This is a genomic window from Rhodobacter capsulatus SB 1003, from assembly GCF_000021865.1.
In the GTDB taxonomy this organism is placed as follows: domain Bacteria; phylum Pseudomonadota; class Alphaproteobacteria; order Rhodobacterales; family Rhodobacteraceae; genus Rhodobacter; species Rhodobacter capsulatus_B.
Map to the genome: position 1 here is coordinate 1851829 of NC_014034.1, position 57322 is coordinate 1909150.

General features: G+C 66.5%; 49 protein-coding genes (2 of these 49 running past the window's edge). 28 read left to right on the plus strand and 21 right to left on the minus strand.

Going from position 1 to position 57322, the window contains the following annotated elements; translation table 11 throughout:
• A protein-coding gene (locus RCAP_RS08520) for an ABC-F family ATP-binding cassette domain-containing protein (protein ID WP_013067443.1) crosses the window boundary here: on the minus strand, positions 1 to 1754 show its 5' portion. 103 nt of this gene lie to the left of the window's left edge; the window shows 1754 of its 1857 coding nt (coding positions 1-1754); the start codon lies at positions 1752 to 1754; its stop codon lies off the left edge, out of view.
• A 208-nt stretch (positions 1755 to 1962) separates the two neighbouring features.
• Here RCAP_RS08520 and ndk point away from each other — a divergent pair, with 208 nt between their 5' ends.
• Positions 1963 to 2385, plus strand: coding sequence for a nucleoside-diphosphate kinase (gene ndk, locus RCAP_RS08525; protein ID WP_013067444.1), 423 nt, complete (start codon positions 1963 to 1965; stop codon positions 2383 to 2385).
• 23 nt (positions 2386 to 2408) lie between these two features.
• Here ndk and RCAP_RS08530 read toward each other — a convergent pair whose 3' ends face one another.
• The 4 genes from RCAP_RS08530 to RCAP_RS08545 form a co-directional block, all read right to left on the minus strand.
• Positions 2409 to 2756: a TfoX/Sxy family DNA transformation protein gene (locus RCAP_RS08530; RefSeq protein WP_013067445.1), complete on the minus strand. Its 348-nt coding sequence runs from the start codon at positions 2754 to 2756 to the stop codon at positions 2409 to 2411.
• Positions 2757 to 2864: 108 nt separating this feature from the next.
• Complete coding sequence (locus tag RCAP_RS19585; protein ID WP_157834363.1) at positions 2865 to 3020, minus strand: hypothetical protein; 156 nt, start codon at positions 3018 to 3020, stop codon at positions 2865 to 2867.
• A gap of 218 nt (positions 3021 to 3238) precedes the next feature.
• The gene (locus RCAP_RS08540) at positions 3239 to 3745 is read right to left on the minus strand and encodes an RrF2 family transcriptional regulator (protein WP_013067446.1); all 507 of its coding nucleotides are present in this window, start codon (positions 3743 to 3745) and stop codon (positions 3239 to 3241) included.
• A 226-nt stretch (positions 3746 to 3971) separates the two neighbouring features.
• Positions 3972 to 5021 (minus strand): cytochrome-c peroxidase, encoded by a 1050-nt coding sequence (locus tag RCAP_RS08545; protein ID WP_013067447.1) that lies wholly within the window; start codon positions 5019 to 5021, stop codon positions 3972 to 3974.
• A gap of 168 nt (positions 5022 to 5189) precedes the next feature.
• Here RCAP_RS08545 and speB point away from each other — a divergent pair, with 168 nt between their 5' ends.
• The gene (speB, locus tag RCAP_RS08550) at positions 5190 to 6167 is read left to right on the plus strand and encodes an agmatinase (RefSeq protein ID WP_013067448.1); all 978 of its coding nucleotides are present in this window, start codon (positions 5190 to 5192) and stop codon (positions 6165 to 6167) included.
• Positions 6168 to 6254: 87 nt separating this feature from the next.
• Positions 6255 to 7289, plus strand: coding sequence for a DUF475 domain-containing protein (locus RCAP_RS08555; RefSeq protein WP_013067449.1), 1035 nt, complete (start codon positions 6255 to 6257; stop codon positions 7287 to 7289).
• 59 nt (positions 7290 to 7348) lie between these two features.
• Here the strand turns inward: RCAP_RS08555 and RCAP_RS08560 are convergent, their stop codons facing one another.
• From RCAP_RS08560 to ubiT, 7 genes are all read right to left on the minus strand, one after another.
• Positions 7349 to 9409 (minus strand): methyl-accepting chemotaxis protein, encoded by a 2061-nt coding sequence (locus RCAP_RS08560; protein ID WP_013067450.1) that lies wholly within the window; start codon positions 9407 to 9409, stop codon positions 7349 to 7351.
• Positions 9410 to 9486: 77 nt separating this feature from the next.
• Entirely contained in the window at positions 9487 to 10494 is a 1008-nt protein-coding gene (locus tag RCAP_RS08565) for a dihydroorotate dehydrogenase-like protein (RefSeq protein ID WP_013067451.1), read from the minus strand.
• Positions 10495 to 10504: 10 nt separating this feature from the next.
• Positions 10505 to 14134, minus strand: a complete 3630-nt coding sequence (gene nifJ, locus RCAP_RS08570) for a pyruvate:ferredoxin (flavodoxin) oxidoreductase (protein WP_013067452.1) — start codon at positions 14132 to 14134, stop codon at positions 10505 to 10507.
• Positions 14127 to 15770, minus strand: a complete 1644-nt coding sequence (locus RCAP_RS08575) for an NAD(P)-binding protein (protein WP_013067453.1) — start codon at positions 15768 to 15770, stop codon at positions 14127 to 14129. Before RCAP_RS08575 ends, nifJ begins: the two co-directional genes overlap by 8 nt.
• 314 nt (positions 15771 to 16084) lie before the next feature.
• On the minus strand, positions 16085 to 17017 hold the full coding sequence (ubiV, locus tag RCAP_RS08580) for a ubiquinone anaerobic biosynthesis protein UbiV (protein ID WP_050759975.1): 933 nt from the start codon (positions 17015 to 17017) through the stop codon (positions 16085 to 16087).
• A gap of 16 nt (positions 17018 to 17033) precedes the next feature.
• Positions 17034 to 18011 carry a ubiquinone anaerobic biosynthesis protein UbiU gene (gene ubiU, locus RCAP_RS08585; RefSeq protein ID WP_031321196.1) on the minus strand — a complete coding sequence of 326 codons (978 nt, stop codon included), beginning with the start codon at positions 18009 to 18011 and terminating at the stop codon, positions 17034 to 17036.
• Positions 18011 to 18559, minus strand: coding sequence for a ubiquinone anaerobic biosynthesis accessory factor UbiT (gene ubiT / locus RCAP_RS08590; protein WP_013067456.1), 549 nt, complete (start codon positions 18557 to 18559; stop codon positions 18011 to 18013). The genes ubiU and ubiT overlap by 1 nt, the downstream gene beginning before the upstream one ends.
• 138 nt (positions 18560 to 18697) lie before the next feature.
• On the opposite strand from ubiT, the gene RCAP_RS08595 reads away from it, so the two are divergent.
• Together RCAP_RS08595 and RCAP_RS08600 are read left to right on the plus strand one after the other, a co-directional pair.
• Positions 18698 to 20209, plus strand: a complete 1512-nt coding sequence (locus RCAP_RS08595) for a UbiD family decarboxylase (RefSeq protein ID WP_013067457.1) — start codon at positions 18698 to 18700, stop codon at positions 20207 to 20209.
• Positions 20206 to 20775, plus strand: coding sequence for a UbiX family flavin prenyltransferase (locus RCAP_RS08600; RefSeq protein ID WP_013067458.1), 570 nt, complete (start codon positions 20206 to 20208; stop codon positions 20773 to 20775). The genes RCAP_RS08595 and RCAP_RS08600 overlap by 4 nt, the downstream gene beginning before the upstream one ends.
• Here RCAP_RS08600 and RCAP_RS08605 read toward each other — a convergent pair.
• A complete protein-coding gene (locus RCAP_RS08605) occupies positions 20751 to 21950 on the minus strand; it encodes an NnrS family protein (protein ID WP_013067459.1) in 1200 nt (399 codons plus the stop codon). The two genes, RCAP_RS08600 and RCAP_RS08605, sit on opposite strands and share 25 nt — an antisense overlap.
• A 156-nt stretch (positions 21951 to 22106) precedes the next feature.
• Between RCAP_RS08605 and RCAP_RS08610 the strand changes: the two genes are divergently transcribed.
• On the plus strand, positions 22107 to 23060 hold the full coding sequence (locus RCAP_RS08610; RefSeq protein ID WP_013067460.1) for an acyltransferase family protein: 954 nt from the start codon (positions 22107 to 22109) through the stop codon (positions 23058 to 23060).
• Positions 23061 to 23299: 239 nt separating this feature from the next.
• Here the strand turns inward: RCAP_RS08610 and RCAP_RS08615 are convergent, their stop codons facing one another.
• Entirely contained in the window at positions 23300 to 24214 is a 915-nt protein-coding gene (locus tag RCAP_RS08615; RefSeq protein ID WP_013067461.1) for a hydrogen peroxide-inducible genes activator, read from the minus strand.
• Between the two features lie 98 nt (positions 24215 to 24312).
• Between RCAP_RS08615 and katG the strand changes: the two genes are divergently transcribed.
• The 5 genes from katG (at position 24313) to RCAP_RS08640 (ending at position 30427) form a co-directional block, all read left to right on the plus strand.
• Positions 24313 to 26481, plus strand: a complete 2169-nt coding sequence (katG, locus tag RCAP_RS08620) for a catalase/peroxidase HPI (protein WP_013067462.1) — start codon at positions 24313 to 24315, stop codon at positions 26479 to 26481.
• A 196-nt stretch (positions 26482 to 26677) separates the two neighbouring features.
• Positions 26678 to 26863, plus strand: coding sequence for a hypothetical protein (locus RCAP_RS08625; protein ID WP_031321197.1), 186 nt, complete (start codon positions 26678 to 26680; stop codon positions 26861 to 26863).
• 225 nt (positions 26864 to 27088) lie between these two features.
• On the plus strand, positions 27089 to 28906 hold the full coding sequence (locus RCAP_RS08630; protein WP_013067464.1) for an ABC-F family ATP-binding cassette domain-containing protein: 1818 nt from the start codon (positions 27089 to 27091) through the stop codon (positions 28904 to 28906).
• A gap of 83 nt (positions 28907 to 28989) precedes the next feature.
• The gene (locus tag RCAP_RS08635; protein ID WP_013067465.1) at positions 28990 to 29244 is read left to right on the plus strand and encodes a DUF333 domain-containing protein; all 255 of its coding nucleotides are present in this window, start codon (positions 28990 to 28992) and stop codon (positions 29242 to 29244) included.
• 79 nt (positions 29245 to 29323) lie between these two features.
• Positions 29324 to 30427: a CaiB/BaiF CoA transferase family protein gene (locus RCAP_RS08640; protein WP_013067466.1), complete on the plus strand. Its 1104-nt coding sequence runs from the start codon at positions 29324 to 29326 to the stop codon at positions 30425 to 30427.
• A 43-nt stretch (positions 30428 to 30470) separates the two neighbouring features.
• Here the strand turns inward: RCAP_RS08640 and RCAP_RS08645 are convergent, their stop codons facing one another.
• The gene (locus RCAP_RS08645; protein ID WP_013067467.1) at positions 30471 to 31217 is read right to left on the minus strand and encodes a DsbA family protein; all 747 of its coding nucleotides are present in this window, start codon (positions 31215 to 31217) and stop codon (positions 30471 to 30473) included.
• 149 nt (positions 31218 to 31366) lie between these two features.
• Here RCAP_RS08645 and RCAP_RS08650 point away from each other — a divergent pair, with 149 nt between their 5' ends.
• From RCAP_RS08650 to RCAP_RS08675, 7 genes are all read left to right on the plus strand, one after another.
• A complete protein-coding gene (locus RCAP_RS08650; protein ID WP_013067468.1) occupies positions 31367 to 32506 on the plus strand; it encodes a pyridoxal phosphate-dependent aminotransferase in 1140 nt (379 codons plus the stop codon).
• Positions 32507 to 32560: 54 nt separating this feature from the next.
• Positions 32561 to 33778, plus strand: a complete 1218-nt coding sequence (locus RCAP_RS08655) for an N-acetylmuramoyl-L-alanine amidase (RefSeq protein WP_013067469.1) — start codon at positions 32561 to 32563, stop codon at positions 33776 to 33778.
• 28 nt (positions 33779 to 33806) lie between these two features.
• Entirely contained in the window at positions 33807 to 34031 is a 225-nt protein-coding gene (locus RCAP_RS19280; RefSeq protein WP_131618302.1) for a hypothetical protein, read from the plus strand.
• A 39-nt stretch (positions 34032 to 34070) separates the two neighbouring features.
• Positions 34071 to 34364: a DUF485 domain-containing protein gene (locus tag RCAP_RS08660; protein ID WP_013067470.1), complete on the plus strand. Its 294-nt coding sequence runs from the start codon at positions 34071 to 34073 to the stop codon at positions 34362 to 34364.
• 8 nt (positions 34365 to 34372) lie between these two features.
• Positions 34373 to 36028, plus strand: a complete 1656-nt coding sequence (locus RCAP_RS08665) for a cation acetate symporter (RefSeq protein WP_013067471.1) — start codon at positions 34373 to 34375, stop codon at positions 36026 to 36028.
• A gap of 191 nt (positions 36029 to 36219) precedes the next feature.
• Complete coding sequence (locus tag RCAP_RS08670) at positions 36220 to 37389, plus strand: RsmB/NOP family class I SAM-dependent RNA methyltransferase (protein ID WP_013067472.1); 1170 nt, start codon at positions 36220 to 36222, stop codon at positions 37387 to 37389.
• Between the two features lie 161 nt (positions 37390 to 37550).
• A complete protein-coding gene (locus RCAP_RS08675; protein WP_238530187.1) occupies positions 37551 to 39827 on the plus strand; it encodes an ATP-binding response regulator in 2277 nt (758 codons plus the stop codon).
• A 6-nt stretch (positions 39828 to 39833) separates the two neighbouring features.
• Here the strand turns inward: RCAP_RS08675 and RCAP_RS08680 are convergent, their stop codons facing one another.
• The gene (locus tag RCAP_RS08680; protein WP_013067474.1) at positions 39834 to 40427 is read right to left on the minus strand and encodes a hypothetical protein; all 594 of its coding nucleotides are present in this window, start codon (positions 40425 to 40427) and stop codon (positions 39834 to 39836) included.
• Between the two features lie 243 nt (positions 40428 to 40670).
• Here RCAP_RS08680 and recA point away from each other — a divergent pair, with 243 nt between their 5' ends.
• The 10 genes from recA to RCAP_RS08730 all read left to right on the plus strand — a co-directional run bounded on the left by recA (position 40671) and on the right by RCAP_RS08730 (position 54333).
• Complete coding sequence (recA, locus tag RCAP_RS08685; protein ID WP_013067475.1) at positions 40671 to 41738, plus strand: recombinase RecA; 1068 nt, start codon at positions 40671 to 40673, stop codon at positions 41736 to 41738.
• Positions 41739 to 41877: 139 nt separating this feature from the next.
• Positions 41878 to 44532, plus strand: coding sequence for an alanine--tRNA ligase (gene alaS / locus RCAP_RS08690; RefSeq protein WP_013067476.1), 2655 nt, complete (start codon positions 41878 to 41880; stop codon positions 44530 to 44532).
• Entirely contained in the window at positions 44532 to 44822 is a 291-nt protein-coding gene (locus RCAP_RS08695; protein WP_013067477.1) for a DUF1330 domain-containing protein, read from the plus strand. The genes alaS and RCAP_RS08695 overlap by 1 nt, the downstream gene beginning before the upstream one ends.
• Positions 44823 to 44909: 87 nt before the next feature.
• The gene (locus RCAP_RS08700) at positions 44910 to 45704 is read left to right on the plus strand and encodes a class II glutamine amidotransferase (protein ID WP_013067478.1); all 795 of its coding nucleotides are present in this window, start codon (positions 44910 to 44912) and stop codon (positions 45702 to 45704) included.
• 67 nt (positions 45705 to 45771) lie between these two features.
• Positions 45772 to 47154: a cysteine--tRNA ligase gene (gene cysS, locus RCAP_RS08705; protein ID WP_013067479.1), complete on the plus strand. Its 1383-nt coding sequence runs from the start codon at positions 45772 to 45774 to the stop codon at positions 47152 to 47154.
• Positions 47154 to 48776 (plus strand): citramalate synthase, encoded by a 1623-nt coding sequence (gene cimA, locus RCAP_RS08710; protein WP_013067480.1) that lies wholly within the window; start codon positions 47154 to 47156, stop codon positions 48774 to 48776. Before cysS ends, cimA begins: the two co-directional genes overlap by 1 nt.
• Entirely contained in the window at positions 48773 to 49534 is a 762-nt protein-coding gene (locus RCAP_RS08715) for a squalene/phytoene synthase family protein (RefSeq protein ID WP_013067481.1), read from the plus strand. The genes cimA and RCAP_RS08715 overlap by 4 nt, the downstream gene beginning before the upstream one ends.
• A 131-nt stretch (positions 49535 to 49665) precedes the next feature.
• Complete coding sequence (locus RCAP_RS18465) at positions 49666 to 52722, plus strand: methyl-accepting chemotaxis protein (RefSeq protein ID WP_013067482.1); 3057 nt, start codon at positions 49666 to 49668, stop codon at positions 52720 to 52722.
• Positions 52723 to 52768: 46 nt separating this feature from the next.
• Complete coding sequence (locus RCAP_RS08725) at positions 52769 to 53815, plus strand: protein-glutamate methylesterase/protein-glutamine glutaminase (protein ID WP_013067483.1); 1047 nt, start codon at positions 52769 to 52771, stop codon at positions 53813 to 53815.
• Positions 53816 to 53817: 2 nt separating this feature from the next.
• Positions 53818 to 54333 (plus strand): chemotaxis protein CheD, encoded by a 516-nt coding sequence (locus RCAP_RS08730; RefSeq protein ID WP_013067484.1) that lies wholly within the window; start codon positions 53818 to 53820, stop codon positions 54331 to 54333.
• A gap of 199 nt (positions 54334 to 54532) precedes the next feature.
• Here RCAP_RS08730 and RCAP_RS08735 read toward each other — a convergent pair whose 3' ends face one another.
• The 5 genes in view from RCAP_RS08735 to RCAP_RS08755 are tightly spaced (at most 5 nt apart) and all read right to left on the minus strand, a layout consistent with a single transcriptional unit that may run on beyond the window.
• On the minus strand, positions 54533 to 54922 hold the full coding sequence (locus tag RCAP_RS08735) for a hypothetical protein (protein ID WP_013067485.1): 390 nt from the start codon (positions 54920 to 54922) through the stop codon (positions 54533 to 54535).
• Entirely contained in the window at positions 54919 to 55305 is a 387-nt protein-coding gene (locus RCAP_RS08740; protein WP_013067486.1) for a response regulator, read from the minus strand. Before RCAP_RS08740 ends, RCAP_RS08735 begins: the two co-directional genes overlap by 4 nt.
• Positions 55296 to 56174: a CheR family methyltransferase gene (locus RCAP_RS08745; RefSeq protein ID WP_013067487.1), complete on the minus strand. Its 879-nt coding sequence runs from the start codon at positions 56172 to 56174 to the stop codon at positions 55296 to 55298. Before RCAP_RS08745 ends, RCAP_RS08740 begins: the two co-directional genes overlap by 10 nt.
• Positions 56171 to 56638 (minus strand): chemotaxis protein CheW, encoded by a 468-nt coding sequence (locus RCAP_RS08750; RefSeq protein WP_013067488.1) that lies wholly within the window; start codon positions 56636 to 56638, stop codon positions 56171 to 56173. Before RCAP_RS08750 ends, RCAP_RS08745 begins: the two co-directional genes overlap by 4 nt.
• Positions 56639 to 56643: 5 nt before the next feature.
• Positions 56644 to 57322, minus strand: the 3' portion of a protein-coding gene (locus tag RCAP_RS08755) for a chemotaxis protein CheA (RefSeq protein ID WP_013067489.1). 1526 nt of this gene lie beyond the right edge of the window; the window shows 679 of its 2205 coding nt (coding positions 1527-2205); its start codon lies beyond the right edge, outside the window; its stop codon occupies positions 56644 to 56646.

Sequence of the window (57322 nt, forward strand, 5' to 3'; positions counted from 1 at the left end):
TCGCGCTCGGCGGCACGGGCAGCCTCGTAAAGGGTAGGATCGGCGAGTTTCTCGTCAAGCTTCGCCAGCATCTCGGCCAGCTTTTCGACCCGCTCCTCGCATTTGCGCGCCTCGGCGCGCAGCGCCAGAATCCGCTCGCGCGAGGGGGGGGCGGCCTTCTTTTCCACCGCTTTCGGCGCGGGGCGGTCCTCGGGATCGCCCGCCAGCAATTCGGCCCGGTAGGCCTCCAGATCGGCGGCATAGGGCGCCACCGCACCGCCCTTGACCAGCCAGAGCCGGTCGGCGACGAGCGACAAAAGATGCATGTCGTGGCTGACCAGGATCACCGCGCCCGAATAGGCGGTCAGCGCCTCGACCAAAGCCTCGCGGCTTTCGATGTCCAGGTGGTTCGTCGGCTCGTCAAGGATCAGCAGATGCGGCGCGTCCAAAGTGGCCAGAAGCAGCGAGAGCCGCGCCTTCTGCCCGCCCGAGAGCTTGCCCACCGCGGTTTCCGCCTGATCGGCCAGAAGCCCGAAGCCCGCCAGCCGCGCGCGCAGCTTCGATTGATGCTCCTCGGGGCGCAGGCGCTGCAAGTGCAAAAGCGGCGTCGCGGTCAGGTCCAGCTCGTCGACCTGATGCTGGGCGAAATAGCCGATCCGCAGTTTCGAGGACCGGGCAATCCGCCCCTCGCAGGTCTCGAGCTTGCCCGCCAGAAGCTTCGACAGCGTCGATTTCCCCTCGCCGTTGCGGCCCAGAAGCGCGATCCGGTCATCCTGATCGATGCGCAAATTCAGTCGCCGCAGGATCGGCTTGTCGCCATAGCCCACCGCCGCCCCATCCAGCGTGATGATCGGCGGAGAAAGCTGTTCGGGCACCGGGAAGCTGAAGACCTGTTTCGCCGCCTCCTCGGGGGCGGTGATCGGCTCCATCTTTTCCAGCATCTTGACGCGGGCCTGCGCCTGCGCGGCCTTTGTCGCCTTGGCCTTGAAGCGATCGACGAAGCTTTGCAGATGCGCCCGCCGCGCCTCCTGCTTTTTCGCCGCTGCCGCCAGATTGGCCCGCGCCGCCGCGCGTTGACGGGCGAACTGGTCATAGGGCCCGTTCCACAGCGTCAGCTTGCGGTTTTCCAGATGCAGGATCGCGCCCACGGCCGGGTTCAGCAAATCGCGGTCATGGCTGATGATGAGGACCGTATGCGGGTAGCGGGCCAGATATTGTTCCAGCCACAAAGCCCCTTCCAGGTCGAGATAGTTCGTCGGCTCGTCCAGAAGCAAGAGATCGGGTTGGGCAAACAGCACCCCCGCCAGCGCCACGCGCATCCGCCAGCCGCCCGAGAAATCCGAACAGGGGCGGCGCTGCGCCTCGGCGTCAAAGCCAAGCCCGCGCAGGATCGCCGAGGCCCGGCCCTCGGCCGACCAGGCGTCGATATCGGCCAGCCGGGTCTGGATCTCGGCAATCCGCCCCGGATCGGTCGCGGTCTGCGCCTCGGCCAGCAAATCGGCGCGTTCGGTATCGGCGGCCAGAACGGTGTCGATCAGGCTCGTGGCAGAGGAGGGCACCTCCTGCGCGACGCCGCCGATGCGGGCGTGCTGGGGCAGGCCGATCTCGCCCGATTCGAGCGCAAGCTCGCCCCGGATCAGCCGGAACAGCGTGGTTTTCCCCGCGCCATTGGCGCCGACAAGGCCGACCTTGTGTCCGGTGGGGATGCGGGCCGAGGCTGCGTCGAACAGCGGGCGGCCCTCGATGGCATAGGTGATGGCGTCAAGCGTGAGCATGGTCCGGCTCTGCCCCAGCCGAGGGGCCGCGTCAATGGCGCGGGCGCGGGGCAGGGGCAATCCTTTCGGGACAGCGTTGCGCATTTGTCGCATTTCCTGCCCAAAACGGCAGTTGCCCGGGGGTTTTCAACATCCCTGCCGCATGATAGCAGGCGCCAGACGCTTTTCTGACCGGCTTGCCGGTCCCCAACCAAAGAGGCTTCCCCTCATGGCCATCGAACGCACGCTTTCGATCATCAAACCCGACGCGACGCGCCGCAACCTCACCGGCAAGATCAATGCCAAATTCGAGGAAGCGGGCCTGCGCATCGTCGCGCAAAAACGCATCAAGCTGAGCCTGGAACAGGCCGGCAAATTCTACGAAGTGCACAAGGAACGCCCCTTCTATGGCGAGCTGTGCGAATTCATGGCGTCCGAGCCGGTCGTCGTGCAAGTGCTCGAAGGCGAAGGCGCGATCGCCAAGAACCGCGAAGTGATGGGCGCCACCAACCCGGCCAACGCCGTCGATGGCACCATCCGCAAGGAATTCGCCCTCTCGGTCGGCGAAAACTCGGTCCACGGCTCGGATGCGCCGGAAACCGCCGCGGTCGAAATCGCCTTCTTCTTCTCGGGCCTCGAACTGGTCGGCTGATCGGCCGCAGTCCCGGCCTGCGGCTAGCGCCGAAGGCCGACGCCAATTTCGTCAAGGGCCGCCTCGATCCCGGGGTGGCCCTTTTCCTTGCCCTGCGTCCGCGCCTTCATCGCATCGAAGCGGAGGCGCAGCGCGTCCTTTTCGGCGCCGCGGCAATCGTTCCAGGGGCGGCCCTGCAGCGCCATCACCAAAGCATAATAGCCGATGAAATGCGGCGGGTTGCCCGCGCGCAGCCAGGCTTCATAGGCCGCATCGGCGCCCATGGCGCGCAGCGCCTCGGCGCTGGCGATGCCCGCGCGGGTGAAACCCTCGGCGGTGGCGGGGCCGATGCCCGCAATGTCGGTGAGGGGAGAGGGAAGGGGGGACTGCATGGGACGCTCCGGATCAGAAGAAGTCTCTCCGATCAAGAGCCGTCCCGCAAGTCTGCGCGGCCTTTGGCCTGCGCGGCGGAGCCGGTCAGCGGCCCCGGTCCGAGGGCCTCAGATCGAGGCCCAGTCGGTGATCGTCTTGCCGGCCTGCACGGGTTTTTCCGCGTGGCCCTGCTGCTGCACCGAAGCTTTCGCCTCGACCTGTTGACGGTGCACGCCTTCCTGCTGGTCGGAAGACACCATTCCCATTTGTTGCGTCTGTTGCATCTCGGGCCTCGCTTTGTCGCCTTGCCCCGTCATGGGGCGCCTCAATTGCGGCGACACTATGACGCAGCTAAACAGGCCCGCGCGAAAGTTCAACTCACGATGAAAGGAGCGTTAGCGTTACCCGAAACGGCCGGGCGGAAAATGGCCGACCCCGCAGGCGCAAACCCTGCGGGGCCGTGAGAAATCCGTTGATTTCGAAACATTTCCGTGAGGAGCGGTCAGACGTCCAGATCCGCCGTCAGCGTCGCGCGGGCCCGCGGCCCCGCCCCGCAGATGCCGATCCGCGGCGCCCCGGGCAGGCGCAGAAGATGCTCCAATGCGTCGTTGTCGCGCACCAGATCGCCCACGGAATGGCGGTCCATCGCGGTGTAAAAGGCCTCGAGCGCCGCCTCGATCGCATCGCGGAAACGGCAGGCATCGCACAGCGGACAGGTGTTGTTGTCGCCGTCCAGACATTCGACGAAGGGCAGCACGGCTTCGAAGGTGCGCAACACCTCGCCGACGCCGATCTGATCCATCGGACGCGCCAGCCGCAACCCGCCCGAGCGCCCGCGCTGCGTTTCGATGAAGCCGCGCTGCGCCAGCGTGTTCACCACCTGCGCCAGGTGGTTTTCCGAGGCGTTGCAGGCCTCGGCGATTTCGTGCTTGCGCACGATCCTGTCGCCGTTCACGGCGCAGAACATCAGGGTGCGCATTGCCAGGTTGGTCCGAGTCGTCAGTCGCATGCTGGCTCCAGGGGTTGCCGAAAACGGAATAAGGCATGTCACAGATATTGTTTTGACATATGTCAGGATTTCGCGGCGATTGACAGTGCAACGGTGTCCTTGCGGCAATATGTCTGCAAGGTATTCCTTTTGCGGCAAGTCCTTGCGGGGGACGATCGGGGCGGCGCCAAAAGAACAGGCGCGAGGAAGAACCCCGCGCCCTTTGTGCCGCAAATTTGCGCAGAGCTCAGTTCATGTGCTCGGGCCGGGGCGTCTGGGCGCTGCGCACCGGCAGGATCGGATGCACCACCTCGGGCTGCTCGCCGGTCAGCGTGCCAAGGAAGGCGGTGATCTGATCGACCTGCGTGTCGTCAAGCGTCGCGCCCAGCTGCGAATTCGCCATCACCGACACCGCCTCGCGCAGATCCCAGACCTTGCCGGAGTGGAAATAGGGCGCGGTCAGCGCGATGTTGCGCAAGGGCCCGGCGCGGAAGACATATTCGTCATCCGCCGTCGCGGTGACCGCAAAGCGGCCCTTGTCGCCCGCGGGCAGCACCTCGGCGCCGGGTTTTTCCACCACGCCGAAGGGGTAATAGCCGTTGCCGCCGATGTTGATACCGTTGTGGCAAGCCGCGCAGCCGGTGTCGATGAACAGCTTCAGCCCGGCCTTTTCATCCGCGCTCATCGCGCCATCGGCGCCCATCAGCCATTGGTCGAATTTCGAATTCGGCGTGATCAGCGTGGCCTCGAAGGCCTCGACCGCCAGCGCGAAATTGTCGAAGCTGATCGGGTCCTTCTGCCCCGGGAAGGCCTTGGCGAAGGCCTCGACATAGCCCGGCATCGATTGCACCGTCGCCACCAGATTTTCGGGGGTGTTGTTCATCTCGACGCCCGCCTGCACCGGACCCTTGGCCTGCGCCGCCAGATCCGGGGCGCGGCCGTCCCAGAATTGTGCCACGTTGAAGACGGCGTTCAGCGCGGTGGGCGCATTGCGCGGCCCCTTCTGCCAGCCGTGCCCGATCGAGGTTTCCAGCCCGTCCACCCCGCCAAGCCCGACGTTGTGGCAGGACTGACACGAGAACACGCCCGATTTCGACATCCGCGGATCAAAGAACAGCATCGCCCCCAGATCGATCTTGTCGCGGGTGACGGTGTTGTTGTCGGCCAGCTGCGGCGCCTGCATCGGGATCACTTCAAAGAGGCCCTTGGCCTCTTCGCGCAGCGCGGCATCCTCGGCAAGGGCGGGGGCGGCAAGCAGCGTGGCCACGGCCAACAGGCTGATCTGAGTGCGTTTCATCGGGTCCCTCCGGGTCTTTTTGAATATGGAATACTTCTAAACAGGCGGGCGGGCAGCGGTCTTGATCTGCGTCAAGTTAGAATAAGTCCAGATGTGGCGGGGTGACGCAGGTTTTGGTTGACACCTCAAGTCTATCAAGGCGCAATGCGATGAAAAGGGGGCATGTTCATGGCACTGGAAGACGCGAAAAATCAGATAGATATGGCCTTCACGCGGGAAGATCCGCGCGGTCTGGCCTTCGAGAACGCCTTTGCGGGCGCGACCTCGTTTCTGCGGCGGCGCTACACCAAGGACCTGACCGGCATCGATCTTGCAGTGACCGGGGTGCCCTTCGACCAGGCCGTCACCCATCGGCCGGGCACCCGCTTCGGGCCGCGGGCCATCCGCGAAGCCTCGACGCTGCAGGCCTTCGACGCGCCCTATGGCTGGGGCTTCGATCCGTTCAGCGAGCTGGCGATAGCCGATTACGGCGATCTGGCCTTCGACTATGCCCATACGGCCAGCTTTCCCGACCGGGTGACCGATCACATCGCAGGCATTCTGGCGCAGGGCGCGGGGGTGATCACGCTGGGGGGCGATCACTTCATCACCCTGCCGATCCTGCGCGCCTTTGCCGCCCATCACGGCCCCGTCGCGCTGGTCCATTTCGACGCCCATTCCGACAGCTGGGCTGATGACGACATGAGCCGGATCGACCACGGCACCTTCCTGTACAAGGCGCTGAAACTGGGCTTCGTCGCCCCCGAGACCACGGTTTCCGTCGGCATCCGCACCGACAACCCCGACACCTGCGGCGTGACCATTCTGGATGCGCCCTTCGTGCATCAGGCGGGCGTCGCCGAAACCGTGGCGCGGATCCGCGCGGTGGCGGGCGACCGGCCGACCTACATCAGCTTCGACATCGACGGCCTCGATCCGGCCTTTGCCCCGGGCACGGGCACGCCGGTCTGGGGCGGTCTGGCCAGCTGGCAGGCGGCGGCGATCCTGCGCGGGCTGGCCGGGATCAATCTGGTCGGCGGCGATGTCGTCGAGGTCTCGCCGCCCTATGACCCCACCGGCGCCACCGCGATTGCGGGCGCCCATGTCGCCACGGAGTTGATCGCGCTTTACGGTTTCACACGCCGCAAGGGCGCCAACGCATCGTGACGCAGCCCGAGGGGCTTGCACAGTCTCGCCGCTCTGCCTACATCGCGCTCACCACCTCGCGCCCGACGGCGGCAACACGGAGACATCATGCGCAGCACCTTGCAATATTTCAGCTGGGCATTCGGGTTCACCGCGGTTGGCCTTGCCCTGGCGATGTGGCTTGGCTTCACCTATGAGCACACGACCCACGGGGCGCTGTCGTTCTTCTTCGTCGCCTGCGTGCTGGCGGTGCTGGAAATCTCGCTCTCCTTCGACAATGCGATCATCAACGCCAACAAGCTCGGGCAGATGACGCCGGAATGGCAGCGCCGCTTCCTGACCTGGGGGATCCTGATCGCGGTTTTCGGCATGCGGATCCTGTTTCCGCTGCTGATCGTCGTCATCGCCGCGGGCATCGGCCCGATCGAGGCGCTTCGCATCGCCGCGACGCAACCGGCGGAATATTCGCGCATCATCGGCGAGGCGCATCTGTCGATCGCGGCCTTTGGCGGCGCCTTTCTGATGATGGTGGCGCTGAGCTATTTCGTCGATGAAAGCAAGGAAGTGCACTGGTTCGTCGCGCTGGAGAAACGGCTCAGCTCCTGGGCCTCGATCCGCGGCATCGAGGTCGGTTTCCTGCTGGCGATCGTGCTCGCCTTTGCCTGGTGGCTGCCGGTGAAGACCGAGGGCACCTTTCTGGTCGCCGCCTGCACCGGGCTTCTGACCTTCCTTGCCGTCGAGGGGTTGGGGCAGGTGCTCGACAAGGCCTCGCTTTCGGGTGATGTCGCCAAGGGCGGGCTGGGCGCCTTTCTTTACCTTGAGGTGCTCGATGCCTCGTTCAGCTTCGACGGCGTGATCGGCGCCTTCGCGCTGACGCAAAACCTGTTCCTGATCGCCATCGGCCTGGGCATCGGGGCGTTCTACGTGCGCTCGATGACGGTGATGCTGGTCGAACGCCAGGCGCTGAGCGAGTTCCGCTATCTGGAACACGGGGCGTTCTGGTCGATCCTGGTGCTGTCGGTGGCGATGTTCGCCCAGACCCTGATGCATGTGCCGGAATGGGCGACCGGGCTTCTGGGCGTCGTCTTCATCGGGCTGAGCCTGATGTCCTCGCTGCGCTGGCGCCGGTCGAACCCGGCCTGAGGCCGGGGCCCGCGACCAGATCCGACAAAAGGGCCGGTGCAGACCGGCCCTTTGCATTTTTACGAGGCGCGGCGGAAGCTCTGCGCCCCCGCGCCCTCGCCCCCGGTCCGGAACACCGCCCCCTGCGCCGACAGATGCCCGGCCTGATCGCGCAGCACCGCCACCGCGGCCGAGCTTTCTTCGAACATCGCGGCGTTTTGCTGCGTCACCTGATCGAGCTGGTTCACCGCCGAGGAAATCTCGCCCAGGCCCATCGACTGTTCGGCGGCCGAATTGGCGATCGCCTGCACCAGCGTATCGACCTCGGCGACAAGATGATCGATCTCGCCCAGCGCCTGACCCGAGGAATTCACCAGATCGACGCCCTGCCGCACCTGTCGGCCCGAGGTTTCGATCAGCTCCGCAATCTCGCGCGCCGCTTCCGAAGAGCGCTGCGCCAGCGCCCGCACTTCGGAGGCGACAACGGCAAAGCCGCGCCCGGTCTCGCCCGCCCGCGCGGCTTCGACGCCCGCGTTCAGCGCCAGAAGGTTGGTCTGGAAGGCGATGTCGTCGATGACGCTGGTGATGCGCGAGATCTGTTCCGAGCTGCGGGCAATGTCGTTCATCGCCGAAATCGTCTGTTCCACGACGCGCCGCCCCTCGGTCGAGCGCTGCCGCGCCTTGCCGACCGCGCCCGCCGCATTGCGCGCGCCCGAGGACGAGCTTTCCACCGAGGAGGCGAGCTGGTTGATCGCCGCCGCGGTCTCTTCCAGCGAGGCCGCCTGGGTTTCGGTGCGCCGCCCCAGCTCCGCCGAGGCCCCGGACAGGCTTTCGGTCTCGCTCTGGATCGATTGCGCGCTGTCAAGGATCGAGCCGACCAGTTCCGCCATCCGGCCGATCGCCTCGTTGTAATTCTGGCGCAGGGTCTCGAATTCCGCCGCCATCGGCCGGTCAAGCCGGTGGTCAAGTTCGCCCGCGCTCATCGCGGCGATCGCCTGCTGGAATTCGAAGATCGCCGCCTTGCGCGCGGTGATGTCGGTGGCGAATTTCACCACCTTGTAGGGCTTGCCCTCGGCGTCGAGGATCGGGTTGTAGCTGGCCTGGATCCAGACCTCCTGCCCGGATTTGCCGATGCGGCGGAACTCGCCCACCTGCGGCTGTCCGGCGCGCAGATCGGCCCAGAAGCTGCGATAGGCGGCGCTGTCGCGGTCTTCGGGGCTGAGGAAGGTGGAATGGTGCTTGCCGATCACTTCCGGCAGGCCGTAGCCCAGAGCCCGCAAAAAGATGTCGTTCGCGGTCAGGGTGTTGCCGTTCATGTCGAATTCGATCGTCGCCTGCGAGCGGTTCAGCGCGGTGATCTGCCCGGCCTGATCGAGGGCGATGGTCTTGTCCGCCGTCACGTCATAGGCGAATTTCACGATGCCGGTCAGCTTTCCGTCCAGCCCGAAGAGCGGGTTGTAGGTGGCGCGCAGCCAGATTTCGCGGCCGTTCTTGCCGATGCGCAGGAATTCGCCCTCGACCAGCTGGCCCGCGCGCAGGGTGTTCCAGAACTGAGCATAATCGGGCAGATCGGCCTTGCCCGCGGGCATGAACATGCGGTGTGACTTGCCGATCACCTCCGCCTCGGCGTAGCCGGTGACCTTCAGGAAATTCTCGTTCACCTCGGTCACCGTGCCGTCCAGACTGAATTCGATCACCGCGGCCGAGCGGCAGATGGCCTGCATCATCGCCTCCATCCGCTTGGCTTTTTGGGTTTTTTCGGTGACATCGGCGGCAAAGTTCACCACCTGCGTGACCTTGCCCGCGCTGTCGCGGACCGGCACATAGGTCGCCTCGATCCAGACGGTGTCGCCGTTCTTGCGCAGCCGCGCCGCGGTGACGCGCTGCACCTGGCCCGCGCGCAGACCGTCCCAGAACGGGCCCTTGCCGATGCGCGCGGCATCTTCGGGCGGCATCACCACGGCGATGGATTTCCCGGACAATTCCGCGGGCGCATAGCCCATCAGCGCGCTGTAGACCGGATTTGCCTGCTCGATCTTGCCGGTCATGTCGAAGATGACCACCGCCAGCGCGGTTTCGACGGCGGTTTTCTCTGCTTTTTCAAGGACAGTCTCGACAGTGGACTTCGAGCGGAACAGCATGATGACTCCAGTGCGGCAAAACGGCGAGGCCACTTTAGGCGCCGGGTCTTGCCGTCACGTTAATCCGCGCGTCAATTTCACGCTTTCTTGCCGTCCCTGGCCCAGCTTTGCATCACTTTGATGTAATTCGCCCGCTCGTAGCCCTCGGGATCCTCGATCGCGCCATGCGCCAGCATCCCCCGCACCGCGCCCAGATGGTTCACCCCCCGCGCCGTCAGCCAGTCTTCAAGCCCGCGCACCAGCACCTCCATATGCCCCGGCCCGTGCCGCAAAAGCGCCGAGGTGCTCATCACCACATCCGCCCCGGCCAGAAGATAGCGCACCACATCCTCGGCGCTTTCGACCCCGGTCGAGGCCGCAAGCGAACCGCCCAGCCGCCCCGACAACACGCCCACCCACAACAGCGGCAGCCGCATCTCGTAGCGCGTCGACAGCTGCAGCGCCGGGGTGACGCTCAGCCCGACCGGGTCGATCTCGGGCTGATAGAAGCGGTTGAACAGCACGACCCCCTTTGCCCCCGCTGCAACGATGCGCTTGGCCATATGCGCGGGCGACGAAAAATAGGGCCCGATCTTCACCGCCACCGGGATCTTCACCGTCTCGCAGACCGCGCGCACCACATCGAGCGTGCGCCGCTCCACATCCGAGCCCGAGACATTCGGGTCGGTGGGCAGGAAATAGACGTTCAGCTCGATCGCGGCGGCGCCCGCCTCCTCCATGTCATGCGCGGTGTCGGTCCAGCCGGTGTCGGTGGTGCCGTTGATCGAGGCGATGACCGGCACGCTCAGCGCGGTTGCCGCCCGTTCCACCAGCCCGAGCGTGTTCGAGCTTTCAAAGGCAAAGGCCGCCTGAGCCGGAAAATAGCTCAAGGCCTCGCCGTAGCTTTCGGTGCCATGCTCGACAAGCTGGTCAAGGATGCGCTGCTCGTGCCAGATCTGCTCCTCGAAAACCGAGGGCAGCACCACCGCGCCCGCGCCACAATCGGCCAGCTGCCGGAGCACATCCAGCCGCGCATTCATCGGGCTGGCCGAGGCGACGACGGGGCTTTGCAGATCAAGGCCCAGATAGCGGGTTTTCAAGTCCATTCCGGGATCCTCACATCTTGCCGGCCGCGCCGAGGGCCCGGGCCGGGTCCGGTCCTGCATCCATACGTGCAAAGTCCTCGTAACTGCGATATTTTTCAAGCACCGCCTGTTGCGCGTCGTTAAGCAAGGCCGCCGCCTCCTCGGGTCGGGTGGCGGCCAGCGCGGAATAGCGCAGCTCGTTATAGGCATAGTCCTTGAAGGGCAGGGTCGGGCGCGGACTGTCGAGCCGGAACGGCGCCTCTCCTGTGCCGCGCAGCTGCGGGTCGTAGCGCAGAAGCGGCCAGTAGCCCGAGGCGACGGCGCGGTCTTGCTGGTCAAGCCCGCGGCGGATGTCGAAGCCATGCGCGATGCAATGGCTGTAGGCCAGGATGAGGGACGGGCCGTCATAGGCCTCGGCCTCGCGGAAGGCCTGCAGGGTCTGTTGCGGATTGGCCCCCATCGCCACCTGCGCGACATAGACATTGCCGTAGGCGACGGCCTGCAGCGCCAGATCCTTGCGCGCGGTACGCTTGCCCGCGGCGGCGAATTTCGCAATCGCGCCAAGGGGGGTGGCCTTCGAAGCCTGGCCGCCGGTGTTCGAATAGACCTCGGTATCCATCACAAGGATATTCACGTTGCGCCCGGAGGCCAGAACGTGATCAAGCCCGCCATAGCCGATGTCATAGGCCCAGCCATCGCCGCCGACGATCCAGATCGAACGCCGCACCAGATGGTCGATCACGCTCATCAGATGTTGCGCCCGCGGCGCGTCGCGATGTGCTAGCAACCGGGTCTTCAGCGTCGCCACCCGCTCGCGCTGCGCCCGGATCTCGCTTTCGCGGATCTGCGGCGCCGACAGGATCGCCGCCACCAGATCCTCGCCGACCTCGGGGGCCATGTCCGCGGCCAGATTGCGCGCCAGGTCCAGATGCTTGTCGGCCGCGAGCCGGAAGCCCAGACCGAATTCGGCGTTATCTTCGAAGAGCGAATTCGCCCAGGCCGGGCCGCGGCCTTCGCAGTTCTTCGTCCAGGGCGTCACCGGCAGGTTGCCCGAATAGATCGAGGAACAGCCGGTCGCATTCGCGATCATCAGCCGGTCGCCGAAAAGCTGGCTCAGCAGCTTGACGTAAGGGGTTTCCCCGCAACCCGCGCAGGCGCCCGAAAACTCGAACAGCGGTTCCAGGAATTGCACGCCGCGGACATTGGCGAAATCGACGCGGGCGCGGTCGTTCACCGGCAGATGCGCGAAAAAGCCCATCGCCTGCCGCGCCTCTTCCAGCAGCCCCGCCTTGTCGGTCAGGTTCAGCGCCTTGACGCCCGGCTCGACCGGGCTTTGCGCCGGGCAGGCCTCGATACACAATCCGCAGCCGGTGCAATCCTCGACATGGAATTGCAGGCTGAACCGCGCGCCCGGATAGCCGCGGGCATTGACCGGGGCGGATTTGAACACCTCGGGCGCGCCTTCCAGCAGGTCCTCGTCGAAATATTTCGCCCGGATGACCGAATGCGGGCACACGAAGCTGCATTGGCCGCACTGGATGCACAGGTCGCTGCGCCAAGCCGGAACCTCGTCGGCGACATTCCGTTTTTCCCAGGCCGCGGTGCCGGTCGGGAAGGTGCCGTCCGCGGGCAAAAGGCTGACCGGGATCTCGTCGCCGCGGTCCTCCATCATCAGCGCGGTGACGCGGCGCACGAATTCGGGCGCGGTGGGCGGCACGGCGGGCGGGCGCTCGAAGCCTGAGGTGACGGCGCCTGGGACTTTCACCTCATGCAGCCGTTCCAGCGCGCCATCGACGGCGGCCCAGTTCTGTTCGATCACCCTTTTGCCCTTGCGGCCATAGGTTTTCTTGATCGCGGCCTTGATCTGCGCGATCGCCTCCTCGCGCGGCAGCACGCCCGAAAGCGCAAAGAAACAGGTCTGCAGGATGGTGTTCGTCCGCCGCCCCAGCCCCACCTCGCGCGCGGCCTTGTTGGCGTCGATGACGTAAAGCTTCAGCCCCTTCGTCAAGATCGTCTGCTGCGCCGACCTTGGCAGGCGGTCCCAGATCCTGTCGGGTCCGAAGGGCGCGTTCAAAAGCACCGTCGCGCCCGGCGCCGCGACGCGCAGGATGTCGATTTTCGACAGGAAGGGGAACTGGTGGCAGGCAACGAAATTCGCCTGATGGATCAGATAGGGCGCCTTGATCGGCCGCGGGCCGAAGCGCAGATGCGACACCGTCTGCGCCCCCGACTTGTGGCTGTCATAGACGAAATAGCCCTGCGCCGAAAGCCCGGCCTCCTCGGCCAGGATCTTGACCGAATTCTTGTTGGCGCCCACCGTCCCATCGGCGCCAAGGCCGAAAAAGACCGCGCGGACAACATCTTCGGGCTCGGTGTGAAAGTCCGGATCGACGCTCAGGCTGGTGAAGCTGACATCATCGGTGATGCCCACGGTGAAGCCCTGTTTCGGCGCGTCTTTCGCCAGCTCGTCGTAAACCGCCTTCACCTGCGCCGGGTCGAAATCCTTGGACGACAGCCCGTAACGCCCGCCGGTGATGCGCGGCAGGGTGGCGCGCGTGCCGGTCGCCACCGCCTCGCACAGCGTCGCCACGACATCAAGGAACAAGGGCTCCCCCGGCGCACCGGGTTCCTTGCAGCGGTCGAGCACGGCCAGCTTCGTGCAGGTCGCGGGCAGGGCGGCCAGAAACGCCGCGGCCGGGAAGGGGCGGTACAGCCGCACGATCAGCGCGCCCAGTTTCGCGCCCCGCGCATTCAGGGCCGTCAAAGCCTCTTCGACCACCTCGGCGCTCGAGCCCATGATCACGATCACCCGTTCGGCCTCGGGGTCGCCCAGATAATCGACCAGGCCATAGCGCCGCCCGGTCAGGGCGCCCAGCCGCGCCATTTCCGCGGCGACGATCGCGGGCACGGCGGCGTGGAACGGGTTGCCCGCCTCGCGGCCCTGAAAGAACACGTCGGGGTTTTGCGCCGTGCCGCGCACCACCGGATTGTCGGGCGACAGCGCCCGGGCCCGATGGGCGCGCACCAGATCATCGTCGATCATCGCGCGGATCGTGTCATCGGGGATCAGCCGCAGCGTGTTGACCTCGTGGCTGGTGCGGAAACCGTCGAAGAAATGCACAAAGGGCACGCGGGCGCGCAAAGTCGCCGCCTGCGCGATCAGCGCCATGTCATGCGCCTCCTGCACCGAGGCCGAGGCCAGCATCGCAAAGCCCGTCGATCGCACCGCCATCACGTCGGAATGATCGCCAAAGATCGAGAGCGCATGCGTGGCCAGCGCCCGGGCCGCGACATGAAAGACCGTGGGCGTCAGTTCGCCCGCGATCTTGAACATGTTCGGGATCATCAGCATCAAGCCTTGCGAGGCGGTGAAGGTCGTCGTCATCGCGCCCGCCTGCAGCGCGCCATGCACCGCGCCCGCGGCGCCCGCCTCGGATTGCATTTCCTGAATCACGGGGACATTGCCCCAGATGTTCGTCACCCCGCGCGCCGCCCATTCGTCGGCCAGCTCCGCCATCGTGGAGGAGGGCGTGATCGGATAGATGCCGCAGACCTCGTTCACCCGATAGGCGACATGGGCCCCGGCGGTGTTGCCATCCATCACCGCGCGCAGGCCGGTTTCGGTCGCGGCCTTGGGCGTTTCGGCCAGACTGTCACGCATGAGAGGTCTCCTCGGGCATCAGCTCCATCGCGCCGCAGGGGCATTGCGCAACGCAGCTGGCGCAGCCGGTGCATTTCGTCAGCTCGATGCGATAGCCGCGGCCGGGGCCGTGCTTGACGATCGCCTGTTCCGGGCAGGCGGCAAAGCAGTTGTCGCATTCATAGCACTGGCCGCAGGAATAGCAGCGTTGCGCCTCGTAGCGGGCTTCTCTCGTGGTCAGCCCCTTGATGATTTCCTGAAAGCCGCCCAGTCGTGCGGCCTCGGCCAGCCGCCGCTCGGCGCTTTGCAGCGCATCGGCATAGACCGGCAGGTTGAGCCGGGAAAATCCGGCCAGAGGGGCAGGGGGTTCGGGCCGATGCGCGCCGCCCGAAAGCCAGGCGTCGATGTGGCGCGCGGCCAGCTTGCCATGCCCGGTCGAGATCGTCACCGATTGTTGCGCAGGCACCATGTCGCCGCCCGCGAAAATCCCCGCAGCGCCGGTCTGCATGTCGGGGCCGATCACCACCGCGCCATCGGGGGTGAAGGCAAGCCCCGGCACCGCCTGCAGAAATCCGCTGTCCGATTGCTGCCCCACGGCCAGCACCAGCGCATCCGCCGAAAGCGTCTCGATCTCGCCCGTCGGCTGCGGGCGGCCCTCGCTGTCCAGTTCCATCCGCTCGATCTGCAGATCGGAGCCCGAGATTTCCTTGATCGTCGAAAGCCAGCGGATCTTCACGCCCTCTTCCAGCGCCTCATCGGCTTCAAACCCATGCGCGGGCATGTGGTCGCGGTCGCGCCGGTAGACGATGATGGTTTCGGTGGCCCCCAGACGCTTGGCCGTGCGCGCGGCATCCATCGCGGTGTTGCCGCCGCCATAGATGACGACGCGCCGCCCCAGCATCGGCGGCGCGGCCGAGGAAGTGTCGCGCAGAAGCTTCACCGCATCCAGCACCCGGGCGGCATCGCGCGCGGGGATCTCGACGCGCTTGCCCATCCCGGCACCGATCGCCAGAAAGACCGCGTCAAAGCCGCCCGCGGTCTTTTCCGCCATCAGGTCCGTGACCTTGTGGTTGAGCGTGATCCTGACGCCGAGCGCTTCGATCCGCGCCACATCGGCGGCCAGCTCCGCCCGCGGCATCCGATAGGCGGGAATGCCGAAATGCATCATCCCGCCCGCGACCGGCCCGGCCTCGCGGATCTCGACCTCATGGCCGATGCGGGCGAGGTGATAAGCGGCCGAAAGCCCCGCAGGCCCCGCGCCGACGATCAGCACGCGCTTGCCCGTGGCGTCGCGCAGCCGGTGAAAGGCCCAGCCCTCGCGCGTGGCCATGTCGCCCAGGAACCGCTCGACCGCGTGGATCGACAGCGCGCTGTCCACCTCGGCCCGGTTGCAGCCGGTCTCGCAGGGGTGATAGCAGACGCGGCCATGCACGGCGGGCATCGGATTGTCTTCGGTGAGTTTCTCCCAGGCCTGGCGGTAGCGGCCGTCCTGTGCCAGCGACAGCCAGGCGCGGATGTTTTCCCCCGCCGGACAGGCGGCCTGACAGGGCGGGGTCAGGGTGACATAGGCGGGATGCTGGCTGCGCACCGGCCCCGTGCTGCCCCGCGAACCGCTTGGAACGATCAAGGGCGTCAAATCCCGCAGCCGCGTGCTCATGGTCTTCTCCGGTGGTGGTGTCCCGACCGGGAAAGCCTAGCGCGCCTGTGCAAAGCTGTGCATGACTTGGATCATTTCGAAGAAGATGTGCACGGCTGAGGAGGGGGAGAAAATGGTCGGTTCGGGCGGATCAGGAAAAGCACTGCTTTTCCCCGCCCGTGTCGCGACAGCGTTGCAAAGACCGCATCCCCAAGCGCGCGAGAGGCCAGCGCCCAGCCCCGGCGGCGCGAAAGCGCCGCCATGGGCGGGGCGGGCGCTGGCCGAGGGCCTTTGGGGCCCCCGGCGGTCAGGGGGATCTGTTGCGCATGGCCGCGTCAGCGCCGCGGCCAAGACAGGCTTGGGCGGTCAGGCCGAAATCGGTGCTGCCAGTCCGAGCCCGAAGGCCCGTCGAAGAAGCCATCGGCAAAGCGGCCGCCGGGCGCCTCGGGCAGAAGTTTCGCCACCAGATCGGCGGGCGAGACCTTGCCTGCCAGACGATCCGCATAGCCCTGGCAGAGCCCGTTGAAATCGCCCGTCTGCGGCGAAAGCCGCAGCGCCGACACCCCCGCCTCGGCCAAAGCCTCGGTGTAATAGGCGGCGCAGCCCGTCGCGGCCGAGAGCGTCTGCACCCCGTTCACCGAGAGGAACGCCTGACCGTCAAGCGTGTCGACCTCGCGCCCGTCGAGATCGGCGCCGCAGATGAACTGGCAATTGTCCTTGGCCCGGTCATGCAGCCGCGCATGATAGCAGCGTGCCGACATCGCCAAGGGCAGCCGCCCATGGCCCCAGACCTCGACCGCCACGCCCGCCTCCTTGCCCGCCTTGCACAGGGCCGCGATCGACTTCAAGGGCAGCTCCGGCGGCAGACAGATCCGCGTCGCCCCGCGCCGCGCCAGATAGGCAAGCGTGCCCTCGTTATAGACGTTCACCAAGGGGCCAACCCAGAAGGGCGTGCCCTCGGGGAGGTTCTTCAACGCGGTGATGTCATTGATTTCGACCGGCAAACCCATGTCGAACAGGTCTTTCGTCTTCGCGCGTTCGCGGTTGAGCGTGATCAGGCCCAGCGTGGACAGCGCCACTTCCTTGCCCGCATCCTTCAGCGTCGAGACGATCAGCGGGATGTCATGTTCCCAAAACGGCAGCCGTTTCGAGCAGACCACCTCGCCCACCACGACGCGCGCCACCGGCGCCGCGCGCAGACGTTCGTAAAAGCCCCGCGTCGCATCGGTGGTCCAGAAAAACAGGTTGGCACCAACCGTGAGGTCCATCGTCATCTTCAAATCCTCAACGCCAGGTCTTCGCATAGGCCCCGGCCGTGGCCTGCTGGCCCTCGGTCAGGCGGGCCAGTTCGGCCAGGGGCAGATCGCGGCCCTCGGCCAGAGCATCGGTCGCGGCGCGGAAGGCGCGCACGACCTCGGCCACATAGGCGCGGGACCGCTGCCGCCCCTCGATCTTCAGCGCCGTCACCCCCGCCTTGGCCAGCGCCGGGATCAGGTGGCGGGCGTCAAGGCTCACCGGATCTTCGAAGACATGGCCGGTCTGTTCGCCCGAGGTGAAGCAGCCCTTGCAAAGCGTCGGATAGGGCGCGGGCTGGTCCTTGGGGGTGCGGTGGATGGTGAACCCGCCCAGCTTCGCCGCCAGATCCGGGCCTTCCTCGGCATAGACGACATGGCTTGCCGGGGAACAGACGCCGTTCATGTTCGGCGACAGGCCCGTGGCATAGGAGGAGAGCGCGCAGCGCCCCTCGGCCATCACGCAAAGACCGCCGAAAACAAAGGCTTCCGTCTCGACGTTGATTTCCTTGTTGATCGCGGCGATCTCCTGCACCGTCAGCACGCGCGGCAGGACAACCCGTTTCACGTCAAAGGTTTCGGCGTAGAAGTTGATCGCATCGGGGTTCGAGGCCGCCGCCTGCACCGACAGATGCCGACGCAGCTTCGGGTGGTGCGTCGCGGCATAGTCCAAAAGCCCGATATCGGCGAGGATCACCGCATCGACGCCCGCGGCTTCGGCATCGGCCAGCCGCTGATGCCACAGCTTTTCCGCGCCCGCGCGCGGGAAGGTGTTGAGCGCCACCAGCACCTTGGCGCCGCGCTTGTGGGCCCCGGCCACGGCGGCGGTCAGTTCCTCGGTCGAGAAGTTCAGCCCCGGGAAATTGCGCGCGTTCGTCTCGTCCGAGAACCCGCAATAGACGGCATGCGCCCCCGCCTCGACCGCGGCGCGCAGGGCGGCCGGGGTGCCCGCGGGGCAAACAAGTTCCATCATGTCCAGTCTCCTGCCAGCGTATCGACGCGGTGCAGCACCACGCCCGAGCCCTTTTCGGCGAGGCTCACCGCCTGTTGAACGAAGGGTTTCAGCGGGCCTGCCATCTCGGCCAGTTCGGCGGCAAGGTCAAGCTCCGCATCGTCGATCGCATTGCGCAGCGCGACCACGGCCGAGGTGTCGCCCTCGACCACCAGATCGCGCGAAAAGAACAGCGCATCGCCATCATAGGCGCCATGCATCATGCCCAGAAACGCCGCGATCGGCCCGGCAATCCGCGCCTCGGCCATCGGCGGGCGGCGATGCGCGCTGACTTTCACGCCCCCCGCGCGCAGATCCAGAAGCAGCAGAAAGGGCAGATCGGTCGGGTCCAGCAGGAAGCGGCATTCGCGATAGTGCCCCAGCCGGGCGAAGAGCCCGGGGTGGCGTGTGGCAATCCGTCGCGCCAGCATCGACAGCGTCACCGAGAGCGGTGCCAGCGGCAGGGGCCGCATCGCCCGTCCCATCAAGCTGGGCAGGCGGGGAATCGTCTGGTCATGGTCGGACATGGCGCTCCTTTCGTCGGGCGGATGGCCCCTCCGCTAGATGGGCTGCTTTAACGCGGCTCACAATGCGGCAACTTGATCAATATCAAACCTCTCTTTAACCGGGGATGCTAGCGGACCCAAGACCTTCCGGAGGACCCCATGCGCAGCCTGCCCGTTTTCACCGATCTGCGGTCCTTTCTTGACTGGACGAAATCGAAGGGCGATCTGCGCGCGATCCCCGAGCCCGTCGCGACCGATCTGCAGATGTCCGCCGTGCACCGCGCGGTCCTGGAACAAGGCGGGCCGGTGCTTCGGTTTGATGCGCCGGTGCTGCCCTCGGGGGCGCGGTCGGCGATTCCGGTGGTGACCAATCTTTTCGGCACCACCGACCGGGTGGCGGCGGGGCTGGGGCTGCGGCTCGATCAGGTGCCGGAACTCGGGCAGTTTCTGGCCGATCTGAAATCCCCCGCCCCGGTCGAGGGGATGCGCGATGCCTTCAGCCGCCTGCCGATGCTGAAGGCGGCGCTCTCGACGCGGGTCAATGTCTCGAAGAAAGGCCCGGTGCAGGATGTGGTACTGGAGCCGGGCAAGGGTCTGAACCTTGAGGACGTGCCGGTGCAGAAGCTTTGGCCCGGCGATGGCGGGCGGCTCTTCACCTGGCCTGTCGTGATCACGCGGCCCCATGGCACGGCGGCCGATGCGGTGATGAGCTACAATCTGGGCATCTATCGCGCCCAGCTGCATGGGCCGGAAAGCATCATCATGCGCTGGCTGGCGCATCGCGGCGGGGCGGCGCATCACCGGACCTGGCTTGCCGCGGGGCAGCCGATGCCGGTCGCCATGGTTCTGGGCGCCGATCCGGCGACGCTGCTCTCCGCCGCGCTGCCCCTGCCCGAACAGGTCTCGGAACTGACCTTCTCGGGCGTGCTGCGCGGCGCCCGCAGCCATCTGGTGCCCGCGAAAACCGTGCCGCTGATGGTGCCTGCCGAGGCCGAAATGGTGATCGAGGGCTGGATTCACCCGAATGACACCGCGCCCGAGGGCCCCTTTGGCGATCACACCGGCTATTACAACTCGGTCGAGCCTTTCCCGGTGCTGCGCGTCTCGGCGCTGACCCATCGCAAGGACCCGATTTACCTCTCGACCTATACCGGCCGCCCGCCGGACGAGCCCGCGATCATCGGCGAGGTGTTCAACCAGCTCGCCATGCCGGTCTTCCGCCAGCAGATCCCGGAGATCCGCGATCTCTTCCTGCCGCCCGCCGCCTGTTCCTATCGCATCGCGGTGGTGCAGATCGCCAAGCGCTACCCCGGTCAGGCGAAGCGGGTGATGATGGCGCTTTGGGGGATGCTCGCCCAGTTCAGCTATACGAAGATGATCATCGTCGTCGATGAAGACATCGACCCGCGCAACTGGGATGACATCGCCTGGGCGATGGCGACGCGGATGGATCCGGCGCGCGATACCGTCATTCTGGACCGCACGCCGATGGATTATCTTGACTTCGCCTCGCCCCTCGAAGGGCTGGCGGGCAAGATCGGCATCGATGCGACGAACAAGATCGGCACGGAAACCACGCGCGAATGGGGCACGGTGATGAAGATGCGCCCCGAGGATACGGCCTTCGCCGAGACGCTGCTGAAGCGCCATTTCCCCGGCGGTGTGAAATGAGTGCCCGCGTTGTCTTGGGCGTTTCCGGTGCCTCCGGCGCGCTTTTGGCGCTCGCCGTGGCCGAGGCGCTGGTCAGGGTCGGGGCGGACATCGATCTGGTGGTGTCGTCCGCCGCGAAGCTGACCTTTGCGACCGAGGCCGACATGGGCGCGCTCGAGCGGCTGCAGGGGATGGCGGCGCATCACCATGCGATCGGCAATGTCGGTGCGGCGATTGCGTCCGGCTCATGCCCCGTCGCGGGGATGATCGTCGCGCCCTGTTCGATGCGCTCGCTTGCCGCCGTTGCCCATGGGCTGGATGACAATCTGCTGACGCGCGCGGCCTCGGTGCAGCTGAAGGAACGCCGTCCCTTGATCCTGCTCGCGCGGGAAGCGCCGCTGACGCTGGCGCATCTGCGCAACATGACGGCGGTGACGGAAATGGGCGGCATCATCCTGCCGCCCGTGCCTGCCTTTTATCTGAAACCCCAGACCGCCGAGGAGATCGCGACGCAGATCGGGGCAAGGGCCGTCGATCTGCTCCGCCTCGGTCCGGCGCAGGCTCAGGCCTGGTCGCCTTCGCCCTGAACCGGGATCTTCGGGCCGTGGCCCAAGGGCCGCGCCCCCGGCGTGCCGGGTTGCAGCTTTTCGCCGCTCAGCGCGGGCCAGAGCCCCGCCAGCATCGCCGCATACCCCGCCACGAAAAGACCGGCCGAGGCGATCAGCCCGATCTGCATTTCGCCAAAGGCGCGCAGCAAGGTCGCCGCGATCAGCAACAGCCCCGCGGCCTTGAGCGGCGCCGTCGCCACCGACCGGCGCCCCGATTGCCCAAGGCTCATCTTGATCATCACCGCCGAGGACAGCCCCGCGACGGCGCCGATCGCCAGCAGATGCACGGCGCCCGGATAGATCTCCATCGCCATCACCCCGGCCATGCCCATCGCATAAAGCCCGGTGCCAAGGCACAGAAAGCCGATGTGAAAGCCCGAGAGCAGCGCATCATGCTTGAAGGCCCAGCCATTGCGAAAGCCCATGGCGCGGAACAGGTTCGTCGCCCCGGCGAGCACCAGCACGGCACCAAAGGCGCGTGGCGGCAGGAAGGCCGCAGGCACGCAAAAGGCGGTGAAGATCGGCCCCCAGGTGTCCAGCCCGCTTGGCCGCGGCAGCGCGGTCTCGCCCTTGTGCACCATGGCGTTGCGGGTCAGCCCCGCGGTCAGCTTGCCGCCAAAGGCCGCGTTCATCGTGGCACAGGCCATCAGCCCCGCCATCGCGCCCTTGGGCGCAAGGCCCGGCGCAACCCCCATCCAGTCCAGATGCATGATCAGGTCGGAGACCCAATGCAACAGGAAGATGCCCAGATAAGAAAGCGTCTCCAGCTTCTTCAGCCGCGCCACGGGCCAGGCCATCTTCGCCATCACCAGAACGCCGAAGCCCAGATCGATCAGCGCAACGACGGGCGCGGGGAGGAAGGCCGAAAAGGCGATCGCCAGCCGCCCGGCCAGCCAGAGCCCGGCCAGCATCGGAAAATAGATCCCCCGCAGCGCTTTCGGCGCCGAGGCGAGGAAGATCCCCGCCAGCACCGCGCCGCCATAGCCGAAGATCATTTCATGCGCATGCCAGTCGACGGGCATCGCGCGGGTGGGCAGCAGATCCCCGGTCAGCCCGGCGGCGATCCAGTGGCCCCAAAGCGCCATCGCCACGATGGCAAAGAGGATCGCGGCAAGATAGAAGGTGCGGTGACCTTCGCGGAAGATGCGGGACATGGGGCCTCCTTGGTCTTTGGCCTTTCCTGCCTGCACCTTTGCGGTTTCGCAAGCCCCCGGGCAGGCGGCACGTTGGCTCACCCGGGTCTTGATGGCGGGCCTTGATCCGCGGCGGCGGCGGCGCTAGGGCAGGGGGATCACAGCTTCGAGAGCCGCATGACCGCCACCGCCGCCAAGACGCAACGCCTGTTCGGGCTGGATCTGCTGAAACTCTTTCTGGCGCTTCTGGTGGTGACGATCCATGCCAACCCGTTTCGCGGCGTCAGCGACGAGGCGATGTGGGCGCTTGGCAATGGTCTGGCGCGGATCGGGGTTCCGGCGTTTTTCGTCGTCGCGGGCTACACCTTCCGTCCCGAGGTGCCGGGGCGCTCGGTCAAGCTGATGGGGCGCTATCTGAAGCTGCATTTCCTCTGGCTGGCGATCTATCTGCCCGCCTGGTGGCAGACGGTCTGGGACCACGGGCTGATCGAATATGCGAAATTCTGGGTCTTCGGCTATTGGCATCTGTGGTTTCTGGTCGGCCTGGCGATCGCGGTGGGGCTGTCGCAGCTGGTCTGGCGGCTTTCCGACCGGGCGATCTGGGCGATTGCGATTGCGGTGCTCTTGGCGGGCTTCGCGCTGCAATGGGCGATCGGCTTCTATCTGTTGCCGCGCGGCTTCTGGCCGGATGCGAAGAACGGCGTCTTGATGGGCTTTCCGTTCTATCTGATCGGCTACATGAGCCGCCGCAGCGGGCTGGTGGCGCGCATTCCCCTGCGGGTGGCGTTCTGGGGCGCGCTGATCGGGCTTGTGTCGGTCGTGGGGGAATCCGAGCTGATGAAGGCGCTTGGCGGCGCGCATCCGCTGGCGCCCGAGACGCTTTTGACCGCCGCCGTCACCGGGCCGCTTCTGGTGGCGCTTGGCGTCAAGGCGCGGGGCTTTCCCGACTGGCTCACGCGGTGGCCCGTGGGCACGCTCTCGGCCGGGATCTATTTCATCCATGTGGGGATCGTGATCTGGCTCAACCACTACAGCTTGCCGCGGGTCGAGGTCTACCTCATCGCCGTCACCGGGGCCGCGCTGATCACGCTGGGGCTGATCCGCACCGGGCTGGACAAGAAGCTGTTCTGAGGGGGGCGTCGGGCGGATCAGGAAAGGCACCGCCTTTCCCCGCCCGTTTCGATCCCGTTGCGGCATGACCGCATCCCCAGGCGCAACAGAGGGCGGCGCCTGCCCCGGCGGGCGAGAAGCGCCCGCCATGGGCGGGGCGGGCGCTGCCCGAGTGCTTTGGGCACTCGGGGGTCACTGCGCAGATGTGCCGCATGACCTCGGCGATGGCCTCGGTCAGATTTGACCCGAACCCGCCGACCTCACGCCTCCCGCGCCCGGTCCCGCAGAGCGGTGCCGATCCTGGCGATCACCGCCGCCACCTCGGTCAACTGTTCCGCAAGCGGCGAGGAGCGGCGCCACACCAGCCCCACCCGCCGCGCGGGCGCAGGCGCGGCCAGACGTGCCACCGACACCGCGGCCGAACGCGTCTCGACCGGCAGCGCGATCTCGGGCAACAGCGTCACCCCGATCCCCGCGCCGACCATCTGCGTCAGCGTGGCCAGCGACGACCCCTCCATCACCGTGCGCGGGGTCACGCCGCCCACCTTGCAAAATTCCAGCGCCTGATCGCGGAAGCAATGCCCCTCTTCCAGCAGCAAAAGCCGCATCTGCGGCAGCGCCTCGGCCGAGGGCACGGGCTTGCCCGCCTCGGTCGCCGGTCGCACCAGCACGAAATCCTCGGTGAAAAGCGGCACCTCGGCCAGCGACGGCTCCGAGACCGGCAGGGCCAGGATCGCCGCATCCAGCTGCGCCTCGGTCAGCGCCGCGATCAGCTTGCCCGTCACCGCCTCGCGCGGGGCGACGTCAAGCCCCGGGTGGCTCTGCACAAGCCCCGCGACCAGGCCGGGCAGAAGATAGGGTGCAATCGTCGGAATGACCCCCAGCCGCAGCCGCCCCGAAAGCGGCCCCTGCGCGGCGCGGGCCAGATCGGAGAGCTCGTCCACCCCGCGCAGGATCGCCCGCACCCGCGGCACCATCGCCGCGCCCAGCGCCGTCAGATGCACCTGCCGCGGCCCGCGCTCGAACAGCGCCGCGCCCATCGTCTCCTCCATCTCGCGGATCTGCACCGAAAGCGCGGGCTGCGAAATCGCGCAATCCTCGGCGGCGCGGCCGAAATGGCCCGTCCGCGCCAGCGCGTCGAAATAGCGAAGCTGTTTCATCGAGAGGTTTATCATAATGAAAAACTATCGCAGGCTTCAGATAATGCAATTGGAATTTATCAAAATCGCCTTCTAGTTTCATCGCAACAGCAACGACCCCAGCGGAGGACAAGATGGACGGCAAGGACAAGGCGACCGGCAAATGCCCGGTGATGCATGGCGCGATGACGGCGGCGGGGGTGTCGAACACCAGCTGGTGGCCGAATGCGCTCAATCTTGACATCCTGCATCAGCATGACACCAAGGGCAACCCGTTGAACGGGTTCGATTATCGCGCCGCGGTCAAGGGGCTCGACGTGGCGGCGCTGCGCGCCGATCTGCATGCACTCATGACCGACAGCCAGCCCTGGTGGCCGGCTGACTGGGGCCATTACGGCGGGCTGATGATCCGCATGGCCTGGCACGCGGCGGGCAGCTATCGCGCGGCGGACGGGCGCGGCGGCGGCAATACCGGCAACCAGCGCTTTGCGCCGCTGAATTCCTGGCCCGACAACGTCAGCCTCGACAAGGCGCGGCGGCTTCTGTGGCCGATCAAGAAGAAATACGGCAATGCCGTCAGCTGGGCCGATCTGATCCTGTTCGCGGGCACGGTGGCTTACGAGTCGATGGGGCTGAAGACCTTCGGTTTCGGCTTTGGCCGCGAAGATATCTGGGCGCCGGAAAAGGACGTCTATTGGGGCGCGGAAAAGGACTGGCTGGCGCCGTCCGATGGCCGCTATGGCGATCTGGCAAAGCCCGAGACGATGGAAAACCCCCTGGCCGCGGTGCAGATGGGGCTGATCTATGTGAACCCCGAGGGGGTGAACGGCCAGCCCGATCCGGCCCGCACGGCGCTGCATATCCGCGAGACTTTCGCGCGGATGGGGATGAATGACGAGGAAACCGTGGCCCTGACCGCGGGCGGCCATACGGTCGGCAAGGCGCATGGCAATGGCGATGCCAAGGCGCTGGGGCCGGACCCGGAAGCAGCCGATGTGACCGATCAGGGCCTTGGCTGGTCGAACCCGCATATGGGCGGCAAGGCGGCGCAGGCCGTCACCTCGGGGATCGAGGGCGCCTGGACCACGCATCCGACGCGCTGGGACATGGGCTATTTCGAGATGCTCTTCGGCCATGACTGGGAGCTGACGAAATCCCCCGCGGGCGCCTGGCAGTGGAAGCCGGTGACGATCGCCGAGGAGGCGAAGCCGCTCGATGCGACCGACCTGACCACCCGCCACGATCCCCTGATGACCGATGCCGACATGGCGATGAAGGTCGATCCGGTCTACAATGCGATCTGTCAGAAGTTCATGGCCGATCCGGCCGCCTTCGACGACGCTTTCGCGCGCGCCTGGTTCAAGCTGCTGCATCGCGACATGGGGCCGAAGGCGCGCTACATCGGCCCCGATGTGCCCGCCGAGGATCTGATCTGGCAGGACCCGGTGCCGCAGGGCCCGACCGGCTGGGACGTGGCCAAGGTCAAGGCGCAGATTGCGGCTTCGGGGCTTTCGGTTGCCGATCTGGTGGCGACGGCCTGGGATTCGGCGCGCACCTTCCGGCAGTCGGATTATCGCGGCGGCGCGAATGGCGCCCGGATCCGGCTGGCGCCGCAAAAGGACTGGGCGGGCAACGAGCCCGAGCGTCTGGCGCGGGTGCTTGCGGTGCTCGAACCGATCGCGGCGGCGGCGGGGGCCTCGGTCGCCGATGTGATCGTGCTGGCGGGCAATCTGGGCGTGGAACAGGCCGCGGCGGCGGCGGGTTTCGCGCTGGAGGTGCCCTTCACCCCCGGTCGCGGCGATGCGACCGCGGCGATGACGGACGGGCCGTCCTTTGACGTGCTGGAGCCGGTGCATGACGGCTTCCGCAACTGGCTGAAGGCGGATTACGCGGTCTCGCCCGAGGAGCTGCTTCTGGACCGGGCGCAGCTGATGGGGCTGACGGCGCCGGAAATGACGGTGCTTCTGGGCGGTCTGCGGGTCATCGGCGCCAATCACGGGGCCAATCCGCAGGGCGTCTTCACCGAGCGTCCGGGCGTGCTTTCGACCGATTTCTTCGTCACGCTGACCGACATGGGGCTGAGCTGGCACCGGGTCGGGGGCGGCTACGAGCTGCGCGACCGCGCCACCGGGGCGGTGAAATACGGCGCCAGCCGCGTCGATCTGGTCTTCGGCTCGAACGCGATCCTGCGCGCCTATGCCGAGCTTTACGCGCAAGACGACGCCGCGGGCAAGTTCGTGACCGATTTCACCGCCGCCTGGGTCAAGGTGATGCAGGCCGACCGCTTCGATCTGCGTGCCTGAGCCCCCCGAAGGCCGGTCGCAGATCCGAAAGGCCCCGCAGCGTGCGGGGCCTTTTGCCTGCCGGGGGCGGCATTGCGTGCCATTGACTTTGCCCCCGCCTTGGCAAAGGTTTTGCGCGCAAGGTGCAAAGGGCGCCTTGCGCAAGCCTCATACCGACCCGAGGGAGGGACCATCCTTGGCCATTTTCGATCATCCCATGCTGCGCCCGCTGCCGATGCGGCTTTTGCCCGTGATCTTTCTTGTCGGCTGGGCCGTGTTCGAGGCGGTGTTCCTGGGCGGCATCCTCTGGCCGATCCTGTTCATCGGGGCGGCGGCCTATTGCTATTACGTGCTGATCCACACCTACACGCCGCCGGGCGAGAAACCCGGCAAGGACGCCTGACGCCCGCTTGCCGCGACATCCGACCGCCGAACCCGGCCCCGCCCCGCGGGACCGGGTTTTTGTGAACCGGGCCGGAAAGACGCGCCGCATCGGACCCGCTCGGGATATCTGGCCAAGGCGAAGGGGCAGTCGGGTCCGCTTTCCCCCGGCCGAACGATCCGGCAGACGGCGGCGGCAGCGCCCCTCCCCGTTGACCTTTTCGCGCCGCCCGGCTAGCGGGAGGACATGGCACGCGCACCTCTTCTTCAGCTTTCCTCGATCTCGCTGACTTTCGGCGGCAATCCCCTTTATGACGGGCTCGACCTGACCGTGCAGGAGGGCGACCGCGTCGCGCTTGTCGGCCGCAACGGCTCGGGGAAATCGACGCTGATGAAGGTGATGGCGGGGCTGGTCGAGCCCGATCAGGGCGCCCGCACCGTGCCCAGCGGCACCCGCGTCGGCTATATGGAACAGGAGCCGGACCTCTCGGCCTTTGCGACCTTGGGCGATTATGCCGCCTCGGGGCTTTCCGAGGCCGAGCGCTACCGTATCGAGATGGTGGCCGAGGGGCTGAAATTCCGTCCTGACGCGCCGGTTGCCACCGCTTCGGGCGGCGAGCGCCGCCGTGCCGCGCTGGCGAAGCTTCTGGCCGAGGCGCCCGAGCTGATGCTGCTCGACGAGCCGACGAACCATCTGGATGTTCAGGCGATCGGCTGGCTGGAAGACTATCTGCGCGACACCCGCACGGCCTATGTGCTGATCTCCCACGACCGCGCCTTTTTGCGCCATCTGACGCAGGCGGTTCTGTGGATCGACCGCGGTCAGGTGCGGCGGCTCGAAAAGGGTTTCGAGCATTTCGAGGACTGGCGCGAGACGCTTTGGGCCGAGGAGGACGAGGCCCGTCACAAGCTGGACCGCAAGATCAAGGCCGAGGCGAAATGGGCGGTCGAGGGGATCTCGGCACGCCGCAAGCGCAACATGGGCCGGGTCCGCGCGCTGCAGGCGCTGCGGGCCGAACGCGCCGGGCAGATCCGGCGGCAGGGCACCGCCCTGATGGAGCTGGAAAGCGGTCCGGCCTCGGGCAAGCGGGTGATCGAGGCGAAGGGGCTGGTCAAGACCTTTGGCGACAAGGCGATCGTCAGGGGCTTCGATCTGCGCGTGCTGCGCGGCGACCGGGTGGCTTTCGTCGGCCCGAACGGCGTCGGCAAGACGACGCTTCTGAAGATGCTGACCGGCGAGCTGGCCCCGGATGCGGGGACGGTCACCCATGGCACCAACCTCGAGATGGCGGTCTTCGATCAGACCCGCGCGACGCTGGATTTCTCGATGACGCTGTGGGACGGGCTGGTGAACGATCCCGAGATGCGGGTCTCGGGCCGGTCCGATCAGGTGATGGTGCGCGGCCAGCCCAAGCATGTCGTCGCCTATCTCAAGGATTTCCTGTTTGACGAAAGCCAGGCCCGCGCGCCGATCGGCTCGCTTTCGGGGGGCGAGAGGGCGCGGCTTTTGCTGGCGCGGATCATGGCGAAACCCTCGAACCTGCTGGTGCTGGACGAGCCGACCAACGATCTGGACGTCGAAACCCTGGACCTGCTGCAGGATATTCTGGGCGACTATGACGGCACCGTGCTTCTGGTCAGCCACGACCGCGATTTCATCGACCGCGTCGCCAGCACCACGATCGCGATGGAGGGCGACGGCCGGGCCACCGTCTATGCGGGCGGCTGGACCGATTATCAGGCGCAACGAGCGCTGACCGCCGCCCCCGCCGCCGCCGCGCCGGAAAAGGCCGCGCCGAAAAAGCCCGCCGAGGCCCCGAAGGAGGCGGCGAAGAAATCCGGCCTGACCTTTACCGAGAAACATCGGCTCGAGGCCCTGCCCGGGATCATCGAGAAGCTCGAACGCGAGATCGGCAAGCTGCATGAATTGCTGTCGGACCCCGATCTCTTCACCCGCGAGCCGGTGAAATTCGCCAAGGCCTCGGACATGCTGGGGGAACGCGAAGCGGCGCTGGCGGCGGCCGAGGAAGAATGGCTGCTGCTGGAGGAAAAGGCCGCCTCCTGATCCCGGCCGGATAATCACCGCTGGCTCCGGCACGGGCTCTGTGGGATGCTGGCCGCACCCGTCCCGTGTCATGTGAGGTCGCGATGAAATACCTTCCGCTGCTGCTGCTTGCGCTTGCTGCCTGTACCGAAGCCACCCCGCCCGCCGACAAACCTGCGGGCCTGGCCAATCCGGCCTCTGTCTTCTGCGTCGAACAGGGCGGCGAGGTGCTGCTCAACGACATGACCCCGGGCGGCGATGCGACCTGCAAGCTGCCCGATGGCCGCAAGGTCGGCGAATGGGAATATTTCAACGAACATCACCGCCCCGAGCCCGCGGCACCGGCTGACGCAGCGTAACGCTTCCCCTTCACCTTGCTGCAAATATCCTGCGGGGGTCCGGGGGCGCAAAGCCCCCGGCCTTTTCACGGGGGATTGCATGACCACGGGCCCACTCACCGGACTGCGCATCGTCGAGATCTCGGGCCTTGGGCCGACGCCCTTCACCGCGCAGCTGATGGCCGACATGGGGGCCGAGGTGATCCGCATCGCCCGTCCGGGCGCCCGGGGGGCTGCGGCGCATGTGCTGGGGATGGCGGTCGATCCGCTTGACCGCGGCCGCGACGTGCTGGAGCTGGATCTGAAATCCCCCGCGGATCAGGCGGTTGCGCGTCAGCTGATCCTGCGCGCCGATGCGCTGATCGAGGGGATGCGGCCCGGCGCGATGGAGCGGCTGGGTCTTGGCCCCGACGCCTTTCCCGAAAACCCGCGGCTGGTTTACGGCCGGATGACCGGCTGGGGCCAAAGCGGGCCGCTGGCGCAGACCGCCGGGCATGACATCAATTACATCGCGCTTTCGGGGGCACTTGGCAGCATCGGCACGCCCGAGACGCCGGTTCTGCCGCTGAACCTTGTCGGCGATTTCGGCGGCGGCGGGCTTTACCTGGCCTTCGGGATGCTGGCGGCGATCCTGCAGGCGCGTGCGACCGGTCAGGGCCAGGTGGTCGATGCGGCGATCACCGACGGGGTGGCGCATCTGATGGGGATGATTTCGGGGCTGGCGGGGCAGGGGCTCTGGTCGGCGCCGCGCGGCGGCAATCTGCTCGATGGCGGCGTGCCCTATTACACCACCTATCGCTGCGCCTGTGGCGGGCATTTCGCCATCGGCCCGCTGGAGGATAAGTTCTGGGCGGAATTTCAGCGCCTTGCGGGGTTCGCCCCGGGCGAGCTGCCCGACCGGAAGGACCGTGCGACCTGGCCCGCCCTGCGCGCGGCGCTGCAGGCGCGGTTTGCCGAACGCAGCCGGGCAGAGTGGGAGAGGATCTTTGCGGGCTCGGATGCCTGCGCGACGCCGGTGCTGAACCTGCAGGAGGCCGCCGCCCATCCGCACAACCGCGCCCGCGGCGCCTATCTGACGCATGAGGGGCTGACCCAGCCCGCCCCGGCGCCGAAGCTTTCGCGCACGCCCGGCGCCATCGGGGCGGGATCGGCGCAGACCCGGATTTCGGCCGAAACGGCGCTCGCGCGCTGGGGGGCGGATTGAAAAAGGGGGCCGAAGCCCCCTTTGAAAACGCAAGCTGACGCGATCAGCCGCGTTCGTCGGCGACGATCTGCGCCATCACCTCGGCGGGGGCATAGCCGCGCAAGAGCTGCCCGCCCACCACAAAGGCGGGCGTGCCCGCAATCGCCATCCGCTCGGCCAGCTGCGCATTCGCCCGCAGCACCGACGTCACCTCTTCGGAGTTCATCTGCGCCAGCACCGCCTTGGCGTCGATCTTCTGCTCCTCGGCCAGTCGTTGCAGACTGTCGAGCGTGATGTCGCCGCGCACCGCCATCAGCGCGTCATGCACCTTTTCATAGGCCGCGTCGCCCGCCACCTGCCGCGTCGCCACCGCGAACCGCGCCGCCAGCACCGACTGATCCGACAGGATCGGGAATTCCTTGACCACGAAGCGGATCTTGCCGTCCTTTTTCAGCACCTCGTCGACGACCTCATAGGCCTTCTTGCAATAGGTGCATTTGTAATCGATGAATTCGACCATCGTCACGTCGCCTTCCGGGTTGCCGCCAACCCAGTCGCCCGCGAAATGAAAGATGTCATCGGCGTTCGTCTGCACCAGGACCTTGTCATTGTCGGCCTGCGCCGCCTGCTGGCGTTCCTCGAGCTTGTTGATCGCCTCGACCAGAACCTCGGGGTTTTCCATCAGATAGGCTTTCACCGCCTCGCCGAAGCGGGCCTTGTCCGCGGCACTCATCGCCGAAAGATCCAGCGCGGCGGCGGGCGTGCCAAGAACGGCGGCCATCGTCAGGGCGGCAAGGGAGAGGTGTTTCATCGTGGTCCTTTCAGGGCCGTATCAGATCGGCGCGAGAGTGGCCAAAGCCCGCCGCCTGCGCAAGGGAAAAGCAGACCGGCCTTGCCGGTTTCGCCATTGACCCGGGCCGCGCGCGGGCCTATGGCCGCCGCCAAACCACGGAGGAAGCGATGCGTTTTTCGAACCGGGGACAGGTCGATCCCTTCATCGTGATGGATGTGATGGAAGCCGCCCGCGCGGCCGAGGCGGCCGGTCGGCACATCATCCATATGGAGGTGGGGCAGCCCTCGACGCCTGCGCCCGCTTTGGCGCGGCAGGCGATGGCGGCGGCGCTGGAGCGGGAGAGCCTGGGGTACACGGTGGCGCTTGGCCTGCCCGAGCTGCGCCGCGGCATCGCCGATCTTTACCGCCGCTGGTACGGCGTCGATCTGAACCCCGATCGGGTGGTGGTCACGCCGGGCTCTTCGGGGGCCTTCATCCTGGCCTTTTCGGCGCTCTTCGATGCGGGCGACCGGGTGGCCTTGGGCGCGCCCGGCTATCCGAGCTATCGGCAGATCCTGCGTGCGATGTCGGTGACGCCGGTCGATATCCTGACCCGGGCCGAGAACCGCTTCCAGCCCGTGCCGTCCGAGATCCCGGCCGATGTGCAGGGGCTGATCGTCGCCTCGCCCGGCAATCCCTCCGGCACGATGCTGGGCCGGGCCGAGCTTGCCGCGCTGATGACGGCCGCGGCCGAGCGCGATCTGGCCTTCGTCTCGGACGAGATCTACCACGGGCTGCATTACGAGGGCCGCGCGGTCTCGGCGCTGGAAATCGGCGACGAAGCCTGTGTGATCAACTCTTTCTCGAAATATTTCTCCATGACCGGCTGGCGGCTGGGCTGGATGGTGGTTCCCGAAACCCATATCCGCACCGTCGAGCGGCTGGCGCAGAACCTGTTCATCTGCCCGCCCCACGCGTCGCAAATCGCCGCCCTTGCCGCGCTGGAGGCGACCGAGGAGCTGGAGGCGAACCGGGCCGTCTATGCGGCGAACCGGGCGCTGATGCTGGACCGGCTGCCGAAGGCGGGCTTCACGAAAATCGCCCCGCCGGATGGCGCCTTCTATATCTATGCGGACGTGTCCGACCTGACCACGGACAGCCGCGCCTTTGCGGCGGAAGTGCTGGAAAAGGCGGGGGTTGCCGTCACGCCGGGGCTTGATTTCGACCCGGTGCGGGGCGCCACCACCTTGCGCTTTTCCTATGCCCGGGCGACGGCGGATATCGAGGAAGGCCTCGACCGGCTCGCCCGTTTCATGGCGAACCGCTGAGCGGGATTCCCGTGCCGGGGCGCTTGCGCTATAGTGGCGAAAAACGGAGCAGGCATGGCACGGATCTTCCTCGTTCTCGCGGCGCTTTGGGCGCTGGCGGTCCCCGCATCGGCGCAAGGGCCGCAGCTTTCGGCGCTGGCCCGGCTGGAGCCCGCGCGCACCAGCGTGGCCCAGCCCTCGGCCTTCGTGACCGAGGTGACGCTGGGCCTGAGCCAGCCGGTGCCATTCCGCGCCTTCCTGCTTGACGCCCCGCCGCGGCTGGTGGTCGATTTCCGCGAGGTGGATTTTTCCGCCGCCAATCCAAAGGATTACGCGCAAAAGGGGCTTTTGGGCGAAATCCGCTGGGGCGCCTTTCGGCCGGGCTGGTCGCGCTTTGTCGCCGAGCTGACCGGGCCGGTGCGGCTGGTCTCGGCCGAAGAGCGCACGGGCGAGACGCCGAACCTGCATCTGGTGCTCGAACGGGTCGAGGCGGCGGATTTCGTCGCCCGTGACGGCGCCGCGCAATCGGCGCTGTGGGATCTGCCGCAGCCTGCGCCCACCGCCGCGCCGCATCGGCGTCAGGACGGATCGGCGCCGCTTCGGGTGGTGCTGGACCCGGGGCACGGCGGGCTGGACCCCGGGGCCGAGGCGGATGGCTATTCCGAAGCCGTGCTGGTGCTGACCTTCGCGCGCGAGCTGAAGGAGGCGCTGACCCGGGCGGGCATCGAGGTGAAGATGACGCGCGAGGAAAACATCTTCGTGCCGCTGGATGCCCGGCTGACGCTGGCGCATGAGTTCGGCGCCGATCTGTTCCTGTCGCTGCATGCCGATGCCCTGCCCGAGGGCGAGGCGATGGGGGCGACGGTCTATCTGTTCGACGAGACCGCCTCTGACAGCGCGGCGCAGAAACTGGCCGAGCGGCACGACCGCGCCGATTTGCTCGCGGGGGTCGATCTGGCGGGGCATGACGATGCGGTGGCGGGCGTGCTGATGGATCTGGCCCGGACCGAGACGCAGCCCCGCGCGGTGCGCTTTGGTCAGGTGCTCTCGGGCGCGATCAAGGGCGAGGGGCTGCGCATGCACCGCCATCCGGTGCAGGGGGCGGATTTCGCCGTGCTGCGCTCGCCCGACATTCCCTCGGCGCTGCTGGAACTTGGCTTCATGTCCTCGGACATCGACCGGGCGCGGCTGCATGACGAGACCTGGCGGACGCAGATGGTGGCGGCGATCACCGCGGGGGTGCAACGCTGGGCCAAGGCCGATGCCGCCGAGGCACGGCTGTTGCGGCAGTAACCCGGCCCGGGACGGCATCCCTGTTGCAATGCAGCAAATGCATGGCCGAATCGCGCCTGGCGCATGGGTGACGATTTGTCGCGGCCATGCCGTTGGAATTGCTCAAGTTTTGGGCAGCAACTTTGCGGCTGTGCAAAAAGATGTTAACATTTTGCAAGGTTTTGCAACATTTTCGACGGGTTTCGGCGGGGGCATCGCGGTGGCCGCGCAAGAATCTTTCGCTGCGCTGCCGCGACGCTTTGCAGATCATTAACGCGGCGATACCGAGACCCGTCAAAATGAGGAGGACGGGATGACACCCATGCATGAGAAGATCCTCGCCAAGCCCGAGTTCAAGGCGCTCGTGGCCCGGCGGAACCGGTTTTCGCTGACCCTGACGGCGCTGATCTGCGCCGTTTATGTGGCTTACATCGGCTTTGCGATCCTGCGGCCCGCGGCCTTTGCGGCCCCGCTTCTGGGGTCCTGGAGCATCGGGCTGATCGCCGGTTCCGGCGTGCTGGCGCTGTCCTTCCTTCTGACCGGCCTCTATTCGTACCGCGCCAATGGCGAGTTCGACCGGATGCTGAAATCCGTCCTGCGCAACTGAGGCCGATGATGATCCGTATCCTTCTTGCGGCGGCGCTGGCCGCCATGGCCGGTCCGGCCCTTGCGGCGGGCGAGGCGATTCAAGGCGCGGTGCAGCAGGCGCCGACGAACTGGACCGCGATCGCGATGTTCCTGTTCTTTGTCGTGGCCACGCTGATCCTGACCGGCTGGGCGGCGCGGCGCACGAAATCGACCGCCGATTTCTACACTGCGGGCGGTGGCATCACCGGCTTTCAGAACGGTCTGGCCATCGCGGGCGATTACATGTCGGCGGCGGCGTTTCTGGGCATTTCCGGCATGGTCTTTGCCAAGGGCGTCGATGGCGCGATCTATACGGTCGGCTTCACCGTGGGCTGGCCCTTCATCCTGTTCCTGATCGCCGAACGGCTGCGAAATCTGGGCAAGTTCACCTTTGCCGACATCACCTCGTTCCGGCTGGAACAGACGCGCATCCGCACGCTCTCGGCGCTTGGCGCGTTGACGGTCGTTGTCTTCTACCTGATCGCGCAGATGGTGGGGGCGGGCAAGCTGATCCAGCTTTTGTTCGGTCTTCCCTATAGTTACGCGGTGATCCTGGTGGGCGTGCTGATGGTGCTTTACGTCACTTTCGGCGGCATGCTGGCCACGACCTGGGTGCAGATCGTCAAGGCGGTGATGCTGCTCTCGGGGGCGACGCTGCTGGTGATCCTTGGCCTGGCGCAATTCGGTTTCTCGCCCGAGCGGCTGATGGCCGATGCGCTGGCCAATCACGCCAAGGGCGCCGCGATCCTGGAGCCGACGCCCTTGGTGACGGATTGGGTGTCGGGCGTGTCGCTCGCCTTGGCGCTGATGTTCGGTCCGGCCGGTCTGCCGCATATCCTGATGCGCTTCTTCACCGTGCCCGACGCGAAAGAGGCGCGCAAATCGGTCTTTTATGCGACCGGCTTCGTGGCCTATTTCTTCGTGCTGACGACGACGATCGGTTTCCTTGCGATCACGCTTGTGGGCAAGAATCCCGAGTTTCTGGATGCCAAGGGCATCATCGGCGGCGGCAACATGGCGGCGATCCATCTGGCGCAGGCGGTGGGCGGGAACATCTTCCTTGGCTTCATCTCGGCGGTGGCTTTCGCGACCATCCTGGCGGTGGTGTCGGGGCTGGCGCTGTCCGGGGCCTCGGCGGTCGCGCATGATCTTTACGCCAATGTGGTGAAAAAGGGCGCCGCGGCCGACAAGGCGGAGATGCGGGTCTCGCGCATCGCGACGCTGGTGCTGGGCGTGCTGGCGATCGTGCTCGGTCTGATGTTCGAGAACCAGAACATCGCCTTCATGGTCGGTCTGGCCTTCGGCCTGGCGGCTTCGGTGAACTTCCCGGTGCTGTTGCTGTCGATCTTCTGGAAAGGCATGACGACGCGCGGCGCGTTCATCGGCGGGCTGATCGGGCTGGTGGTGTCGATCGTGCTGGTGGTGCTGGGCCCGGCGGTCTGGGTCGATGTGTTCAAGTTCGACACCCCGATCTTCCCCTGGTCGCAATACACGCTGTTCTCGATGGCGACGACCTTCATCGCGATCTGGGCCTTCTCGGTCACCGACACGTCGGCCCGGGCGGCGCGGGACAAGGCGGGCTATGATGCGCAATTCGTGCGCTCGGAAACCGGGCTTGGCGCCGCGGGGGCGGTGGCGCATTGAGGTTTCGCCTCGGGCCTTGCCCGAGGCGACCCGCGGGGGGCTTCGCCCCCCGCACCCCCCCCAAAAAAAGGGCGTATTTGGCCAAGGAAATGCACTGGCCCGCTGCGGTTTCACCGTTTCGAAAGGCTCCGCTGCGGCGGGGCCTTTTCGTTTTGCTCCAAGGCGGTTAGGTGTGGGGCAAAGGAGTGCCCATGACCCCCGCTGCCCGCATTGCCGCCGCCATCACGCTGCTTGACGCCATTGCGGCGGGCGAGCCGGCCGAGCGGGCGCTGACGAACTGGGGGCGGGCGCATCGCTTTGCCGGATCGGGGGATCGGGCGGCGGTGCGCGATCATGTCTATGATGCGCTGCGCTGCCGGGGCAGTTTCGCCGCCCTGGGCGGGGCGGCGGACGGGCGCGGGCTGATGCTGGGGATGTGCCGGGCAGCGGGGATCGATCCGGCCACGGTCTTCACCGGGGCGGGTCATGCCCCGGCGCCGCTTTTGCCGCAGGAGGTGGCGGCCTTTGCCGCGCCGCTGCCAGAGGCGGCGGATCTGGCTGCAAGGGATTGGCCTGACTGGCTTTTGCCGCAGCTGCGTGCCGATCTGGGGGCCGATTTCGACGCCGTTTCCGACGTGATGCGGGCGCGGGCGCCGGTCTTTCTGCGGGTCAATCTGGCCAGGGCCAGCCTGGCCGAGGCGGCGCAGGCGCTGGCACAGGAGGGGATCGGCACCGAGCCGCATCCGCTGGCGGCAAGCGCGCTGCGGGTGCTCTCCGGGGCGCGCAGGATCGCCGCGGCGCAGGCCTATCTGCAGGGGCTGGTCGAGCTGCAGGATGTCGCCTCGCAGGCGGTGCTGAGCGGGCTGGCGCTGCCCGAGGCGGCGCGGGTGCTGGATTACTGCGCGGGCGGCGGCGGCAAGGCGTTGGCGCTGGCGGCGGCGCATCCCGGGGCGCGGATCACCGCGCATGACATCGACGCGGGCCGGATGAAGGACATTCCCCCGCGCGCCGCGCGGGCCGGGGCGCGGATCGCGCAGGCCGCGCCCGGCAAGGTCGCGGGCGTCTTCGATCTGGTGCTGGTCGATGCGCCCTGTTCGGGATCGGGGACCTGGCGGCGGACGCCCGAGGCGAAATGGCGGCTGACCCCGGCGCGGCTGGCCGAGCTGACGGCGCTGCAAGATCAGATCCTGGAGCGGGCCGCGGCCCATGTTGCGCCCGGCGGGCAGCTTCTTTACATGACCTGCTCGCTGCTGGCGGCCGAGAATGACGCGCGGCTTTCCGCCTTTGTGCGCCGCGGGGGATTCGCGCTTGCGGAACGCCGCAGCTATTCCCCGCGCGACGGGGGCGACGGCTTCTTCGCGGGGCTTCTGCGGCGGCTGTGAACGTAACGAGAACTTTTGTGATACATCTTTAGGTTGAGCTTTGATTTTGTTAATCAGGCTTTAACCGAAATGACCCGCAATGCGAGGAGACGATTCTGCGCAGGAAGACGCCAGTGGTACATCCCGATCAGCCCATGCAGGCTCTTGGCCGGTCCGCGGCCATGATTGCGCCCGGGGCTTTGGTGCTGCTTGTGCTTGGCCTTGCGGCCGGGACGGCGGGATATTTCGTGCAGGACCGGGTGCTGATGACGCTTCTGCTGTCGATGTCGGGCAGTTTCCTGCTGCTCGCGGTGGTGGCGAAGCTGGCGCAGCGACATCTGGCGCGGCGGCGCACGCAGGTGGCGGGGGCGATTTCCGCCTTCATCATGCATGACGCCTCGCCCTCTTTCACCACCGATGGCGAGGGGGAAATCGGCTATCAGAACCGCGCCGCGGTGGAGCGCTTCGGCTCGCGCGGGGGGCAGACGCTGACCCGGGCTCTGGGCGAGATCTTTGCCAATCCCGGCGCGATGCTGACGCGGCTGCAGTCGAAGGCGGCGGCGCTTGGCGCGGCACGCGAGGATATGGTGACGCGGCGCGGCCATGTGCGGCTTTCGGTGCATCAGATCGAGGGCGGCGGCTTCCTGTGGCGGCTGGAGGACATGGCGGAACGGCCGGTGGGCGGGCGCGGCGCGGAAAGCATCTCGCTGCCGATGCTGACGGCGTCGAAATCGGGCACGATCCTGTTCATGAACGAGGCGCTGCGGCGGCTGGTGGGCGAGCGTGTCCGCACGCTCGACCGGATCTTCACCGAAGTGCCGATCCGCTCGGGCGAGGAACAGGAGATCACCACGATCGAGGGGCCGTTGCGCTGCATGGTGGCGCAGATCGAGGGCGCGGGCGGACGCGACGAGGTTTACCTGATGCCGGTCGCGCCGGGGCGGGCGCCGAGCACCGATCCGGTCTCGTTCGAGGCACTGCCGGTGGCGCTGATGCGGCTGACGGTGGATGGCCGGGTGATCGAGGTGAACCGGGCCGCGCGCGGGCTTTTGGGGCAGATCCCGGCCTCGACGAAGCTGTCGGAGCTGTTCGAGGGGCTGGGCCGTCCGGTGGATGACTGGGTTGTCGATGCGGTGGCCGGGCGGACCGAACGCCGCCCCGAGGTGCTGCGGGCGCGGCGCGGCGACCGCGAGGTCTTCCTGCAGGTGACGCTGGCGCGGGTGATCGAGGAGGGACGACCGGGGCTGATTGCGGTGCTCTCGGATGCGACGCAGCTGAAGACGCTGGAAGGCCAGTTCGTGCAAAGCCAGAAGATGCAGGCGATCGGCCAGCTTGCGGGCGGGGTTGCGCATGATTTCAACAACTTGCTGACCGCGATTTCGGGTCATTGCGATTTGCTGATGCTGCGCCACGACAAGGGCGACCCCGATTACACCGATCTTGACCAGATCAGCCAGAATGCCAACCGGGCGGCCTCGCTGGTCGGGCAGCTTCTGGCGTTTTCGCGCAAGCAGACGCTGAAGCCGCGGATCATCGATCTGCGCGACACGCTGTCGGATCTGACGCATCTGCTGAACCGGCTGACCGGCGAAAAGGTCGTGCTGACGCTGACGCATGACCCGAATCTGGCGCCGATCCGGGCCGATAAGCGCCAGCTGGAACAGGTGATCATGAACCTCGTGGTGAATGCGCGCGACGCGATGCCCGGTGGCGGCGAGATCCGGATCGAGACCGAGAACCTGCATCTGATCGAGGATCTGAAGCGCGACCGTGCCGCGGTGCCGAAGGGCAATTATGTCGTCGTCAAGGTGACCGACGAGGGGGTGGGGATCCCGGCCGACAAGCTGGGCAAGATCTTCGAACCCTTCTACACGACGAAGAAACCGGGCGAGGGGACGGGGCTGGGGCTCTCGACCGCCTACGGGATCGTCAAGCAGACCGGCGGCTATATCTTCTGCGATTCGGTGCTGGGCTCGGGGACCTGTTTCACGCTCTTCCTGCCGGCGCATGACCGGCCCTCGGAGATCGAGCAGGAGCCGGCGCTGCCGACAATGGAACTGCCGAGCATCGAGGAGAATTCCGCCGCGATGGTGCTTCTGGTCGAGGATGAGGCGCCGGTGCGGGCCTTTGCCTCGCGGGCGCTGAAACTGCGCGGCTATACGGTGTTCGAGGCCGAGAATGCCGAGGAAGCCTTGCGGATCCTCGAAGACGATCAGCTGCAGTTCGACGTCTTTGTCACCGATGTGATCATGCCCGGCATGGATGGCCCGACCTGGGTCGCCGAGGCGCTGAAGACCCGGCCGGATACCGCCGTCGTCTTCGTTTCCGGCTATGCCGAGGACGTGTTCCGCGAAGGCCGTCCGCCGACCCCGAATTCGGTCTTCCTGCCCAAGCCCTTCTCGCTGAGCGAGCTGACGGCGACGGTGCAGAACCAGATCGCCCGCCGGGCGCGGGCCTGAAGGCGCTCAGGCGAGGCTGTCGTAAAGCCGGAAATCGGCGGCCATCGCCTGTTTCAGCGCCGCCTCGGTCTCGGGCTGCAGTGCCACATCCGCCGCGGGCGGCACGTTCACCCGCGCAAGCGTGATCGCGCAATCGAGCCGGTCTTCGAGGAAATGCACGAAAGCGTCGATTTCCTCGTAGCGGAAGATGCGATCGACCCGCGGCGTGCCGTCGGGGCCGCACAGATGCGCCGCTTGCGAGCCGATATCGGCCTGCGGTGACGGCGTCGGCGCCATGTAATCCTGTGCGAAAGCGTCAAAGCTTCGGCCCGCCATCGGGTGATCGGGGTCTTCCATGTCGTCGCGGGTGCGGAAGCGATACCAGGAGCGCAGCCAGCCGATCGGCTCGCGCATCAGCGCGACGGTGGTGAAGGGCGCCCCCGCCCGCGCCGCCAGCCAGGGCGCCAGAACCTGATGATAGTCGGTGGCGCTCATGTGCTTCATCGGGGCGGGGCGCTGCATCGACACGCTGGCGAGTGATTCGAGCGCCACTTCGACCGCGGTCGAACCCGCCTTGGGCGTTGCCAGAAAGACCAGTCGTTGTTCCCAGAAAATCAGCATGTTCCGGTGCCTCCCGACAAATTTCGCCTCTGCTTACTGAAAGACCCCGGCGCGGTAAAGCCGGGCCGCGTGCCGTCGCGCCGGGGATAACCTTTTCTTAACCCTGCGGGCGCAGGCTGATTGTGGAGAATTTGATTGCAATGTTCCGCAATTGTACTCATACCATGAGAACAAGACAGGAACGGATGCGGTGCGCTCGGTCGATTGCCGCGCGGCACGCCCTGTGGGATAAGGGGACGACAGATGGCAACGACGGGCTTGTTCGAGATGAACGACAAAGGCAAGGCAGACAAGCAAAAGGCGCTGGAATCGGCCCTTGCGCAGATCGAACGGCAGTTCGGCAAGGGCTCGATCATGAAGCTTGGCGGCGACACCCCGCCGCCGGAGATCGAGGCCACCTCGACCGGCTCGCTTGGCCTGGACATTGCGCTTGGCATCGGCGGTCTGCCGAAGGGGCGGATCGTCGAGATCTACGGGCCGGAAAGCTCGGGGAAGACCACGCTGACGCTGCATTGCATTGCGGAAGAACAGAAAAAGGGCGGAGTCTGCGCCTTTGTCGACGCCGAACATGCGCTTGACCCCTATTATGCGAAGAAGCTGGGCGTCAGTCTGGAAGATCTGCTGATCTCGCAGCCCGACACCGGGGAACAGGCGCTGGAAATCGTCGACACGCTGGTGCGCTCGGGCGCGGTGAGCCTGGTCGTCGTCGACTCGGTGGCGGCGCTGACGCCGAAGGCCGAGATCGAGGGCGACATGGGCGATGCGACCGTGGGCGCGCAGGCCCGGCTGATGAGCCAGGCGATGCGGAAACTGACCGCCTCGATCGGGCGGTCGAACTGCATGGTGATCTTCATCAACCAGATCCGGATGAAGATCGGCGTGATGTTCGGCTCGCCCGAGACGACCTCGGGCGGCAATGCGCTGAAATTCTACGCTTCGGTGCGTCTGGACATCCGCCGCACCGGCGCGATCAAGGACCGCGACGAGGTGATCGGCAACCAGACCCGGGTCAAGGTGGTGAAGAACAAGGTGGCGCCGCCCTTCCGCGAGGTCGAATTCGACATCCTTTACGGCGAGGGCATTTCCAAGGTCGGCGAGCTGGTCGATCTGGGCGTCAAGGCGGGCGTGGTGGCGAAATCGGGCGCCTGGTATTCCTATGGCGACGAGCGCATCGGCCAGGGCCGCGAGAATGCCAAGCAATTCCTGCGCGACAATCCCGACATCGCCTATGAGATCGAGGACAAGATCCGGGCCAGCCACGGGCTGGAATTCGGTGTCGATCCGACCGCGGAAGATCTGACCGAAGAGTAAGGCCGCAAGGCCCGCTGCGCTTTGCAGCAGCACCAGAAGGGTGCAGTGCGACGGCCGGGTTCCCCCCGGCCGTTTTGCTTTCTGGACAGGGCCGGGCCGGGCCGCTAAACGGGGGGAAATCCGCAAAAAAGGCTTGCCCATGCCCAGTCTGAACGACATCCGGTCCACCTTCCTTGCCTTCTTCGAAAAGAACGGTCACCGCGTGGTGGAAAGCTCTCCGCTGGTTCCCCGCAACGACCCGACGCTGATGTTCACCAACTCCGGCATGGTGCAGTTCAAGAACTGCTTCACCGGGGTGGAAAAGCGCGATTACGTCCGCGCGACGACGGCGCAGAAATGCGTCCGCGCGGGCGGCAAGCACAACGACCTCGACAACGTCGGCTATACCGCGCGCCACCACACCTTCTTCGAAATGCTCGGCAACTTTTCCTTTGGCGATTACTTCAAGGAAAAGGCGATCACCTATGCCTGGGAGCTGCTGACCAAGGATTTCGACATTCCGAAATCGAAGCTGCTGGTCACCGTCTATCACACCGATGACGAGGCGGCGGCGATCTGGAAGAAGGTTTCGGGGCTGACCGATGAGCGCATCATCCGCATCCCCACCAAGGACAATTTCTGGCAGATGGGGCCGACCGGGCCCTGCGGCCCCTGCACCGAGATCTTCTTTGATCACGGCGACCATATCTGGGGCGGCCCGCCCGGCTCCAAGGACGAGGATGGCGACCGCTTCATCGAGATCTGGAACAACGTCTTCATGCAGAACGAGCAGTTCGAGGACGGCTCGATGGTCGAGTTGGAGATGCAGTCGATCGACACCGGCATGGGGCTGGAGCGGATCGGCGCGCTGCTGCAGGGCAAGCACGACAACTACGACACCGATCTGATGCGCAGCCTGATCGAGGCTTCGGCCCATGCGACCTCGGCCGATCCGGACGGGGCGGGCAAGGTGCATCATCGCGTCATCGCCGACCATCTGCGCTCGACCTCGTTCCTGATTGCCGACGGGGTGATGCCCTCGAACGACGGCCGCGGCTATGTGCTGCGCCGGATTTTGCGTCGCGCCGCGCGGCATGCGCATATGCTGGGGGCGAAAGACCCGGTGATGCACAAGCTGGTGCCGGCGCTGGTGCGGCAGATGGGGGCGGCTTATCCGGAACTCGTCCGCGCCCAGGCGCTGATCGAGGAAACGCTGAAGCTCGAGGAAACCCGGTTCAAGGTCACGCTGGAACGCGGGCTGAAGCTGCTCGATGACGAGCTTGCCGCGCTGCCCGAAGGGGCGGAACTGCCGGGCCCTGCCGCCTTCAAGCTTTACGACACCTATGGCTTCCCGCTCGATCTGACGCAGGATGCTTTGCGCGAAAAGGGCCGCACCGTCGACACCGCGGGGTTCGATGCCGCGATGGAGGAGCAAAAGGCGAAGGCGCGGGCGAGCTGGTCGGGCTCGGGCGAGGCCACGGATGCGAAGCTCTGGTTCGAGATTGCGGAACGCGCGGGCGTGACCGAATTCCTCGGCTATGACACCGAAACCGCCGAGGGGCAGATCCAGGCGCTGGTGATCGAGGGCGCCGAAGTGACCGAGGCCACCGGCGCGGTGCAGATCGTCGTCAACCAGACGCCGTTCTATGCCGAATCCGGCGGTCAGGTCGGCGATCACGGCATCATCCGCACCGACAGCGCCGAGATCCGCATCACCGACACGAAAAAGGTCGCGGGTGTGTTCATCCATATCGGCGAGGTTGTCGAGGGCAAGGTGACGAGGGGCCAGCCCGCGAAGCTGGAGGTCGATCACGCGCGGCGTTCCGCGATCCGCGCGAACCACTCGGCCACGCACCTTCTGCACGAGGCGCTGCGCCGTGCGCTTGGCGATCACGTCGCGCAAAAGGGCTCCTTGAATGCCGAAGACCGGCTGCGGTTCGACTTCAGCCACGGCAAGGCGATGACCGCCGAAGAGCTGATGACGGTCGAGGCCGAGGTGAATGCCTTCATCCGGCAGAATACCCCGGTCGAGACCCGGATCATGACGCCCGACGATGCCCGCGGCCTTGGCGCGCAGGCGCTGTTCGGCGAGAAATACGGCGATGAAGTCCGCGTCGTCTCGATGGGCGAGCTTTTGGGCTCGGGCAAGGGGCATGACGGGCGGACCTACAGCCTGGAACTTTGCGGCGGCACGCATGTGAAGCGCACGGGCGACATTGGCGCCTTTGTCGCGCTTGGCGAAAGCGCGTCTTCGGCTGGCGTGCGGCGCTTCGAGGCGCTGACCGGGCAGGCGGCGCTGGATTGGCTCAAGGCGCAGAACGCGCGCCTGGCTGAAGTGGCGGGCCTGCTGAAAACCTCGCCCGCGGAAGTGGCCGACCGGGTCAAGGCGCTGGCCGAGGAACGCAAGGCCTTGGCCAATGAGGTGGCGCAGCTACGCCGGGAACTGGCCATGGGCGGCGGTGCGGCTGGTGGCCAGGAAGTGATCGAAATCAAGGGCTTGCGCTTCATTGCTCAGGTGGTGTCCGGCGTTTCGGGCAAGGATCTTCCGGCGCTGGTCGATGGGCTGAAGGACAAGGTCGGCTCGGGCGCGGTGCTGGTGGTGGCCGATACCGGCGGCAAGGCGGCCTGCGCGGCAGGCGTGACGGCGGACAAGACCGGCACCGTTTCCGCGGTCGAGATCGTCAAGATCGCGGCGGCGGCGCTTGGCGGCAAGGGCGGCGGCGGTCGGCCCGACATGGCGCAGGCGGGCGGGGCCGATCCGGCCAAGGCGGACGACGCCGTCGCCGCGGTCAAAGCCATGCTGGAGGCGCTGTGATGCCCTCGGCGCTCTGGATTGCCCATGTGAAGGTCCTTGATGCCGAGGCTTACGGCAAATATGCCGCCGCGGCCGGTCCGGCGATTGCGGCGCATGGCGGGGTCTTCCTCGCCCGCGCCACCCGCTATGTGCAGCTTGAAGGCAATGACCGCGCCCGCAATGTGGTGGCGCGCTTCCCCAGCCTGGAAGCCGCTGTGGCCTGCTACAATTCCGAGGCCTATCAGGCCGCTTTGTCGCATGCCAAAGGGGCGTCCGAACGCGATCTCGTGATCGTCGAGGAGAACGCCTGACTTTCGCCCCGTCCCGGATTGCGTTACTGTAACAGCATCATGTCAACGCCAACCGGGGCGGAGCAACCGCCTGTTTGGGGCCGGAAAATGTGCCGTTGGGCAGCCTATGTCGGGGAACCGATCTTTCTTGAAGATATCGTCTCGAAGCCGGGACATTCGCTGATCCACCAGAGCCATTGCGCCACGCAATGCCATACGGCGATCAACGCCGACGGCTTCGGTCTGGCTTGGTATGGCGAGCGCCCCGAGCCCGGGCTTTACCGCGATGTCATGCCCGCCTGGTCGGACCCGAACCTCAAATCCCTGACGGCGCAGGTGAAATCCCCGCTTTTCCTCGCGCATGTGCGGGCCTCGACCGGCACGGCGACCAGCCGGAACAACTGTCACCCCTTCGTCGTCGGCCGCTGGAGCTTCATGCACAACGGCCAGATCGGCGGTTACAACGCCTTTCGCCGCGCAGGCGAAATGCTGATCCCCGATCATCTTTACCCGCACAGGAAGGGCGCCACCGACAGCGAGGCGCTGTTTCTGCTCGCCTTGGCCGAGGGGCTGGATGATGATCCTAAGGCCGCGCTCGAACGGGCGACGGCACGGCTGGAATCGCTCTCGCATGAACGCGGGCAGGGGCCGCACATGCGCCTGACCGCGGCCTTTTCCGATGGCCAGCGGCTTTACGCGGTCCGTTACGCCAGCGACGATCTGGCGCCGACGCTTTATCACCGCTGGTCCGACACCCGGCAGGGCCGCGCCGTCGTCTCCGAACCGCTCGAGGATGGCGAGGGCGACTGGACCCCGGTGCCGCCCGGGTCGTTCTGCGTCTTCGAGGGGGCGTCGCTGACCATCGAACCCTTTGCCCCGAAGCCGCAGGCGGTGGCGGCGTAAGCGGTTCTGCTGTTTCCTCGCGCCTGCAATTGCGCTAATCCGCAGGGACAAAGTTGCGAGGAAGCCGATGATCCGCCTGCACAATAGCAAGACCCGCCGCAAGGAAACGTTCCGCCCGCTCGATCCTCGACATGTGCGGATGTATCTCTGCGGGCCGACCGTCTATGACCGCGCCCATCTGGGCAATGCGCGGCCGGTCGTGGTGTTTGACGTGCTCTATCGGCTTCTGCGCCATGTCTATGGCGCGGATCATGTGACTTATGTGCGCAATTTCACCGATGTCGACGACAAGATCAACGCGACCGCATTGGCGCGCAAAGAGGCGGGCGCCCCCGGCACGCTGGAAGAGCTGATCCGCGCCCGGACCGAGGAGACGATCGGCTGGTATCACGCCGACATGGACGCGCTTGGCGCGCTTCGCCCCGATCACGAGCCGCGGGCGACCGATTACATCGGCGCGATGATCACGATGATCGCCGATCTGATCGTCCGCGGCCACGCCTATGCCAAGGACGGCCATGTGCTGTTTCGCGTGCGCAGCTACACCGAGTATGGCGCGCTTTCGGGCCGCTCGGTCGATGACATGATCGCCGGGGCGCGGGTCGAGGTGGCGCCCTTCAAGGAAGATCCGATGGATTTCGTGCTCTGGAAGCCGTCGGATGCGGATCTGCCGGGTTGGGACAGCCCCTGGGGCCGTGGCCGTCCGGGCTGGCATATCGAATGCTCGGCGATGTCCTATGAACTGCTGGGCGCGAGTTTCGACATTCACGCGGGCGGGATCGACCTGCAATTCCCGCACCATGAAAACGAGATCGCGCAAAGCTGCTGCGCCCATCCAGAGGGTGGGTTCGCCAATGTCTGGCTGCACAACGAGATGCTGCAGGTCGAGGGCAAGAAGATGTCCAAGTCCTTGGGCAATTTCTTCACCGTGCGGGATCTGCTGGATCAGGGCATCCCGGGCGAGGTGATCCGGTTTGTCTTCCTGCAGACGCATTACGGCAAGCCGATGGACTGGACGGCGGAAAAGGCCGCGCAGGCCGAGGCGACCTTGCGCAAATGGCGGGCGCTGACGGCGGGGGTGGCACCCTCGCATGAGGTGGCGCCCGGCGTGCTCGAGGCTTTGGCCGATGATCTGAACACCGCGGGCGCGCTCGCGGTGCTGCATGGGCTGACCGGGGAACCGGCGCTCCTCAAGGGCTCGGCGCAGATGCTGGGGCTTTTGCTGGACGAGATGGGCGATTGGGCGAAGGCGCCCGAGGTTGATCTGTCGGGCTTTGCCGCGAAGCTTTCCGATCTGCGTGCAAAAGCGATGGAAACCAAGGACTTCGCCCCGGTCGATGCGCTGAAATCGGCGCTGATGGCGGCGGGGGTCGAGGTGAGGATGTCGAAAGCGGGCGTCGAATTGCTGCCCGGCCCCGGCTTTGACGCCGCGAAGCTGGAGGGGCTGTGATGGCCAAGGAACGGCTTTACCTTTACGACACCACGCTTCGCGACGGCCAGCAGACGCAGGGCGTGCAATTTTCCGTGCCGGAAAAGATCGCGATTGCTCAGGCGCTGGATGACATCGGCGTCGATTACATCGAAGGCGGCTGGCCGGGGGCGAACCCGACCGACAGCGATTTCTTTGACGCGCGGCCCAGAACGCGGGCGACCTTCACCGCCTTTGGCATGACGAAACGCGCCGGACGCTCGGCCGCGAATGACGACGTGCTGGCGGCGGTGATGAATGCGGCCACGCCCGCCGTCTGTCTGGTGGGCAAGACGCATGATTACCATGTCACCGCCGCGCTTGGGATCTCGCTTGAGGAAAACCTTGAAAACATTCGCGCTTCCGTCGCCCATATGGTGGCCGAAGGGCGCGAGGCGCTGTTTGACGCCGAGCATTTCTTTGACGGCTACAAGGCAAACCCCGCCTATGCGCTGGCCTGCTGTTTGACCGCCTATCAGGCTGGCGCCCGCTGGGTAATCCTGTGCGACACGAACGGCGGCACGCTGCCCGCCGAGGTGGGCACGATCACCGCCGCGGTCATCGCCGCGGGGGTGCCGGGCGATCACCTGGGCATCCATTGCCATGACGACACCGGAACGGCGGTGGCGAATTCCTTGGCCGCGATCGACGCCGGCGCGCGGCAGGTGCAGGGCACGCTGAACGGTCTGGGCGAGCGCTGCGGCAATGCCAACCTGACCACGCTGATCCCCACGCTGCTGCTCAAGGAACCCTACAAAAGCCGTTACGAAACAGGCGTTTCCGAGGCGAAGCTCACGGGCATCACACGGCTCTCGCGCCGTCTGGACGACATCCTGAACCGGGTGCCCCTGCGCTCGGCCGCCTATGTCGGCGCCTCGGCTTTCGCGCACAAGGCGGGGCTGCATGCCTCGGCGATCCTGAAAGACCCGTCGACCTACGAACATATCGCGCCCGAGACGGTCGGCAACACCCGGCTTATTCCGATGTCCAATCAGGCCGGGCAGTCGAACCTGCGCGCGCGGCTGGCCGCGATGGGGATCACGGTCGATCCGAAGGATCCGCGGCTGGCGCAGATCCTGGACGAGATCAAGGCGCGCGAGGATCGCGGCTATGCCTATGACGGCGCGCAGGCGAGCTTCGAGCTGGTGGCGCGGCGCGTGCTGGGACTTTGCCCGCAATTCTTTGAAATCAAACGCTATCGCGTGATCGTGGAACGCCGCAAGAACCGCTATGACCAGATGGTTTCGGTGTCCGAAGCGGTCGTCGTGGTGAAGATCGGCGGCGACAAGATGCTGTCGGTTTCCGAAAGCATGGATGCCGAGGGGCATGACCGCGGCCCGGTGAACGCGCTCTCGAAAGCGCTGGTGAAGGATCTGGGCCCCTATACCGGCTGCATAGAGGACATGAAACTGGTCGATTTCCGCGTCCGCATCACCCAGGGCGGCACCGAGGCCGTGACCCGCGTCATCATCGACAGCGAGGACGGTCACGGCCAGCGCTGGTCGACCGTGGGGGTCAGTCCGAACATCGTCGACGCCTCGTTCGAGGCGCTTCTGGATGCGATCATCTGGAAGCTGATCCGCGACGGGGCGCAACCGGCATGAGCGATCCGGTCGCGCTTTGCGCCGAGCGGCTGGCGGCGGGCGACCCCGACCGCTTTGCCGCCGTCATGGCTTGCCCCGCGCCGGATCGGGCGGCGCTTTTCGCGCTTTACGCCGCCAATCTGGCGATTGCGCAGGCGCCCTGGGCCAGTGCCGAGCCGCTGGTGGCCGAGATGCGGCTGCAATGGTGGATCGACGCGCTGGGGGCCTTGGCCGATCAGGGCAGGCCGGTCCCGCAGGAGATCGGACCGGCGCTGGAGCTTCTGCCCGCGGCGGCGCTGCGCGGCCTGATCGCCGTGGCCGAGGCGCGTCGTGCCGATTGTCACGGCGAGGCCTTTGCCGATGCGGCGCGGCTCTGGGATTATCTTGACGCGACGTCGGGGGCGGTTTGTGCCGCCGCCGGGGCCTGTCTGGGCGCCGGGTCCGAGGCGGTGCTGCATGCCCACGGCGCCGCGGCGGGATTGGCGAACTGGTTGATCGCGCTGCCGGAATTGACGGCGCGGGGGCGGCTGACGCTGGCGGGGGCGACGCCTGACGCGCTGGCCTTGCTGGCGCGTGACGGCACGGCGCGGCTGCATGCGGCGCAAGCGGCCCTGCGGGCGGCCCCCGCCGGGGCGCGGCTGGCGGCGCTGAGCGGCTGGCAGGCCGCGGCGGTGTTGCACCGCGCGGCGGCCGCGCCCGAGCGGATCGCGGCGGGGGCCCTGCGCGGGTCGGAATTCAGCCGTCGTCTCGGGCTGTTGCGGGCCCGGCTGGCGGTGTGATCTTGCGCAAGAAAAGAGCGCAAACACCCGTTTCGCTTAAGTGAATCTTCAAAAGTTCCGGTCATGTTCCGACGAGTGCCCCGGGGCACGGCCTCGTTTTGCCCGCCCGGGCGCTGCGCTGGAGATCCGGAATGCCCTTTTTCAAAAGCCTCAAGCTGCGCTTGAAGCTGCCTCTGATGCTGGTGACGATTGCCGTGGGCGCGCTTGCGGTGATGGGCGTTTCCTCTTATCGGGAGGCGCGCAATCTGCTGCTGGAACAGGGCAGCCAGCGCCTTGAGCATACGTTGCAGACCCGGGCGCAGGGCGCGCAGGGCTGGGCCGATCAGGTGCAGTCGGAGCTGCGGGCGATGGCGGTCAATCAGGGCACCGCGCGGCTGATGCGCGATTTTTCGGGCGCCTGGAAGATGCTGGGCGCGGGGGCGGCCGACAATCTGCGCAAGGCGTGGGTCGAGACCAACCCGAACCCCGAGGCAGAGCGTTGGAAGCTTGATTTCGCAGGCGATATCAATGATTTCGGGATCATTCACCGGCGCGCGCATCCGGGCTTCGTGACGCAGTCGAAAGAACGCGGTCTGGCCGATCTGTTCTTTGTCGATCCGAAGGGGCGGGTGCTTTATTCGCTGCGCAAGGGGCCGGAATTCGCCGCCGATCTGACCGATCCGGCGCTGCAGCAAAGCCCGCTCGCCCGGGTTGTCGCGCAGGCGCTGGCCAGTTCCGAGCAGGTGCCGCAGATCTCCGACTTCGTTTCCGCCGGGCCGGGGGGCGTCCCTGTCGTCTATCTGGCGCAGACGGTGCGCAGTGCCGAAGGCGTTTCGCTGGGTGTCGTGGCCTTTGCGGCGCGGCTGGATCCGCTGCTGCAGATGATCACCGCCCCGCAATCGCTGGGCGAAACCGGGCAGGCCTATCTGGTCGATGGCAGCGGGATTCTGCAGTCCCCGTTGCGGGCGGGCGCTTCGGTGAGCCCGGGAGCGACGGTGAAAACCCCCGCCGTGACCGCCGCGCTGGCGGGGGCAACCGGGCGGATCGAGCAATCGGGCGTCGAGGGCGGCAGCGTTCTGGCGGTGCATGCGCCGTTGCAGATCTTCGGCCGTCCGATGGCGCTGGTGGTCGAGCAGTCCGACCGCGAATTGTTTGCCCCGGCGCGTGAACTGGCGCAGAAGCTTGGTGTGAATGCGGCTTTGCTGATTGCGGTTCTGGCGGCGATTTCGACCTGGATGGCGCGCGGGATCGCCCGTCCGCTGCACGATCTGGCGGCGGCGGTCAACCGGATCAGCCGGGGCGATCATGCGCTGCGCGTTCCCGGCACCGGATCGCGGGACGAGGTCGGCGAGATCGCCCAGGCGGTCGAGGCCCTGCGCGGCGATCTGGCCGCCTCCGAAGCCACCCGCCATGCGGCGATGGTGCAGGGGACGGCGTTTCGCAATTCCTCGGCGGCGCTGATGGTGGTCGGCTCCGATCTGACCATCACCTATGTGAATACGGCGCTGATCAGGCTGGTGGAGGTGAAACTGCCGGATTTCCGCCTGCGGCAGCCCGATTTGCAGCCCGAAACCCTGGTGGGACAATCGCTTGCCGCGCTTTACCCGCTGAGCGCCGAGATCGAGGCCCGGCTGCAGGATCCGGCGCAGCTGCCGTTCCGGCGCGATGTCGCGGTGGGCGAAGGCCGGTTTGGCGTCGATTTTTCCGAGATCAGGACGCCCGATGGCGCGCAGCTGGGCTTTGTCGTCGAATGGCGCGACGTGACCGAGCTGCGGATGACCCGGGCGCTTTTGAACGCGCTCGACAGCACGCAGCTGATGCTCGAATTTTCGCCCGCGGGCCGGGTTGCGCGCGGCAATGCCAATCTGCTGGCGGCGCTTGGCGAGACCGAGGCGACGTTGACCGGGCGCAGCCACGAGGGGCTGATCGAGGGCGAGGGGGCGCTGGCCGGGTTCTGGTCGCGTCTGGAACGGCTGGAGCCGGTGATCGGCCGCTTCGCGCTGATCCGGGCCGATGGCGCGCGCGTGGTGGCCGAAGGCAGCGTCACGCCGGTGCCGGACCGCGCGGGCAACATGCTCAAGATCGTGCTGATCGCCAATGACATCACCGAGGCGCAATCGGCGCTGGAGCGGGCGCGGGCGCGCAACGAGACGATGCTGGCCGAGCAGCGCGGCGTGGTCGAGGCCCTGCGGGTCGGTCTGGAAGATCTGGCCCGGGGCGATCTGGGCAGCCGGATCGGGCAGCAATTTCCGCCCGAATACGAACAGCTGCGGACCGATTTCAACAATGCCGCCACGACGCTTGGCGCGGCGATGCTGGTGGTGATCGACAATGCGCAAAGCATCGACGGCGAGGTGAGCGAAATCACCAATGCCGCCTCGGATCTGAGCCAGCGCACCGAACGGCAGGCGGCGACGCTGGCCGAGACGGTGACCGCGCTGGACCAGCTGACCACCTCGATCGGCGCCGCGACGGCGAGCATTTCCGAGGCGGATCAGGTGGTCGAACGGGCCCGGATCGGCGCCGAAAGCTCGGGGCGGGTGGTGCAGCAGGCGGTCTCTGCCATGGGCGAAATCGCCGAATCGTCGCAAAAGATTTCGCGCATCATCGGGGTGATCGAAGACATCGCCTTCCAGACCAACCTGCTGGCGCTGAACGCGGGCGTCGAAGCCGCCCGGGCGGGCGAGGCCGGGCGCGGCTTTGCCGTCGTCGCCTCGGAGGTGCGGGCGCTGGCGCAGCGGTCCTCGGCCGCCGCGCAGGAGATTTCCGGCCTGATCAGCGCCTCCTCGGATCACGTGCAGGTCGGGGTCGATCTGGTCGGTCAGACCGGGCAGGCGCTGGATGGCATCCTGGTCTCGGTCAATGACATTTCCGGGCGTGTGTCGAAGATCGCCTCCTCGGCGCGCGAACAATCGACCGGCCTGTCGGAGATCAACCGCGCGATGATCGAACTGGATCAGGTGACGCAGCAAAACGCCGCGATGTTCGAGGAAACCACGGCCGCCGCGCAGGCGCTCAGCCGCGGCGTGCAGGCGCTGACCGCCACGACGGCGCGCTTCCGGGCGCCCGAACCTGACAACGCGGTCGTGACGCCGCCTGCGGTCGTCGCGCCGCCAGTGAAGCTGCGGCCCCCCAAAGCCTCCAGGCCGCCGCGCAGTCTTGGCGCGCTGGCCATTGCCGAAGACGGGAGCGAATGGGTCGACTTTTGAGACTGAACCGAAAATGGGCGCACCGTCGCCATAAACGGGAAATGAAATGACACCGAAACGCGTTCTGATCGTCGATGATTCCCCGACCATTCGGGCCTTGATCCGGACCAAGCTGGCCGCGGATCCGCGCATCGTCGTGGTCGGCGAGGCAAGCGATCCTTTCGAGGCGCGCGAGAAGATCAAGGCCCTGTCCCCCGACGTGCTGACGCTTGACGTCGAGATGCCCCGGATGAACGGGCTTGAATTTCTCGAAAAGCTGATGCGGCTGCGGCCGATGCCGGTGGTGATGATTTCCACCGAAACCCAGAAAGGCTCGGCTGCGGCGCTGGAAGCGCTGTCGCTTGGTGCGGTCGAATGCGTCGGCAAGCCGAGCTTCGACCGGCTCTCGGACACTTTCCTGAACCTGGCCGAGCTCTTGGTCGCGGCGGCGAATGCGCGGCTGCGCAGTCCGGGACCGCGCGCCCAGATCGCCCCGGCCCAGGACTTCAAGTGGAACGGGAAAGTCGTGCTGATCGGGTCTTCGACCGGCGGCGTGGATGCGCTGGAAACGCTGCTCTCGGGCTATCCACGCAACTGTCCGCCGACCCTGATCACCCAGCACATGCCGGAAGGGTTCCTGGCCAGTTTCGCGCGCCGTCTGGACGGGCGGATGGTGCCCACGGTCGAGCTGGCCCGCGATGGGGCGCCGCTGGTGCCGGGCACGGTCTATCTGGCGCCGGGGGGCGATTACCATCTGGCGGTCAGCCCCTCGGATCCGCCGCGTTGCAAGCTTGTCGCCAGCGACAAGCGCAACGGCCACCGCCCCTCGGTCGAGGTGCTGTTCGAATCGGCCGTGCCGATCGCGCAGAAGGTGGTGTCCGTGATGCTCACGGGGATGGGACGCGATGGCGCCGAAGCGATGAAACGCCTGCGCCAGGCCGGGGCCCGCTGCCTCGCGCAGGACGAGGCGACCTGTGTCGTCTTCGGCATGCCGCGCGCCGCGATCGAGATCGGGGCCGCCGAAAAGGCGGTGCCGATCGGCAAGATGTCCCAGTCGGTGCTGCAGCTTTGCGCCGGCAGTCAGATGCAGTTCAAATCGTCACGGAGGGAATAATCATGGCAGGACCTCACAAAACCCTCCATATCGCGCAGGGCGAATTCATCACCGCCAAGGGGGCCGAGGCGTCGATCTCGACCATTCTCGGGTCCTGCGTCGCGACCTGTCTTTATGACGAGAGCGGCCAGGTCGGCGGGATGAACCATTTCCTGTTGCCCGACGGCGCGGGGGCCTCGCTCAATTCCGCGCGGTTCGGCGTCAACGCGATGGAATTGCTGATCAACGCGCTGATCAAGGAGGGCGCCAATCGCAAGCGCCTGAAGGCGAAGGTGTTCGGCGGCGGTCGGATGATCGCGGGCCTGACCGATGTCGGGCAGAAGAATGCGGAATTCGTGCTCGATTTCCTGCGCCGCGAGGGGATCGAATGCACCGGGCAGAGCCTGGGCGGAACGCAGGCGCGGCGGGTCGAATTCTGGCCCGGAACCGGCCGGGCGCGGCAGCGGCTCTTGGGCGAGACCCGGGTCGTCGAGACGCCGCCGGTGATGGCGGCGGGCAACGGCGTCGAGCTGTTCTGAGCGCCAGGACGACAGGCAAGGCCCCGGATCGTGTCAATCCGGGGCTTTTTGCTGTGCTGATCGCTGCGACCGCGCATAAAAAAACACCGACGCGACCGGCAGGTCGACATCGGTGCGCTCTGGCGCTCAGGTTCGGGACGTCAGCGGTCGACCGGGGCAACCAGCTGCGCAACAGGAAGAGCCGGTGGTTCGTGTGATCTCAGAACCACTGGATCTCCCCTTGCTCTTCTTGCTGGACCTCGTGCCGCTGCTGTTCGGGGTCGAGATTCGTCGCCAGCTCGTGCAGGCGCAGGCGCGACAGGATCGGCACTGCGTGAAGCTTCACGTCCTGCGGCATTTCCGTGGACACGGCCGACATCAGACGGCCGAGATCCTCCAGCGCCTGGGTGATCCGGTCGATCCCCTGCAGGCCGCGGATTGCGGCCGCATCTGTGTGATCGGCGAAATGGCACAGCGAAATCGCACGCTGCACCTCTGACGAGAGCCGGGCGAGCGTGTCCAGCTCGTCTCCGATGCGGGCCGCAAGGGCATCGAGCGGCAGATCTCTGCGCTCGATGGGGATGGAGGCGATGCTGGGGAGCTCGATCATAGCCGACCCACCACGGCTTCGATGCAGCCGCGCAGTTCCTGCGGCGTGAAGGGCTTCTTCAGGAAGTTGTTCATCCCCAGACGCTTGCCGGTGTCGATGATTTCGCGATCGGCGCGGCCGGTGATCAGGATGAAGCCGAGCCCCTTGGTGCGCTGATTGCTGCGCAGCGCATGCAGCAGCTGCAGCCCGTCCATGCCGGGCATGTTGTAATCCGAGATCACCAGATGCACCGGCGTCTTTTCGAGGATCTGCAGCGCCCGCGGCCCGTCGGTCGCATAACCGACCTGCCGGATCCCCATCGCGTCCAGGGCTTGCGTGATCAGACCTCGGCTGGTGGACATGTCGTCCACCACCATGACCCTCAATTGATCTCTCAGTGCCATTTCGGGCCTCCGATCGGGCTTTCCGCTTTGGGAAGCTTGTAAGTTGTGATGCCGGCTGTCGAGAGCTGGCAGGGCGGGTCGAGCGGGACGCGTTCGGAATGACCGACGAAGAGCCATCCGCGCGGGGTGAGCACCGATTCAAAGCGACGCCAGAGGCGGAGCTGATCTTCCGGGCTGAAATAGATCACGACATTGCGGCAAAAGACGACGTCGAACCGGCCACGCATCGGCCAGGTCGCATCGTGCAGGTTCAGTTCGCGGAACGACACCAGGTTGCGCAGCATCGGCACGATATGGACGCCGTCGCTTTCGACGGTGACAAAACGCTGCAGCGGCTTCGGGATCGTCGCGAGCGTGTTCTCTTCATAGACCGCCGCGCGACCGCGGGCGATCATCTGCGGATCGATGTCGGTGGCCAGCAACCGGATGTCGAGCCGGGCCAGGTCCTGCGCCATGTCGGCAAGCACCATCGCGATCGAGAACACTTCCTGCCCGGTCGAACAGCCTGCCGACCAGATCCGGACCTTCTTGCCCGCGCGCGCCTGTTCGATCAGCGGCGGCAAGGTCGTCGAGCGCAGGGTCTCGAAGTGATGGTTTTCGCGGAAGAACTGCGTGACATTCGTGGTCAGGGCAGAGACCATCGCACGCCGTTCCTCGTGGCCCTCGTCCGAGGTGATCAGGCGGATGTAGCTGCCATAATCCTTCAGCCCAAGGGCGCGCAGGCGTTTGCCAAGCCGCGACTGCACCATCGAGGTCTTCCCCGGTGCAAGGACGATCCCGGCCTGCTCATAGAGAACGCGGGCGATCGCCGTCAGTTCGCTTTCGCTCGGAGCGGGCGGAACCGCCAGGTGGGGTTGATGCTGGGTCATGCCGCCTCGGCGTTCTCATCAGGCAACACCGCGCTGAGGTCGAGGACCCGGATCATCCGGCCGTCGACGATGGTCAGCGCCTCGATGAAGCTGTGGGCGCAATCGGCGGCCAGCTCCGGCGGCGGTTGCAGTTCGGTGCGCGGCAGCGCCAGGATGTCGGAGACCGCGTTGACCAGAAGGCCGGCGGTCTGCGAGCCCACCTGCACCACGATGATGACATTGCGGGCATCGCCCACCACCGGTTCCATGCCGAGCCGGACCGAGAGATCGACCACCGGCAGCACGGTGCCGCGCAGGTTGATCACGCCGCGCACATGCATGGGCGCATGCGGCAGCGGCGTCGCCCGGGTCCAGCCGCGGATTTCGCGCACGGACATGATGTCGACGCTGTATTCTTCTTCCGCAAGCCGGAATGACAGGAGTTCGACTTCGGAGGAGTTTTGCGAGCTTTTTTCCAGGGTCATGGCGGTCATCCTGCAAGAGCGAAGGCTGGGCTCCGGGTACGTCCGGAAGCGTTTTGAACAAGATCGGGCGGGTCGAGGATCAGGGCGATCTGACCATCGCCGAGGATGGTGGCGGCGGCAACGCCGGGGATATGGCCATAGCTGCGTTGCAGCCCCTTGATCACCACCTGCCGCTGTTCGAGGATCGAGTCGACGACAAGGGCGGAGCGGGTGCCGTTTTCCTGCGCCGTGAGCAGCACGATGCCGCCCGCATAGCTGGATTTCGGCGCCCGGTAGCCAAGTTCCGCCCCGAGGTCATAAAGCGGCACGAAGGCGCCCCGGACATGGATGACATTGGTGTTCGGACCCAGCGCGCGGATATCCTCGTCGGTCAGCGTCGCGGTTTCCAGGATCGCCGAGAGCGGCACCACCAGGGTTTCGCCCGCGACATTCACCACCATGCCGTCCAGCACGGCCAGCGTCAGCGGCAGCGAGATCGAGAAGCGCGTGCCCTTGCCGGGTTCGGAATGGATGGTGATCCGACCGCCGAGCGACTGGATCGCCTGACGCACCACATCCATGCCGACGCCGCGGCCCGACAGCGCCGAGACCTGATCCGCCGTCGAAAAGCCGGGCAGGAACAGCAGGTTGTCGATCTCGCTGTCGCTCAGCTGCGCATCCGGCGGGATCAGCCCCTTGGAGATG

Coding starts and splice junctions, on each gene's coding strand:
- ndk (WP_013067444.1), top strand. CDS start 1,963: ATGGCCATCGAACGCACGCTTTCGATCATCAAACCCGACGCGACGCGC.
- RCAP_RS08530 (WP_013067445.1), bottom strand. CDS start 2,756: ATGCAGTCCCCCCTTCCCTCTCCCCTCACCGACATTGCGGGCATCGGC.
- RCAP_RS19585 (WP_157834363.1), bottom strand. CDS start 3,020: ATGCAACAGACGCAACAAATGGGAATGGTGTCTTCCGACCAGCAGGAA.
- RCAP_RS08540 (WP_013067446.1), bottom strand. CDS start 3,745: ATGCGACTGACGACTCGGACCAACCTGGCAATGCGCACCCTGATGTTC.
- RCAP_RS08545 (WP_013067447.1), bottom strand. CDS start 5,021: ATGAAACGCACTCAGATCAGCCTGTTGGCCGTGGCCACGCTGCTTGCC.
- speB (WP_013067448.1), top strand. CDS start 5,190: ATGGCACTGGAAGACGCGAAAAATCAGATAGATATGGCCTTCACGCGG.
- RCAP_RS08555 (WP_013067449.1), top strand. CDS start 6,255: ATGCGCAGCACCTTGCAATATTTCAGCTGGGCATTCGGGTTCACCGCG.
- RCAP_RS08560 (WP_013067450.1), bottom strand. CDS start 9,409: ATGCTGTTCCGCTCGAAGTCCACTGTCGAGACTGTCCTTGAAAAAGCA.
- RCAP_RS08565 (WP_013067451.1), bottom strand. CDS start 10,494: ATGGACTTGAAAACCCGCTATCTGGGCCTTGATCTGCAAAGCCCCGTC.
- nifJ (WP_013067452.1), bottom strand. CDS start 14,134: ATGCGTGACAGTCTGGCCGAAACGCCCAAGGCCGCGACCGAAACCGGC.
- RCAP_RS08575 (WP_013067453.1), bottom strand. CDS start 15,770: ATGAGCACGCGGCTGCGGGATTTGACGCCCTTGATCGTTCCAAGCGGT.
- ubiV (WP_050759975.1), bottom strand. CDS start 17,017: ATGGACCTCACGGTTGGTGCCAACCTGTTTTTCTGGACCACCGATGCG.
- ubiU (WP_031321196.1), bottom strand. CDS start 18,011: ATGGAACTTGTTTGCCCCGCGGGCACCCCGGCCGCCCTGCGCGCCGCG.
- ubiT (WP_013067456.1), bottom strand. CDS start 18,559: ATGTCCGACCATGACCAGACGATTCCCCGCCTGCCCAGCTTGATGGGA.
- RCAP_RS08595 (WP_013067457.1), top strand. CDS start 18,698: ATGCGCAGCCTGCCCGTTTTCACCGATCTGCGGTCCTTTCTTGACTGG.
- RCAP_RS08600 (WP_013067458.1), top strand. CDS start 20,206: ATGAGTGCCCGCGTTGTCTTGGGCGTTTCCGGTGCCTCCGGCGCGCTT.
- RCAP_RS08605 (WP_013067459.1), bottom strand. CDS start 21,950: ATGTCCCGCATCTTCCGCGAAGGTCACCGCACCTTCTATCTTGCCGCG.
- RCAP_RS08610 (WP_013067460.1), top strand. CDS start 22,107: ATGACCGCCACCGCCGCCAAGACGCAACGCCTGTTCGGGCTGGATCTG.
- RCAP_RS08615 (WP_013067461.1), bottom strand. CDS start 24,214: ATGATAAACCTCTCGATGAAACAGCTTCGCTATTTCGACGCGCTGGCG.
- katG (WP_013067462.1), top strand. CDS start 24,313: ATGGACGGCAAGGACAAGGCGACCGGCAAATGCCCGGTGATGCATGGC.
- RCAP_RS08625 (WP_031321197.1), top strand. CDS start 26,678: ATGCTGCGCCCGCTGCCGATGCGGCTTTTGCCCGTGATCTTTCTTGTC.
- RCAP_RS08630 (WP_013067464.1), top strand. CDS start 27,089: ATGGCACGCGCACCTCTTCTTCAGCTTTCCTCGATCTCGCTGACTTTC.
- RCAP_RS08635 (WP_013067465.1), top strand. CDS start 28,990: ATGAAATACCTTCCGCTGCTGCTGCTTGCGCTTGCTGCCTGTACCGAA.
- RCAP_RS08640 (WP_013067466.1), top strand. CDS start 29,324: ATGACCACGGGCCCACTCACCGGACTGCGCATCGTCGAGATCTCGGGC.
- RCAP_RS08645 (WP_013067467.1), bottom strand. CDS start 31,217: ATGAAACACCTCTCCCTTGCCGCCCTGACGATGGCCGCCGTTCTTGGC.
- RCAP_RS08650 (WP_013067468.1), top strand. CDS start 31,367: ATGCGTTTTTCGAACCGGGGACAGGTCGATCCCTTCATCGTGATGGAT.
- RCAP_RS08655 (WP_013067469.1), top strand. CDS start 32,561: ATGGCACGGATCTTCCTCGTTCTCGCGGCGCTTTGGGCGCTGGCGGTC.
- RCAP_RS19280 (WP_131618302.1), top strand. CDS start 33,807: ATGCAGCAAATGCATGGCCGAATCGCGCCTGGCGCATGGGTGACGATT.
- RCAP_RS08660 (WP_013067470.1), top strand. CDS start 34,071: ATGACACCCATGCATGAGAAGATCCTCGCCAAGCCCGAGTTCAAGGCG.
- RCAP_RS08665 (WP_013067471.1), top strand. CDS start 34,373: ATGATCCGTATCCTTCTTGCGGCGGCGCTGGCCGCCATGGCCGGTCCG.
- RCAP_RS08670 (WP_013067472.1), top strand. CDS start 36,220: ATGACCCCCGCTGCCCGCATTGCCGCCGCCATCACGCTGCTTGACGCC.
- RCAP_RS08675 (WP_238530187.1), top strand. CDS start 37,551: ATGATTGCGCCCGGGGCTTTGGTGCTGCTTGTGCTTGGCCTTGCGGCC.
- RCAP_RS08680 (WP_013067474.1), bottom strand. CDS start 40,427: ATGCTGATTTTCTGGGAACAACGACTGGTCTTTCTGGCAACGCCCAAG.
- recA (WP_013067475.1), top strand. CDS start 40,671: ATGGCAACGACGGGCTTGTTCGAGATGAACGACAAAGGCAAGGCAGAC.
- alaS (WP_013067476.1), top strand. CDS start 41,878: ATGCCCAGTCTGAACGACATCCGGTCCACCTTCCTTGCCTTCTTCGAA.
- RCAP_RS08695 (WP_013067477.1), top strand. CDS start 44,532: ATGCCCTCGGCGCTCTGGATTGCCCATGTGAAGGTCCTTGATGCCGAG.
- RCAP_RS08700 (WP_013067478.1), top strand. CDS start 44,910: ATGTGCCGTTGGGCAGCCTATGTCGGGGAACCGATCTTTCTTGAAGAT.
- cysS (WP_013067479.1), top strand. CDS start 45,772: ATGATCCGCCTGCACAATAGCAAGACCCGCCGCAAGGAAACGTTCCGC.
- cimA (WP_013067480.1), top strand. CDS start 47,154: ATGGCCAAGGAACGGCTTTACCTTTACGACACCACGCTTCGCGACGGC.
- RCAP_RS08715 (WP_013067481.1), top strand. CDS start 48,773: ATGAGCGATCCGGTCGCGCTTTGCGCCGAGCGGCTGGCGGCGGGCGAC.
- RCAP_RS18465 (WP_013067482.1), top strand. CDS start 49,666: ATGCCCTTTTTCAAAAGCCTCAAGCTGCGCTTGAAGCTGCCTCTGATG.
- RCAP_RS08725 (WP_013067483.1), top strand. CDS start 52,769: ATGACACCGAAACGCGTTCTGATCGTCGATGATTCCCCGACCATTCGG.
- RCAP_RS08730 (WP_013067484.1), top strand. CDS start 53,818: ATGGCAGGACCTCACAAAACCCTCCATATCGCGCAGGGCGAATTCATC.
- RCAP_RS08735 (WP_013067485.1), bottom strand. CDS start 54,922: ATGATCGAGCTCCCCAGCATCGCCTCCATCCCCATCGAGCGCAGAGAT.
- RCAP_RS08740 (WP_013067486.1), bottom strand. CDS start 55,305: ATGGCACTGAGAGATCAATTGAGGGTCATGGTGGTGGACGACATGTCC.
- RCAP_RS08745 (WP_013067487.1), bottom strand. CDS start 56,174: ATGACCCAGCATCAACCCCACCTGGCGGTTCCGCCCGCTCCGAGCGAA.
- RCAP_RS08750 (WP_013067488.1), bottom strand. CDS start 56,638: ATGACCCTGGAAAAAAGCTCGCAAAACTCCTCCGAAGTCGAACTCCTG.